Source organism: Iningainema tapete BLCC-T55 (assembly GCF_014698965.1).
Classification (GTDB): Bacteria; Cyanobacteriota; Cyanobacteriia; order Cyanobacteriales; family Nostocaceae; genus Iningainema; species Iningainema tapete.
Window position 1 is genome coordinate 1 of sequence record NZ_JACXAE010000001.1, and the last position, 43846, is coordinate 43846.

Genomic DNA, 43846 nt, shown 5'->3' on the forward strand with positions numbered 1-43846 from the left:
GCCAAGCTTACTTCTTTAGGACGTATTCATCCTGTTTCTACGGGCGTTGAACCCTCGTAAATTGGCAACGGTATTGAACAAGTAACCTTTATAGTCGGTTTGAACCGACTTGAGCTATTAGCCAAAAACTTTAGTTTTTGGCTTCCTCATGATCGTCAGAGCCTTTTATCCTGCTGCCTTTTAGCGACAATTTCTTTAAGTTCTTGCAAATGTTCTAAACTAATCAGCCATTCCTCTTCTGGAAGAGACTTATCTGAATTATTTTTATCTTGAAGAGCCGCCAAAGTTGCTACTTCACTCTCAATTATTGAGAACGCTTTACCTTGAGATACAGCCGTTTTCAACACCTCAAACCTTACTGGTTCTTCTAGCCGATGCAACAACTGTGAAACGATGCGACTGATTCGGATTTCATTCCCAAAATCAAACATTGTGGTAGGTTCATCTTCAGGACGTAACAGTTGTTCACCTACATCAAACAAAGCTGTAACAATGGACGGAATACTTTGAGGAGGAATTTCTTTTTCCGTGAAATTTTCCAGTCTTTCCAAAAATGCTCTTACTTGTGTTGTACCGTCAGGACGTATTTGATTAGCAAGTTCTATAAGTTTTTCACCAAATGCCTTAGCATCATTAGCTGAAGCCAGGATAGCTTGTATTTCATTATCTGATAATTTACTTTCTGATAAAGTTAAGCGGAAGTAAATAGGAAATATTTCATCACAGCATACACGCAGTTGCCTACACCATCTAGACTCTTGTGATTTTTTATATGAACTATTAGCCCAGACAAATTCTAATTTAGGGAAAAGGTTCATGAGCAGCTTTTTAACTGGCTCTTTATCTTGTTCTGGAAGTAAAGCAAGCCAAGAGTTATGCATATTTTGCAGTTCATCAAGTGAGGAATTTTCTTCTCCAACAAAAGCATTTTTGTTTTTGCGAATGATGTCATATACCATTGGGCAAAAGACTCGCAGTGATTCAATAGCAATAAAATCAACTGGGTTTACTTCCCCTTTTACGACTGGATATATAGCTGTTAAAGTGTTAGTCAAGCGAACCATGTCGCGGAGGTTAGTGATAAAGTGATCTATGCCTTGAAAGTAAACATTACCCCAGTAGGTTGGCTCAAATAACTCTTTGGGTGTGTCAGCAAGTACACTATTAAGCTTTTCAAAAAGTAGTCGGCGTATTGAGGTTTTATCTGGCTTAGGTAACTTAAAAGCAACTTGAACAATTTTGTCAAGGTAGGCTTCTGCTGATTCCCCCTGAACGTCTTTAAGTGCTTTGAAGACTGCTTGTTGATCAAAAACTAAGAGATAGACAACGTTAGTAAAATTCGGAATTGCTTTGAGGAGGCGAAATAGCTGCTTGATATCATCAGCATCAAGTCTATCAATGTCGTCAATTGCTACTAATATTCTCCTATCCTGCCGAGTTAATGTAACTTCGACTTCTTCTTTTAACTCAGAAGCTTCCTTTTGTTTATCATCAAATGCTGTTGCTACTGCCCTGCCAACTTGAGCGTAAGGCAGAGGAATTTCCGCAACAACTTTAGCAAAATCAGATATTCTCTCTCTAATGCCTTTCGACACATATGTTTCTTTGGTAAGAACATTTTGTAATTGGTCAAAAAAGCGCCGCGTGATATCTTGGTATCCAGAAAACAACCAGGGATTGAAGGGAACAACAATTGGTTGCTCTTCTTCTGGCTTTTGTTTTAGATAATGAACTATAAAGTTCATTAGTGTGGATTTGCCTGAACCCCAAGAACCGTACACTGCCATTACGAACCCTTCAGCAACGCTCATGTTGCAAATACTCTCCGCCAGATGCTGGGCAAAGGGTGCATATCCCAGTCGATCCTGTTGCGGCTCAACTAAGGGATTGTCTGGTGCTATTTGATTAATTTCTGTAGTTTCTTCTGTAGTTTCTGTAGTTTCTGTCTTTGCCATCGGGAATTTCCACACTCATACCGCAATCTTGGCACAGCTACTAGGTTAGACATTGCCTTCCTTACGATAGAATTCTGACATTTGAAAATTTCATCACTATGCAAATTGACTGGCAAACTGCGAAAACTTACGAAGATATTTTGTATCACAAAGCTGATGGTATTGCCAAAATCACTATCAACCGTCCCCACAAACGCAATGCTTTTCGTCCCAAAACTGTATTTGAACTGTATGATGCTTTCTGTGATGCTCGTGAAGATCCTACAATAGGTGTTGTATTATTTACTGGATCTGGACCACATACTGATGGGAAATATGCCTTCTGCTCCGGAGGCGATCAAAGTGTAAGGGGACACGCGGGTTATGTGGACGATGATGGTGTCCCTCGCTTGAATGTGCTGGATTTACAACGTCTAATTCGTTCTATTCCAAAAGTTGTAATTGCGCTTGTGGCTGGGTATGCGATCGGTGGTGGACACGTCTTACACTTAATTTGTGACCTTACAATTGCCGCCGATAATGCCATTTTCGGACAAACTGGTCCCAAAGTGGGTAGTTTCGATGGTGGATTTGGTGCTAGTTATCTTGCCCGCATTGTTGGACAGAAAAAGGCACGAGAAATTTGGTTTCTTTGTCGCCAGTATAATGCTCAACAAGCTTTAGAAATGGGCTTAGTTAATAGTGTTGTTCCAGTGGAACAACTAGAAGCAGAAGGTATCAGTTGGGCGCAAGAAATTTTAGAAAAAAGTCCCATTGCCATTCGCTGTTTAAAAGCTGCATTTAACGCTGACTGTGACGGACAAGTTGGTTTACAAGAACTTGCTGGAAATGCAACTTTACTTTATTACATGACACAAGAAGGAGCGGAAGGAAAACAGGCGTTTTTAGAAAAGCGTCCACCTAATTTTCGCTCTTTTCCTTGGCTGCCATAGAATCTTATTTGGTTTATAAAGCGCTCAGAAACCCGGTTTCTTGGAGAAACCGGGTTTCTCAATTGAGGATTGCTATATTTGGTATTGACATTGCTGAGAATCACACCAAAATAGTGTTTGGGCGATTTATATTTTTCTGTTTTTACATAGAACTATTTTGTTAAAACCTGAAGTTCCTGTTGTTGGGAAGAGCAAGCAGGTGTTTGCTCAAAAGTAGCTAGTGCGGGTTTATTTAAACCTGAAACTGCTAGCGGTGTTGCATCGGGCAAACTCCAAACATCTTCCAAACTTTCCCATGAGGGTGCAAATGGTGGAAGTGCCAATGAGCAAGCTTTCCAATTTGCTTGTACTGGCGCTCCCAGTTGTTGGCAAACCCCTCCACGACGTCCCTCTGGCTGGTAATAACGACAATATCTACAGGCAGAAGTTAACGATTTAATGTGTTTCATATTGATTGCCGTTTCAGGCTGGTTTTCATCTTTCATTGTGCTTCTACTTAGAAATACGGGATCAACGCAAAAACCTTGATTTTATATATGTTTTAGCGATCCCAAGGAAAAAGTTAACTTTATAATCTCTTTAGCTTTGTGTTATATTTGGCAATTGTTTTGTTAACAATGTGATACAAATGTAATTGAGGTTTAAGCATAATTACCTTTGATTAAAAAACATTGGGGATCAACGCTTATGCTCAATATATCGATTCAAATATCATCTCAACTTCAACCTTAAGAAACAGCTTTAAATGCTGACTCGGCTGTATCAGTGGGCTGAGTTAAGATCAAAAAGGTAATATGTAAAAATACCAAACACGTATAATACTTCTACCTACAGAGGGATGAAGTCATACAATAAGATCCCCGACTTCTTTAAGAATTCGGGGATCTGGTTAACTCTACTGTTTCAAAAAATGTTTGTTGGATACTGGTGGAGAGACGCCCCACCGGGGCGTCTCTACGATGATAATATAATTTATTCTTGATCTAAGCGGAGTACTGCCATAAATGCTTCTTGGGGAACATCTACTGTACCTACTGATTTCATCCGCTTTTTACCTTTTGCTTGTTTCTGCAACAGTTTCTTCTTACGGCTAATGTCACCGCCGTAGCACTTGGCAAGTACGTCTTTACGTAATGCGGGTATATGTTCGCTGGCGATGACTTTGCTACCAATGGAGGCTTGAATTGGTACTTTGAATTGATGACGGGGAATCAGTTCTTTGAGTTTTTCTGCCATCGATCGCCCAACGTTGTATGCTTTATCCCGGTGGACTATCATTGCCAAAGAATCGACTGGATCGCCATTGATCATGATATCTAGCTTAACTAGGGGATTTTCTCGGTAGCCAATTAGGTGATATTCCATACTGGCATAACCTCGCGATCGCGACTTCATCTGATCGAAAAAGTCGGTGACAACTTCTGCCAGTGGTAACTCATAAGTAAGTGTAGTGCGTCCTTGGGTGAGATATTTCATGTCCTTAAACACACCCCGCCGATTTTGCGCCAACTCCATTAAAGTGCCGACATAAGTTTCCGGCGTAATCATATCTACCTGAACATAGGGTTCTTCTATTTTTTCGCGATCATTAGGAGAAGGTAAGTGGCTGGGGTTGTCAATGTAGAGTACCTCACCTTTGTTGGTTGTTACCTGGTAAACTACTGATGGGGCTGTAATAATTAAATCTAAATTGTACTCACGTTCCAAACGTTCTTGGACAATTTCCATGTGTAGCAAACCTAAGAAGCCACAACGGAAGCCAAAGCCCATAGCGCTGGAAGTTTCGGGTTCATAATGTAGGGCTGCATCGTTGAGTCTAAGCTTTTCTAAGGCTTCCCGTAAGTCTTCAAATTGATCGGCATCAATGGGGAACATCCCGCAAAAAACCATCGGGTTTGCTTCGGTGTAACCAGGTAAAGGTTCTGCTGCTTTTTTGGCAGTTAGGGTAATTGTGTCTCCTACCCTAGCATCAGCTACAGCTCTAATTGCCGCTGATAAATAGCCTACTTCTCCGGCGTGCAGTTCGTCTACTTGCTTTTGGGTCGGTGAAAGTACGCCTAATTCGTCAATTTCGTATTCTTTACCAGACGCCATCAAGTAGACGCGATCGCCTTTTTTTACAGTCCCATCCATCACCCGGAAATACACAATCACTCCCCGGTAACTATCATAGTAACTGTCAAAAATTAACGCTCGTAATGGCTCACTTACCGTATTACGTGGCGGTGGTACACGCTCTACAATTGATTCTAAAATTTCGTCAATCCCAATCCCTTCTTTAGCCGAAGCCAAAATTGCGCCACTACAATCTAAACCAATAATTTCTTCGATTTCGCCAACCACTCTATCGGGCTCTGCCCCTGGCAAATCAATTTTATTCAGAACCGGGATAATTTCTAGATTATGCTCTAAAGCTAAATATACATTTGCCAAGGTTTGTGCTTCTACACCTTGAGAGGCGTCTACTACCAATAATGCGCCTTCACAAGCGGCAAGACTACGGGATACCTCATACGAAAAATCCACATGCCCTGGAGTATCTATTAAATTAAGTACATATTGTTGCCCATTTTTTGCCGTATAATTCATTCGGGCAGCTTGTAGCTTAATAGTAATACCTCGCTCCCGTTCCAGATCCATGTTGTCGAGAAACTGTTCCTTCATCTGCCGCTGCTCTACTGTACCAGTGACTTGCAGCAAGCGGTCAGCGAGAGTGGATTTCCCGTGGTCAATGTGAGCAATAATACAAAAATTGCGAATGCGAGCTGCGGGAACGTCAGTCATATACTTTTTTGCTGTATTCAGCCGTCAAGATGAAAAAAACAATATACTTAACGTATTTTAATGCTTTATTTGCCAGAGTAGGGAGTGGGAGAGTGAAGGAGTAAATGATATAAAACAATGGCTGCTGGTATTCGTGCAATAGAGGCGTACAATAACATCAAGAAGTGGTATTACAGACACCATATGTGGTTTGTCTATGGCAGCCCGGTTGTGTGAGTCAAGCCACTTAACAAAGCCTTTGTCCAAAACGTTTCTGAGTATATTACCATATGAATATGAAAGAGAAAGCTACCGAAGCGGAGCTAAGACAACCCGATAAGGTAGAAATTGCCGTTCGTTTGGATGCGGAATTGCTAGAACAAATTCAGCATTTAACTAATGACCCTAGTAAAGTGATCGAGGTAGCGATTCGTCAATGGTTGAGAGGTGACACCCCAAGAGATGACGAATTGACGCGCACACCTTATCGCAAACCTTTACCGCCTCGGGGTGAATGGAATGATTAAGAATTGTTAAATTTTTTCTCATTAACCTGAAAATAACCAAAAAATGCCAATAATTCCTGAATAAGATTGCTAAGGCTGTAAGAATTTATGCCAAACTTGATGCAGCTCAAGCAAAGATTTTTTAGTCGCTATTTATTTATCCAACTCGAGACATGAGTATTACTGCTAATTCCCAACTGCCAAATTTATCAAAGAATCAGGAAGCGATTACCAGTAACACTAATGGCTCCTTGGCAAAGATAGGAGCCGAGTTGGTGTACACACAAGATGCGACAGGGCGTTACCTAACGTTTTATTGGCAAAAATCTGAGGAAATAGTAATTGAAGCAAGCCAGGAAACCTTTGCTCCAGTAGACAAAATTGGATACTTGGAATTTTTGCAGCGAATTTTAAAAAATCTCACACCACAAAGGTATCAGTGCTGGTTTAGCTATCATCGCCATTTGTATGAATGGGATTTAACTATTACTCCAATTCTACCGAGATTGGGGAGTGCTGCAACAACAGTTTTGGTGATGGGAAGGCTGCTGCAAGTCGAAAGTGAATCGTCAAAAAAGGTAGCTGCTCCTCAACCGACACAACAGCAGCTAGCTTTGCGATCGCAGCAACACCAGAAACTAGTTAACCAAATTACCAGAAATATTAGACGTACACTAGACCTAGATATTATCTGGCAACAAACAGTAGATTCTTTGGGGCAAGCTTTAGAAATAGAGCGTTGTATTATCTGTCCTTATCAACCCGCTAGCACAAAAGTGCAGGTGATAGCAGAGTATCATCGTCCAACAGTAGTTGACTCAATGCTTGGCTTAGAAATCGATCTAGCTCAAGTGCCTGGTTTTAGCTGTGCATTGTCAACCTTAGAACCAATTGTAGTCGAAAACCCTCAACTGCCTCAATTTGAGCAGCAGAGAATGTTGTTGGTTGCTACTTGTTACCAAGATCAACCCAATGGATTGATCTGTGTTACTATCTCTAACCAATGTGCTGGAATTACAGCAGATGAACTAGAACTAGCAAAAGATGTAGCAGATCAGCTAGGAACAGCCATAGCTCATGCTACTCTCTATAGAGAACTAGAAGCAGCAAGTCAACAAGCTGAAGAAGCAACCCGTCGTATTCGTGAGTTTCTTGCCAACGTCACTCATGAACTCCGCACGCCACTTAACGGCATTATCGGCTTTTTAAAGCTGATTTTGGAGGGAATGGCAGACGATCCAGAAGAACAAACACAATTTCTTCAAGAAGCTCACAAATCTTCACTATATCTACTTGACATTATTAATGACATTTTAGATATCGCCAGAATTGAAGCTGACAAAATGGAGCTAGAGTTGCGCTCCATAAAACTGGATGAGCTATTTAGTGATGTGGAAAATTTCATGCGCATTCAGGCAGAACAAAGAAATCTCAGCTTTGGGATGCAAATGCCTGATACTTGTGATGAAATCATGATCTACGGTGACTACCAACGCCTAAAGCAAGTGATGCTGAATCTACTTGGTAATGCAATTAAATTTACTCACGAAGGCGGGGTAACCGTCACTGCTGATGTGGTACGCAAGAAAGTAATATTTCAAGACCAGCAATTTCCTGGTATGGTGAGAGTACGTGTTGCTGACACTGGCATTGGTGTTTCCCTAGACAAACAAGACAAATTGTTTCAATTGTTCTCTCAAGTCGATAGTTCTCGCACTCGCCAGTATGGCGGTACGGGCTTAGGATTGGCTATATCCCAAAAACTAGTAGAAGCAATGGGCGGAGAAGTTAATTTTTACAGTTTGGGTGAAGGACTCGGTTCAACAGTCACCTTCACCGTACCACTTTATCAACAACCAGTTATGGTTTCAACTTCAGAAACTAATTGCCCTGAGTAGGGGTATGGCAATGCCTTTGCCCCTACTGTGGACTAAACTAGGAAAAGTGAACTCAAAGTGATTGTATGACAGCACGCGAGTTATTCCAAACCGCTTACGAAAGTCGTTACACTTGGGATGAAAACTTTCCCGGTTATAGTGCAGATGTGCAACTGGTGCAAGGTACAGAAGTTTATAGAGGAAAAATTCGTATTAACCGTGATTTGAGTGTAGAGGTTTCCGGTGTTGGAGATGAACAAGTACATGAAGGTATTTATACTCAGTTACGAGATATCATAACCCATCGTCAACGCATTCCTTTTGAGCAGTCTCATGGCAACTTAGAGTTTACCGTATTAGCAACAGATGACACTGGAGCAGTAGAAATTCAAGTCAAGGGTGACTCAATGGGTTCTAATTATAAAATCCGAGACACGTTAATTTGTCAAGTACGTCGAGTAATGGGTCGTATGGCGTTTGTAATTGATACTCACGAAATCATGGATACTGGTTCTGGCTACGTTGCAACTCGCTACGATGCTGTCTTCCACAACGCAAAAACTAATGAGGTTACTAGTATCATTAAATTTGAAGATACTTATGAAAAAGTGGGTGACTATTACGTGGTGAGTAAGCAGGTTCTACGAGAGTATCAAAATGACACCCCTAACACAACTGAGTTTAGCTACTTTAATATTAGGTTACTAGAACCAGCCACTGTTTAACCATTTGTCAAAAGTCAGAATCAAGAACGGGGTAATTAGTCTAGGATCGAGTTAATAAAAGTTGAAAATAAAAGTTTTCTAGCCCAAAGAGGAACCTATGGAACTAACAGCGCAGAATGTCGAGACAGTTTTGGATGAAATGCGTCCTTACCTCATGTCTGATGGTGGTAATGTGGAACTGGTAGAACTAGATGGTCCTGTTGTCAAATTACGTTTGCAAGGTGCTTGTGGTTCTTGCCCTAGTTCCACAATGACTTTAAGAATGGGACTTGAGCGTCGCTTACGGGAAATGATTCCAGAAATTGCCGAAGTTGAACAAGTTATCTAAGAACTAGGGAATAGGGCATCGGGAAGGGATAATGGTTAATGGTTAATGGCTAATGGCTAATAACAATTAACCCTTCGGGTTCGCCAGTCGCCTACGGCGGGAAACCCGCCTGCAGCGCTGGCTCACAATCAGCAATCCCCCATTCCCCATTCCCCAATTACATCTATGCCTCATCCTTTATACGTCGCCTTCATATGGCATCAACATCAGCCACTCTACAAATCTCCTAGCCCCACTTCTGAATTAAAGTCTCAGCAGTACCGTTTACCTTGGGTAAGATTGCATGGTACCAAAGATTATCTGGATTTAATCCTGCTTTTAGAACGGTATCCGAAGTTACACCAAACGGTTAATTTGGTTCCATCGTTGATATTGCAGTTAGAAGATTACGTTGCTGGTACGGCTTTTGATCCTTACTTGGAAGTTACTTTAACACCAACAGAACAACTGACCAGAGCGCAGCGCGAATTCATCATACAACACTTTTTTGATGCCAATCACCACACTTTGATCGATCCCCACCCTCGTTATGCTCAGTTGTACCAACAGCGACAGGAGAAAGGACACGCTTGGTGTTTGGATTCTTGGCAATTGCAAGATTACAGCGATTTACTAGCTTGGCACAATTTGGCATGGATTGATCCCCTGTTTTGGGATGATCCGGAAATTGCTACATGGTTACAGCAGGGGAAAAATTTTACTTTGAGCGATCGCCAGCGCATTTACTCTAAACAAAGAGAAATCATCAGTAAAATCATCCCACAACACCGGAAAATGCAGCAAACAGGGCAACTTGAGGTGACAACCACGCCCTACACTCACCCAATTTTACCTTTACTTGCAGATACTAATTCCGGAAGAGTAGCTGTACCAAATATGACATTGCCTCAGCACAGATTTCAGTGGGCAGAAGATATTCCCCGGCATTTACAAAAAGCATGGGATTTATATATAGATAGATTTGGGCAAACACCACGAGGTTTATGGCCATCAGAACAGTCAGTTAGTCCAGAGATACTACCGTATATTATCAAACAAGGATTTAAGTGGATTTGCTCAGATGAAGCAGTGTTGGGATGGACGCTGAAACACTTTTTTCATCGCGATGGAGCAGGGAATGTCCAAGAACCAGAGGTACTGTACAAACCATATCGGTTGCAAACTGATTCAGGTGATTTGGCGATCGTATTTCGCGATCATAGATTATCAGACTTAATCGGTTTTACCTACAGTTCCATGCCTGCAAAAAAAGCAGCAGCAGATTTAGTCGGACACTTACAGGCGATTCAACGGATGCAGCGCAACCAAGATCCCGAACAACCTTGGTTAGTAACCATCGCTTTAGATGGAGAGAATTGCTGGGAATTTTATCCCCAAGATGGTAAACCCTTTTTAGAAGCTTTATATCAAACCCTAGAGTTAGAACCGCACCTAAAACTTGTCACAGTCTCAGAATTTCTCGAACAGTTTCCAGCTACAGCAACAATTCCCGGAGAACAACTCCACAGCGGTTCTTGGGTAGATGGAAGCTTCACCACCTGGATTGGCGATCCGGCAAAAAATCGTGCTTGGGACTACTTGACAAAAGCCAGGGAAGTATTAGCGTCTCATCCAGAAGCAACTGAAGAAAACAATCCGCAAGCTTGGGAAGCATTGTATGCAGCAGAAGGTTCGGACTGGTTTTGGTGGTTTGGTGAAGGACATTCTTCCAATCAAGATGCCATCTTCGACCAGTTGTTCCGCGAACATTTATATGGTATATATCGGGCATTGAATGAACCAGTTCCACCTTATATCCGACAACCCGTAGAAGCTCATGAAGTAAAAGCAGATTATCGACCACAAAGCTTTATTCATCCGGTAATTGATGGTAAAGGTGATGAACAAGATTGGGATAAAGCCGGACGCTTAGAAGTAGGTGGTGCTAGAGGAACAATGCATAGTAGTAGTGCCATCCAACGACTGTGGTACGGAGTGGATCACCTCAATTTTTATCTTCGGGTAGATTTGAAAACAGGAGTTCAACCAGGGCGGGATTTACCACCAGAACTAAATTTGCTGTGGTTTTACCCAGACAAGACAATGCACAACAGCCCTGTTCCTTTGGCAGAAGTGCCAGATACAGCACCAATGAATTATATGTTCCATCACCAGCTCGAGATTAATTTGCTCACACAATCGATTCAATTCCGCGAAGCTGGGGAACATTACCAATGGTTTCCCCGTGTTAGTCGTGCTCAAGTAGCTTTAGATAATTGTTTAGAGTTAGCTGTGCCTTGGGCAGATTTACAAGTTCCGCCAGATTATTCCCTCCGCTTGATTTTGGTACTTGCTGATGAAGGGCGTTTCTGTAATTACCTACCGGAAAATGCTTTGATTCCTATTGAGGTTCCTTAGGTACAGACGCCCCGGCGGGGCGTCTGTAGAGGATTTTGCAAATATTCCGTAACAGTACTAGCCTAAAAATCTGTTTGTAGTTAAATTGGAAACATAATATTACTAAGGTCTAAATGTGATCTGATGAACCTTTCCAACTCAACTCACCCAAAGATGCCAGGACAAACTAAGTTTGAGCAAATATCTTCTGGACAACTATTTCAGGGAAGATATAATGTACTGCAGATTTTGGGCAGAGGAGGTTTTGGAGTCACATTTTTAGCCAGAGATATGATACTGCCGGGAAATCCTTTATGTGTGATTAAACAGCTTTGCCCAAAGGCTACTAATCCCAAAAGCTGGGAACGCGCCTGCTCACGCTTTGAGAAAGAGGCAAAAACTTTAGCTCAATTGGGTAATCACTCTCAAATTCCTATGCTTTTGGACTACTTTGAAGTCAAGGGAGACTTTTATTTAGTCCAAGAATATGTCAAGGGTTTAACTTTAGCACAAGAAATCAGGCGAACCGGAACGAAAAGCGAAGGCGAGGTGAAACAGTTTTTACGAGAACTGCTGTCAGTATTGCAGTATGTTCATCAAAATCGTGTGATTCATCGCGACATTAAGCCCCAAAATTTGCTGCGCTGTCAAGATGATGGGCGGTTAGTGCTAATTGATTTTGGTGCAGTCAAAGACGAATTAGTTAAAGCTAGTCAAACTCCAACGGAAAAAACTGCTAGCACCAACTTTGTCGGTACAATGGGCTTTGCTCCCCCAGAACAGTTTTGTCTACGTCCCGTTTATGCTAGCGATATTTATGCGATCGCTGTAACATGTCTTTATCTGTTGACCAAAAAAGCTCCTCTAGAATTTGATAGCGATCCCAACACAGGCGAGATTTGTTGGCGAAAAGAAGTAGAGATAAGTGAAAATTTTGCCAGTATTCTCAGTAAAATGCTTCACATTTCTTTAGAAGAACGTTTTAAGTCTGTTGAAGATGTACTATGGGCTTTGAAAATGGAATCTTATTTACCTAGTTTGACTAATTGTCTTACCACTCAAAAGCTCAATAACAACTCTAAAAAAATAAGTGTTCAAGAATACGAATCACCTGTAGCTAGGAATGCAAATGCTATTAGAGAGTGGAGAAAAAAGTTAAATTCTCGCAAATAAAACATTTTTTTCCTTGAAATTTTATATAATGGGGAGCATAATTTCTTTGAAAAAAGAAATTATTATGTATGAGGATAATTTGTTACGCAACCGTGCTATAGAGTAAATGATCTAGATGATATGCTGTCTCAATCCTGATTGCCCCAGTCCCTTAAATTCTCATGGAAATAATTGTTCTACCTGTGGTAATCCACTTGTACCATTGCTGAGAAACCGCTTTCGTGTCATTGGAGTACTTTCTAGTGAAGGTGGATTTGGTAGAACTTATTTAGCATCCGATACAGATAAGCTAAATGAACGTTGTGTAATTAAACAGTTAGCACCAAAGTTTCAAGGAAATTGGGTGCTGAGTAAGGCAATAGAGTTGTTTAAAAAAGAGGCAACACAACTACAAAAACTTGGAGAACATCCCCAAATTCCTACTCTCCACGCTTTCTTTGAGCAAGACAATTATTTATATTTAGTACAGCAGTTTATTGATGGGCAAAACTTATTAAAAGAGTTGCAACAAAAAAAAGTTTACAGTAGTAAAGAAATTGTCGAACTTTTGCAGAGTTTATTACCCGTCCTTAAATTTATCCATGAGCGTGGAATTATACACAGGGATATTAAGCCGCAAAACATTATGCGCAGAACCCCCCAACCCCCCTTAAAAAAGGGGGCTAAATCTTCACGCTTTTCAAAAGAAGTAGACTCAGATTTAGTTTTGATTGATTTCGGCTCTGCAAAACAGTTAACAGCAAAAGTACAAATGAAAACAGGAACGACTATTGGTTCTCATGGTTATTCCCCCATTGAACAAATACGAGATGGTGCAGCTTACCCAGCCAGTGATTTGTTCAGTTTAGGTGCTACCTGCTTTCATTTGTTAAGTGGAGTTTCTCCTTATCATCTCTGGATGGAAAATGGCTATGGTTGGGTGGGAAGTTGGTGGCAATATTTGAGCAACCCAGTTGATAATGAACTGGCTCAGATACTTGACAAACTTCTGAAAAAAAGTATCCAGCATCGCTACCAATCTGCTGATGAGGTAATGAGAGATTTAACATCACTGCCACAACTGCCAATCTCAGTGGTAAGTACTATATCATCTACTGTGGTGCCATCAACTTTGCCACCCTCTTTATCAAGACGTGTCAATGTTAAAAATTTTATTTTATTAGGTAGTGCAATCGCGTTATTAGGTACAGGAGAATATTGGTATCAACAACGTCATTTAAAACAAGTTACTTCTCAAGCCACTCCGATAAAAAATAGCCCCATCAGTTTTTCTTCCAAGTTTCCCCTAGAAGAGTTCTCTTTAGCTAACACTATTAAGGGACGTAATTTACCTGTATCTATTGCCATCAGTCCAGATGCCAAGACTATTGTCAGCGGTAATGATAACACAATTAAATTGTGGAGCCTAGTCACAGGACAAGAAATATGTACATTCAACGGTCACGATAGCAGAATTAATGTCCTTGCTATTAGCTCAAATGGGCAAACTTTGGTGAGTGGTAGTGAAGATAAAACTATCAAACTGTGGAATCTGGGAACTGGACAAGAAATTCGTTCCCTGAGAGAAATTTCTCCAAGGTTTCATGCTTTTGCCTTGAGCAAGGATGGTAAAGTTCTGGCGACTGGTAATGATGATCACACTATTAAACTGTGGAATCTCACAACTGGTCAAGTTCGTACTCTTTTTGGACACTCATTTGCAGTTCACTCTGTTGCTATTACTCCTGATGGAAAAACTCTTGCCAGTGGTAGTTTTGACCAAACAATTAGACTATGGAATTTAACAACTGGACAACATATTCGTACATTAACAGGGCATTCGGATAAAGTAAGCTTTGTTACTGTTAGTTCTAATGGACAAATTCTTGCCAGTGCTAGTTTTGACAAAACAATTAAACTGTGGAATTTGGCAACTGGGGAACTCCTCAACACATTAATAGGACATTCTGACAAGGTAACATCTATTGCTATTAGCCCTGATGGAAAAACTCTTGCTAGTGGCAGTTCTGATCAAACAATTAAATTGTGGGATTTAGCAACAGGAAAACTCATTCGTACACTAACAGGTCATTCTTACCCAGTTCAATCTATCAGTTTTAGTCCTGATGGCTTTACTTTAATTAGTAGTAGCGAAGATCACACTGTTAAGATTTGGCACTTATCTCTTTAGAGTTATTTTTGGTGCATTACTGTTAACGCCTAATGCTACGTATCTGTAGGTGCGGCATCGCCCTGCCTACATGTATCTCAAAAATTAAATAATAGTTACATAATTTAATTAAAAAAAAATTTAATTAAATTGTAAAAAAAATACATTAAAAATTAGAGAAAACGTCCGGAATTGTTTTGCGTCTATTAGTAACTAACTTTATTCACACAAAAGTTAGATGTTCTATTTTTATCAATGTAACAAGATCGGAAAATAAAATTGTTTTTTCTATGCGGTCTACTTTGTCGAATACTAGAATAAGAACCGCTGTAACGGTTGCAGCACTTACTCTAATGGCGTTGGGAGGATGGTACTTGCAATCTTTGTCTACAAGCAGTGTATCTTCTTCTGCCACTCAGCCGTCAAAAACACCCAGGATAAATTTTGCTCCTGCCTTCACTCTTGTGGGACATTCTGATGCTGTGTTGGCGATCGCGATTAGCCCAGACGGAAATACTCTTGCTAGTGTTAGTAGTGACAAAACAATCAAATTGTGGAATCTTTCCACAGGACTGGAAATCCGCACTCTGACAGGTCATTCTGACTGGGTTAATTCAGTAGCTATTAGTCCAGATGGACAGACTCTTGCTAGTAGTAGTACTGATAAAACAATCAAATTATGGAATCTAGCAACGGGACAACCAATCCACACTTTGAAAGGACATTTAGCCTCAGTAGGAGCGATCGCATGGAGTCCAGATGGTAAAACTTTAGCGAGTGGTAGCTGGGATCAGACAGTTAAAATTTGGAATGTAGATATGGGAAAGGAGATTCGTACTCTGAAGGGAGAAGAGGACTTAGTAATCTCTATAGCTATCAGTCCTGATGGAAATACACTTGCTAGTAGTAATTATTTTGACCATTCCATCCAATTATGGAATTTAACCACAGGCAGAGAAATTGATACTCTCAGCGGACATTCTGATACTGTCAATTCCTTAGCTTTCAGTCCAGACGGGAAAACTTTAGCTAGTGGAAGTTGGGATCAAACGATTAAACTGTGGAAACTATCAACAAAAGTAGAAATTCTTACTCTCACAGGTCATACTAATCGAATTGGCTCGATTGCTTATAGCCCTAATGGCAACATCCTAGCTAGTACAAGTTGGGACAAAAGTGTAAAACTGTGGAATTTAAATACAGCTAGAGAAATCTCCACACTCAAAGGTCATGCTAGCCGAGTTTGGTCTGTCGCCTTCAGCCCCGATGGGAAAACTTTAGCGAGTAGTGGTTTTGACAAAACCATCAAGATTTGGCGAATGTCTGAATGATTTGTGTAAATCGCCCAGGAGGCTAAAAAATTTTGGTAAGATTAAAATCTTAGTAATTTCTTGAGCGATCGCCAAATATTTTTCCAGATTTTGCTGAGTAACCTGAAAAGTTTATTCAGATATTCAAAAGGACCTTGTTTTACAGGAACAAGTTCAATTTGAATTACTGTAGGTGGATGATTCAGTTGGGTATCGAATTCTGGAACTATAATTTCTTTACGTATAAATAAAAACGTTACCTTACTTCCATGACCCAAGTCTATTTTATCACCGAACTGCAGTGGGTAAGGTTTTCTTGGCTCTAACTTGATGTTATTCAGATACGTACCATTAGAACTACTTAAATCTACAATATAATAAGTATTTAATTTTACATAAATTTCTGCATGAAGGCGAGAGACAAAATCGGCATTTGGTAAATTTGCCACATTGATATCTGGTATAAATTGATCTTTTGGTTTACCCAAACGAATGATAGTAAAATTCGATTGTAGCTCAAAAGAAGTATTAGTTTGAACATGAAAAAGCTCTAAACTGGTCTGTGTATTCTGTAATTCGTGTGGATTGTGCATGGTTTGTGTTCGCAGAGCAATTTCTCAATTAATCCAGATTATTGTCTTAATTTTAATACTTAAATCATCTGTATAGTATTATCTGTATAATTAGCTTGGCACAAATAAATTTAACAATCACAATCCTATTTGATTTGCGAACATCGAAACCCTCAGAATCCCGCTTTCTTGGCGAAAGCGGGATTCTAGTTTGCTCACGAATGATTTAGGATTGCTATAGTAAGGATCGTCTTTTGTCCTTTGTCATTTTTTATAATTAGGGTTTTAAGGATATTTACGTTTTGTAACATCGTTCGGTTTATTATTACTGAAATATTTAAAGTAATATTTTATACTTAAAAAATAAAGCATAAAAAACAGATGAGCAGGAGAAATCATCAGTAGTTTTGACAAGACTATTAAAACTTGCCCAATGTCAGTGTAAAAAGGTAAAATGTGCAAGGGATAAAACGAACAATTTTCTACTCACTTATGGAGGAAAAATGAAAATTAAAGGAATAAAACGTGGCAAAACTATAGAATTATCAGAAGAGCTTAACATTCCTGATGCTCAAGAAGTATTAATTGAAATTCTAGATGCTCAACTAATTAATGAAGAAGAACGGCATCAAAAGCTGAAGGAGTTATTTGCAATTTCTTTGGAAGATAGACAAGAGTGGGTAAAAATTGGCGAAGAACTAGATAGAGAACGCAAGGCAGATATTGAAAAACAAAAACATGAAAGTACATTATAAACGCTTGTGTATCTACTAGATAGTAATATTTGTATTGCCACTAAAGATTTTATCAATATTCCTAATTTAGAATTAGAGAATTGGTTAGCCTGAGAAGATTAGTGAAGGTATCTTAGCTGCTCAGTAATGAGAAATTTAAAGAAATTACCAAGCAAAATTTTCTAGGCGATATGATATATATCAGCACAGTCATGCTTGCAAGACGATGATCTGCTGCCTCAACCCCGATTGCTCTCATCCCCTCAATCCTGATGGGAAACTTTATTGCCAGAAGTGTGGTAATCAACTAACCCCACTTTTACGAGGTCGCTATCATGTTACTAAGGTACTTTCAAATGAGGGTGGATTTAGCAGAACTTACCTAGCTCTAGACGTAGATAAGTTGAATGAACGTTGTGTTGTCAAGCAATTGGCACCAAAAGTTCAGGGAACATATGCTCTCAATAAAGCAATTGAGTCGTTCAAACGAGAGGCTGAGCGACTACAGGAGTTGGGCAAACACCCCCAAATTCCTACCTTATTGGCTTACTTTGAGCAAGATAACTATTTGTATCTAGTGCAAGAATTTATCGATGGGCAAAATTTGCGCAAGGAGTTGCAACAGCGTTTAAAGTATAGCGAAACAGAAATTCGGGAAGTTTTGCTCAAATTGCTATCTGTTCTGAAGTTTATCCATGATCGCGGGGTAATTCATCGGGACATCAAGCCACAAAATATCATGCGTAGAGCTCCACAACGAGGCGTAAAAAGAGCAACTGAAGGAGATCTAGTACTGATAGATTTTGGCGCATCGAAGCAATTAACTGCAACAGTAAGGGCGAAACCAGGAACAACAATTGGCACTCATGGATATAGCCCTCTAGAACAAATGCAAAATGGTGTAGCCTATGCAGCAAGTGATTTGTATGGTTTAGGTGCTACGTGTTTTCATTTATTAACAAATGTATCACCTAGTACATTATGGTCAGAAAATGGCTATAGCTGGGTTACTTATTGGCGGCAATATTTAAAAACTCCGATTAGTGATGAATTGGCTTCTGTAATTGATAAGTTACTTAGTAAACAGATTAAAGAACGTTATCAGTCAGCAGATGAAGTCATTAAAGATTTGACATATCTGCCACCGATTATACTTTCCCCAACGCCATCTATTCTCAGAAAAAGAATTTTGATGGGTGCTGCCATAATTTTAATCGGATTTGGGGGAGTCATTTACGTGAATCATCCTCAGCCCTTATACCCTTTACAAGAAAAAAATTCTTTCTTAGTTAAAACTCTGACTGGGCATTCTAACCTAGTAACATCCATTGCTATCAGTTCTAATGCCAATAGTATTACCTTAATTAGCGGCAGTTTTGACACAACCCTCAAACTGTGGAATTTGTCAACTGGAAAAGAAATTATCACATTAGAGGGGAATGCAGGTTCAATCCATTCGGTTGCCACTAGTACGGATGGTTTTACTCTAGCTAGTGGTAATGGTGACAACACAATCAAACTGTGGAATGTATTAACTAGAAATGTTATTCGTACCTTAACGGGGCATACCAGTTCAGTAGAATCCGTTGCCATCAGTCCTGATGGTAAAATGCTTGCCAGTGGTAGTTTTAACGGCATAATTAAATTGTGGGAATTACCATCTGGTAAAGAAATTGCTACCATAACCGGACATTCCGATGCAGTTAAATCTGTCGCTTTTAGTCCCGATGGACAAACTCTTGCTAGTGGTGGAGAAGACAACACAATTAAACTGTGGGATTTAAACTCCAAGCAAGTGAGTAGAATTTTCTTGGGACATTCTAAGCCAATTCGTTCTCTTGCTTTTAACCCAAATACTCAGCCCGAAGGCGGGATTCTTGTTAGTAGCAGTGCTGATGACACAATTAAATTGTGGAATGTGACAACTGGACAAGAAATTTACACATTTACAGGGCATTCTTATTCGGTTAATTCTGTAGCGATCGCCTCTGACGGTAAAACTCTTGCTAGTGGCAGTAGCGATCATACCATTAAACTGTGGGATTTAGAAAATAGACGCGAAATTCGCACCTTTAAGGGACATTCTCAAGAAGTCACATCCGTCGTCTTTAGCCCCAATGGCAAGACTTTAGCGAGTGGTAGTACTGACGGTAAGATTAAAATTTGGCGAGTATCCCTTTAATTAATTCAGTGTCACCCCCTTATTTTTCAGAGTTTCTGCTAACTCTGGCTGTAGACGAATCGCTATTTTAAAATCCTCCATTGCCCCTTTGTCATCTTTTTGTTGTAACCGCGTCCAACCACGGTTAAGGTAAAGTAAGGCATTGTTGGGATTCAAGCGAATTGCTTCATTATAATCAGCGATCGCACCTTGATGATCATTGCGGGCAGAACGTGCAAAACCCCGATTATTGTAAGCTAGAGTAAAATCTGGTTTGAGACGAATAGCTTCTGTAAAATCACTAATTGCCCCTCTGTAATCTTTTTGAGAGTCCTGTGTGTCTGGTTTAACATACAAAACTGTTATACTGTTATAGTTAAGGCGAATAGAGTGATCTTTTGGCGCAATTTCTCCTTTAAAACCTTCTTGAGCAATTCGTGCCAAACCACGATTGTTGTAAGCTATGTAAAAGTCTGGTTTAAGACGAATCGCTTCGTTGTAATCGGCGATTGCTCCTGCGTAGTCTTTCTGTTCAGCACGAGTATTACCTCGGAGAGTGTAGTATAAATATGCTAATTTAGGAAATAGACTAATAGCTTTGTTGTAATCTTGAATTCCTAATTGATGATCCTTCAGAATAAACTGACCATTACCTCGACTAGTATAAAACCAAGGATTATCGGGTTGGAGGCGCAAAGCAGTCTGAAAATCTTCAGTAAACCCTTGCTTATTATTGACAATCGCATGAACCATTCCTCTACCAACATAAGCAGGGGCATAATTTGGCTCTTTACTGATAGCAGCAGTATAATTTTCAATTGCGCCCTTGTAGTCTTTTTGGGCAGTGCGCACATCGCCAAGTTTTTTATAATAAAGATATGCTGATTCAGGAGTAAAGCGGATAGCAGCATTATAATCTTCAGCAGCGCCATTGTAATCTTGTCGATAATAACGAGCAAAACCGCGTTTATCGTAAATAGAGGCAGAGTCAGGCTCCAGAGTTAGTGCTTTGTCAAAATCTTGCATAAACGCTTGTTGTCCCATCTTAGCGCGGATAATTCCTCGGTCAACATAGGCATAAGCGTTGTCAGGTTGAAGACTAATAGCTTTGTTTAAATCTGCCAGTGCCAAGAGGTAATTTTCTTCATAAGCTCTTGCCAAACCCCGTTGCCGATAAGCAAAAGGATTATCAGGTTGGAGACGCAAAGCTGTGTTAAAATCTTGTATAGCTTCAGTGGTATCACCCATATTCATCAGCATCTCCCCTCTGAACATGTATTGTAAAGGTTGGGGATTAAGCTTAATTGCTTGATCGCAAGCTTTAATTGCTTTTGTGTAGTTACCTAATTCGCCTAATACATTACATAAACCTCGATAAGCAATAAACTCATCTGGCTTGAGTTCGATGACTTTTTCCAAAACCTGACGCGCTTCATCATATCGATTCAAAGCGAACAGTGTATCTCCTAACTCTCGCCAAGCAGGATCGTAGTTTGGATTATGTACCGTGGCTTTTTGAAACGAGACAAAAGCATCCTGATATTTTTGCTGTAGACGCTGTGCGCGTCCCTTTGCATACCAAGCTTGATACAAGTCTGACTTAATTGCAATTGCTCGCTCAAAGGCTTCTACAGCTTTTTCATACTTTTGCGATCGCAATAGTTTATTACCATAATTCAACCATTCAAATTCATCAGCATTAGGTTCTGGTGGTTCTGGTTTAAGTGCCGATGTAATAATTTGATCTTGCTGTGGCTCACTCAGCTTTGGTGGTATGGTAGTATGTTTTTTCAAATTGAGTGGAGTTTTTTCCTGCTCTACTAAAGCCAGAAAAGTACGAATTGGCACACCCAAACTGTAACCGAGTTGGATTTCTTTTGCCTCGCCAATCTTCTGCTTAATTAAAGTTGGTTCTCCTTCCGCCGCTGTGTGAATCCCAATTACTCTACCTAAGCTATCCAACACTGGACTACCACTCATGCCTTTGTCTGTAAAATTGGTATAAACCAATTCATAACCAAAAGAAAAAGAACGCGCATCCTTAGCACGATCAATTCCTCCTGCGTAAAGTAATCCAGCACTAAACAGACGATGAGATGGTAAATTGGCTTCTTTTGATGCGGGTGTTCCAGAAACAAAAACTACTCTATCTTCATTGCCCAAGTTATAATCTGCTAGGGTAGCTACTTGATAATTTTGACTGCTAGTAAACTGTAGCAGAGCTAAATCTGTACCTTCCCAGGTCTTAATCGTACTAATGTTTATTGAATACTGCTGATTATCTGGCGTGACGACATTCAGTTCCTTTTTCCCTCGCACCACATGACCAGCCGTGAGAACATAGTATTTATTACCTTCTTTAGCTACCAATACCCCCGTGCCATGACGGTTTTGCCAAGTAATTAAAACTGTAATTTGTTTAGCAATATTGTCTATTAACGATACCACAGGTGTGGAATTATTAGATCTTTTGAAATCTATATTCCTTGGTTGGGGATTCTCTGGGGGGAAAATTGGAGGATCTAAATACGCTAATGTTTCAATCGGAACTCCCCAAGAAGAACGTCGCATCCGTTCTCGTAAAGCATCATTAGGCTGAGAACCATCTTCATATACATAAGGATCGCCCCATAAAGGTTGAGCGTGGATTCCATTTATACCAATGACCTTACCTTCACGATTCAGTACAGGTCCACCACTCATGCCTTTTTCAACTTCAATAGTGTAGCCGATTTTGTAGCCACCCTTTAAAGAACGTTCTAATAATAGAGAAATGCGTCCAGCTTTGGTAACAAATTCTCTTGACACAGAAGAATTATCCTCAAACGGAAACCCAGAAGCAAATACTTCATCACCTTCTTTTAAAGTTGATGAATTGCCTAATGAAGCCACAGCATAGTTGGTGGTAGCACGAAACTGTAATAGCACTACATCTTTGTTGTCATATTTGACTTCCTTCACCAATTCTGCTGGATAATTTTTCCCGTCCGGTGTCTCAATTACGTTGGGTTTTCCAGATTCTATAACATGATGACTAGTTAAAACTGTATATATTTGACCTTCTTTTTGAATTAATATTCCCGAACCGCCCTTGTTGCCAGAAATAATTTTGACTGTGATCGACTGAGCTAGTTTTTGTAAACGTTGAGACAATACAGATACTTGCTGCCGTGCAAAAATGGGAGCAGAAATACTGAGATTAAGACCTTGTATTGGCAGCATTAACACTGTGCCTATACTAGCGATTAATGCCAGCGATTGAGAATTTATTCGCCCTCCCATGTTGCCCCCCAATAATTACGTCTCGCTTTGTATCAAAAAATCTTATTGGGAATTATGCAAATTTAAATTTACCAGAATATTTACTCAGATTCAACGGGTTTTTCTCGTAGTAACTGATTGATATCAACGTAAACTAAAGAAGCCCCATCTTCTGATTGAATGATTGGACCACTTGCGGTGTAACCCATTTGTCGGAGATTTTCAATAACCTGGCTGGCATTGTCTTCTGGTCGAAGTGTAAGTAGTAGATGGCTACAAGTATCACCATATCGACTAGCTGCACACAAAACCTTTTGACCATTCATAATTCCAGTCGTAAGGTAGTTTAGCACACGGTCAACAGAGGCAGTTTGAAATCTTGATGAAACTGCTTCACAACGAACTCTCGGAGAATATTTACTGCTCCAATTTCTTTCCCAGCTAATTACTGGTATTCTTTTTCCATTTGCAGTTCTAGCATAAGTGGTTGGTACGCCGTCTTTGTTTAAACCACAGAAGTACGTGGTTGTTTGTGCATAGCTAGAATGACTGATAAAAGCGATGCTAGTTAAGGCGATCGCTCCCGCTGCTAATACACTGGTAAATAATTTTGCTTTCATTTTGATGCTACCCTTCCTGATATTTAAGAAGTGATATTATATACATCATTTGAATTATAAATTCCGAAAGTTTAACAGAGGTCAAAAAATATTGCTAGTTCTTATTAATTATTACATTTTTATTTTATTTTTATGCAGACTGAGCATTTTGTTATGAGTAGCGATAAATCATAAATATAACTTTAAGAAGATATAGCTTTATAGCTTCAGATTGAGTTGTTTCGTATTAAAACTTTATAATCTGTAACTATTACTGACAGCAATGAACTGAGGATTTGAACGTGAAAAGCTCCAAAATAACTAAAATTTTCAGTGCTGGTGCTTTAGCCTTAAGCTTGGCTTCTTTACCTGCTATTATGCCTGCCTCTGCGCAAACTAACGCTCCTGTTGATGGTTACGCAGTAGATAGTACAGCAAATAACCCGGCGACTGATGGAAATTATTTAGATAGCGATTGGGGTTTGTTAGGCTTGCTCGGTTTGTTTGGTTTACTTGGACGTAAAAATCGCAAAACCAACGAATATGTTGCGGAACGTCGTGATGTGGTTACCACGTCTAATCGTTCTAACCCATAATTGTAGAGACGTTCCGCCGGAACTTCTCTACGCGGGAACGTCTGTATCGGTTCAATTGGTGATCGCACCCCGGACTAAAATTACTGTACTTTCTACACCAGAGGCGATCGCTTCAGGTATATTTCCTTGAATTGCTTGTTGCAGCATTCCTTCACGGGAAGCGCCTAAAATTACGACATCATAATGTTCCGTTTTTACTAATTTAATCACACCATCAGAAACCGAATCGGCTTTAAGTGGGGTAGCAATAACAGTACTAGACAACTGACGATGACGGATAAGGAGTTTGGTAGCTTGTTCTAAAACTGTCAAATCTGGTTCAGATTCTGATGGTTTAAAAATTCGAGTGATGCGAATTTGTGGATTACTTCCTAAAGTCACCAAAGCAGGGAGTAATTTAATTGCCAGCCATGCATTAGGTCCCCCAGCCATCGGAACTAGCCAACGGTTGAATTGGGGATTCGGGGAGAGGGGAGATGAGGGATTTGCAAACAAAGGTTTGATGTGGAGGTGGTTTGTACCAGGAAAACGTAAGTGTGTAGGGTGGATACGTGGAGAATGTATGGGTGATTGAGACTTGCCTAATTTAACCAGTACAACTTCGCAGGTAGCTTGGCGAATTATCGTATCCACAACATCACCAAAAATACGACCTGGGGTAGATGTGCTACCCTTCCAACCCATCACCATGATGTCTATATGTCGTTCCTTAATTGTTTCTAGTATTGCTTGTGCTACATCATGAGCAACTCTAATTTGGGTGTGTACAGGAATTTTCCACTTTTTTCCTAAAACTTCTGCTTGTCGTAGTAAGCGACGACTTTTTGTTGTGCGTACTGGTGTTTCTGCAGGAGAATTGTTGTGAGAGACAGACATGATTTGTACACACTCAATTTCATAGTGGCGATCGCGAGCAATAGCAGCTGCCATATCTAATAATGTTGCGGCTGTTTCTGGATTTGCCACTGGTACTAACAATCTGCCTCTACCAGTACTAGGGGCTTGTGTTTGATATACTACATAAGATGGTGCTGGTAGCGGTCCTGTTTGTCGATCTTGACAATTGAGGTGGTTTGCTTCTGCTCTAATAATGTCAGCACGGGTAATGATGCCAATTAATCTTCGTCCCTCAACCACTGGCAAGCGACTGATTTGATAGCGATCTAGTAAATAAAGTACATTACTGAGGGAATGGATCGGTGTTACGGTCAGGGGACTATGAGTCATAATCTCCCTTAAAGGAGCATATGACGGTAAATCGCGCTCTTGTATTTTCCGCAAATCGCTTTGAGTAACAATGCCTACCAACTTGTTATCTTCTACTACGGGAAATCCCCGATGATGAGAACGAGAGAACGCTTGCATTGCTTCATCCAAACTCATTTCCACTTCTAGAGTTTCCACTCGGCGTTGCATTACTTCTTTTGCCGTTAACTTCGTTAATATTCCTTCAACCGGAACTGGTTGTTTAATGTTAATGCCATTTAATTGTAAAAGCCTGTCATACAGCGATCCCGGCATGATCTTGTCAGCAATGAGATATGATGTCACAGAGCCAATCATTAAAGGTAGTACCAAATTGAAATCTGTAGTCATCTCAAACACAATCACAATTGCCGTAATTGGCACTTTAGAAACAGCGCTAAAAAATGCTCCCATTCCCGCTAAAGCATAAGTAGTGGGGAAACTTACACCTAAAATGTGATATTGGCAAACACCGATGAGATAGCCCAAGGTAGAACCTAAGATCAAACTGGGAGCAAACAACCCCCCAGGTGCGCCTGAACCAAAAGCAATCAAAGTAAGAATAAACTGAGCGACAAAGGCGATCGCTGCCAAGGAAGCATTAGCCTCACCTGTAATCACAAACTCTCGCAAACCAGTGTTATTATGGAAGGACACAGGTAGAATAGCAACTATAATGCCTGATACAAGCCCAGCTAACGCCACACGCCACTTATAGCTAATATGAAACTTTTTGTAAACTTCTATACTGGCAAGCAGACCACGATGAAACAATGCCGCTAGTAAACCTGCGAGAATACCCAAAAGTAGGTAGAAGGGGATTTCGTGAATGGAAAAACTGCTAGAAGACTCTACTAGTTCCAAGTTAAGCAGCAAACTGCGCCCACCTAACAACCGAGAGACGACTCCCCCAATGAAGGAGGCAATAATGGCAGTACCAAGAGTTAATCCTGATAAATCATGAAGTAACTCCTCTACCACAAATAATACACCGGCAATTGGGGCATTGAAAGCGGCTGCTAACCCAGCACCAGCACCAGCAGCAATCATTTGTCGCCGATGATCTGGGGAAGTTGGCACCAAACGACTCATGCCGCCTGCTAAAGCAGCTCCGATATGAACTGTGGGACCTTGCCTTCCTAAAGTTATACCTGAGCCTAAGGCAAGCATAGCACTAAGTAACTTAACGAGCGCCACCCGCCAAGATAATCCAATTGGCACATTGGCAAGAGAGGCTTTTACTTGGGGAATACCACCACCTGATGCTTCCGGAGCAAACTTTTCCACAAGAAAGCCAGCTAGAAACCCAAAGCAAAGCCCAACTGCAGGTAAGACAAACCATACCGGTAAAAGGAGGGAGGTATGAACTCGCCATGTTCCTAACCATCCCGTTCCAATTTTGAGAAACACAGCTGATAAAGCAGCGACTACCCCGATGACAGAAGCTTCTGCGATCGCTAAACCTCTTCTCGGTTGCCAAAATGCACGAATACCCTGAGACAGAAAAGGAGGCGACATAGGAAGTTAAAAGTTAAAAGTTAAGGGTTAAAAGAATGAATGATCATCATTCTTTTTTTTAATGGTTTCTGCCGGTGATAGATAATCCATCTACAATTAGAGATGGAGTGTAGCAAGAACCATTCCAATCAGCATCGCCACCCAGTTTAACTAATTGTTTTAAAGCTGTGTAGACATTTCCGGCAACCATCGTATCTTTAACGCGCCCAATCACCTCACCATTTTGGACGTGGTAGCCCAAATCAATATTGATGGAAAAGTCGCCAGAAATACCATCGCCACCACCGAGCATTTGATCGACAACCAAGCCATGATCTATTTGTTGAATCAAGTCTAATAAAGATTCAGAACCAGGCTCGATGAGGAAATTAAATAAACCAGGGGTAGGATAACTACTTAACCCAGGACGAAAACCATTACCAGTAGATTTCATACCTAACTGGCGTCCCGTGGTGCGATCGCAATAAAAATTTTGTAAAATGCCATTTTGGATGAAGACAATATGCTGAGTTGGAGTACCTTCATCATCAAAGGGACAACTAAAAGGTCCCGCAAGTGGATCTTGGTAGAGAGTAAGAGTGGGAGCAATTACTGGGTGATTGAGGCGTTCTGCCCAGGGAGAAGCTCCTTCCTGAATACGCTTACCGTTTAAAGCAGCGTGAACAGTTCCCCAAAGCATATCAGCAGCTTTGGAAGTAAAGAGAACGGGAATGCGTCCGTTGGGAGAGGGAACGTTTTCTTTTGCCCAAGTTAAGCGCTGTAAGATTTGTTGAGTAACTTTTTCTGGCTGAAGGTTTCCCCGTTCAGTTTGACCATCGGAGACACTTAAAAAATCCTCTCCTCGTACCCATTCGGCGGAAATGTAGCAGCTGAGGGTAGTATCGGTGTAATGGCAATCTAACCCAAGGGTGTTGACAAGTCTAGTAGTTTCTGCATCACATTCCCAGTCGGCTGTGATCACAACATCCGGGTAAACGTCGCGGATCAGTGCGATCGCTTCTTTGCCCCAGTCTACTAACTTGGATAATGGAACATCTTGTCCCAAATCTGGGTAGTTAGGCTCAGAGTTACTGTTGAGTTCAATTGTTTCGGGTTGATTGAGTTGACTCAGAGCTAGCGCACGTTCCACCATTGCTTGCGGTTCAAAAGCACCATGAGCAACCATTAGTCCAGGACGCCCAGATTGCCATAAACGCAGTACTGTGGCTTCAGATTGACTAGTTTCGATTTGTTTGAGTCGGTTGGCTTCAAAAAACACAGGTTGAGACAGCGATCGCGACTGATACACTTCTGCTGCTTCTGCCCCGGATTTCATAGCTAGTTCTAGCAGTTGCTCTGCCAGTGTGTCTTGTGGTAAACTTGCAAACACCATGATTTTTTACTAGCTCTGGAATGGAAAATTGTGACACTGCTAATAGTTAATTGCTAACTGTTGATTGCCATTAGCAATTAACTACTAACAATTAACTACCCCCAAATAAATTTACGCCCTAATTGATCTCTTGCAACAGCCAAAAACCAGCAAAAGATTCTGCTTGCGGATCGGACTGTATTCCGATAAAATGCACTCCATTGGCTTTTTGCTTTGCCTCTTCAAAGCTATTTGCTTCCGCAACTTGGGATTTGCGGATATTTGCTAAAATCCAACTTTCAATCGCACCAGTTTCTAAAACTAATTTTGCCTCTTTTTGGTCAAACTTTACCCAAGCCAATTCTAAACCAGATATCCAACCAGCCAAGGGCAAGGCTCTGGGTGAGAAAATTAAAATACCAGGAATACTGGTTTGGGGTGAAACTTGAGCGATTTCTAAAGGAAAAGCTTCACCAAAGCCAATTTCCCATTCGGGCATAGAAGCAAATTCTGCTGCTGGCAAGGTGACAAATCCCCACTGTTGTCCTTCCAATGCATCTGGTAAACGTTGCGGTAAAGGGTTTTCCAAACGTACATTTGGGTTGCTTCCCGGTTGATACCCTGGTTGTTGCGGGTAAACCGACTCCATCCGTTGTTGTATCCATTGATGAAGTACCAAAGTGCGGCGGCTCGGTAGAGCGGGAATACCCACATCAAGACAAGCTTTAGTAATCATGTTGTTCATTTGACGGCGAAAAAAGCGGATTCTTTTCGGTGCTACTCCCGCTTTGTTGATTGCTTCTGCCAACGCCTTGCGCAACCACACCGAATTTACCTCGGTACTTGGGCAATATTGAGCGTAACGAAACAAAGAATCAATGTTGGTGCGCGTATCTAACGGAGTCTCGCACACCAAGAGTTCCCACACTTTTTTTTGATTTTCGTCCAAGATTGGACGCGAGTAAAAATCTAGTTCCCAAATACTGCCCATGTCTTGCCGTTATAATTTGGCGACTTCATTGTTATATTTCCATGATACGAGGCTATGGGCTGATGAGAAATAGGGAATTTTGTAGAGACGTTCCGCCGGAACGTCTCTACACAATCCTGATTTTCGCGTATTCAGATCTTAATTCAGCAACGCCGGGAATTTATCAGGCGATCGCCAGAATGGAAATTCTGTGTTTCCATTCTATAAGCAGATATTATGAAATGTTCGAGATAAACTTAGATTTAGGAAACAGCCTAAACAATTGTGGAGGTTTTATGTCCTTGACGATTCAAGACTTGGAAAAAATGCAGATGCAGTTTCCTGACTACCGCATGGAACTGGTTAAGGGAGATGTCATTGTTATGAGTCCATCAGGATACGAGTCAGATGAGGTTGCAGCAGCAATGATCTACCAATTATATAACTGGGTTCGACCTCGCAAACTAGGACGAGTGGGAGCTTCTAGTGCTGGATTTAGGTTGCCAAATTCCGATTTACGTGCACCTGATGCGTCATTTGTCTTAGCTGAACGTTTGCGTCGTAGTCCAAAGTCGTTTGCTCAGTTAGCTCCTGATTTGACGGTTGAGGTGAAATCACCGAGTGATGATTTGGCACAACTAAGGGCAAAAATTCAGGAATTTCTGGCTGTGGGAACTAGAGTAGGAATTTTAATTAACCCAGATAATAGGAGCGTTGAAGTTTACTACCCTGGAAAAGAAGCGCTGATTCTTCGGGATGGAGATGTTATGACAGTTCCCGATTTGCTTCCTGGATGGGAGGTGCAAATTTCCGATTTGTGGTCCCCTGAGTTTGAATAAATTTAATATTTTTTTTTTAAAATAAGTAGCAAGGCACAAATAAACCCAACTGTGTAAATAAAAGTAAAGTTTGTAAATTAGCTCGTAGTAAGCGCTAAGCGCGAAGACAGCGCTTACTACAAACTTAACAAATTGACATCGGAAATTAGAAGGGATTGACAAGTGTCATATATTATAGATGACAACGGCACAAGAGATGCCTAATTATGATCTACTGCCTCAATCCTAGTTGCGAAAAACCCCTCAATAGTGATGGGGGCAATTTCTGTCAAAGTTGCGGAATACAACTGATCCCGTTGCTCCGCAACCGCTATCGCATTACTAAACCATTAGGAAGCGGGGGATTTGGCAGAACTTTTTTGGCAGAGGATGAAGATAAGCTCAAAGAAGATTGTGTCGTCAAACAGCTAGCACCGCAAGTCCAAGGAACTAGCGCCCTGCAAAAAGCTACCCAACTCTTTCAAGAAGAAGCGCGGCGTCTGCAACAGTTGGGAGAACATCCGCAGATTCCACATTTGTATGCTTACTTCAGCCACGATAACTATCTTTATCTCGTACAGCAGTTTATCCAAGGGCAAACTTTACGACAAGAGTTGAAACAGCAGGGAAATTTCAGCGAAGAAAAGATTTGGGAATTGTTAAATCAATTGTTACCCGTTCTCAAATTTATCCACTCACATCAGGTAATTCACCGCGACATTAAGCCAGAAAACATTATCCGTCGCTCTCCTCAATCCTCAACTCAGGGTACTGGAACTAATTTAGTACTGATTGATTTTGGCGTTGCTAAGCATCTCACAGTTACTTCTGCTGAGCATACAGGTACAGTTATTGGTTCCTACGGCTATGCACCAGTAGAACAAATGAAATCTGGTTGTGCATATCCAGCTAGCGATTTATTTAGTTTAGGTGTGACTTGCTTTTATCTGTTGACGGGAATCAACCCCTTTCATTTGTATGTAGATCAAGGTTATAACTGGGTAACGCATTGGCGACAATACGTGAATTCAATCTCTGCACAGTTAGAGCAGGTGCTAGACAAGTTGTTGCAAAAAGATATTGAGCATCGCTACCAGTCAGCGGATGAAGTATTGCGCGACTTGCATGAACTGCCACAACTAGTGCAGAATTTACAAGATACTCCTATAATACAGTCACCACCAGCACAAAATCTACAAGATACTCACGTAATCAAGCCGCCACCAGCACAAAATCTACAAGATACTTCCATAACTCAGCCACCGTTGTCAAGGATTAACCTTCAATCATCAGTAGTTTCCCCTAGTACTTTTCTGCAACAAACAATTCGGTGGAAAAAGCAACTGCTAGTAGGGAGCGTTATCCTGCTGGTGGGGTTGAGCGGATATATTTATTGGCGCATGGGGCGTAATACCTTAATAGGCCATGGTGGCGAAGTTAATTCCCTTGCTTTCCACTCCCCTTTGCCCCCCGATCCTCGGGGGGTTGGGGGGTTCCGATATTCTGAAGGCAAAGAGCAGTTCTTAGCCAGTGGTAGTGATGACAAGACTGTGAAAATTTGGAATCTGAATCATAGACAAGAAATTCGCACCCTCAAGGGGCATTTAGATAAGGTTTATACTGTTGCTATTGGCCAAGATGGTCAAACTCTTGTTAGTGGTAGCTCGGATCACACAATTAAAGTTTGGAATTTGAACACTGGCAAGGAAATTTTGACTTTAAAAGGTCATAATGGCTTGGTGAATTCTGTTGCTATTAGTCCGGATGGTAACACTCTTGTTAGTGGTAGTTATGACAAAACTGTGAGGGTGTGGAATCTGAAGACTGGAGAGGAACTACGCATCCTGCATGGGCATCAAGGAGCAGTTTTGTCTGTAGCTATTAGTCCAGATGGCGAAAAAATTGTCAGTGCAAGTACTGATAGAACTATCAAAGTGTGGAATTTGAAGACAGGTAAGGAAATACGTACACAACCAGGGCATTTAGGAGATGTCAATGCGATCGCCATCAGTCCGAATGGGCAGTTTCTAGCTAGTGCTAGCGATGACAAACACCTGAAAGTATGGAATTTGAACACGGGAAAGGAAATACGCACGCTGTCAGGGCATTTAGCGGATGTGAATGCGATCGCATGGAGTCCCGATGGTGAAAAGATTGCTACTGGCAGTGATGATAAAACTGTGAGAATTTGGAATTTGGCTACTGGAGAAGAATTATACAACTTCAAAGAGCATTTGGGCAAAGTTTTTGCCGTAACTTTCAGTCCCGATGGTAAAACACTCCTGAGTGCCAGTGAGGATAAAACTATCAAGATTTGGCAACTGCAGTAACGATGACTGGGTATCGTCAACCAAGAAACCCGGTTTCTTGAAGAAACCGGGTTTCTCCTTGCTTAAAAAGTGCATAAGTTGATTTCAATTACATCTATTAAGAATGTAGAAGGAGGGCATTAAACTTTCTTCTACCAGTTATTTTTTGGATGCTAATCGCACTCTTACAAAGCACCATTATCGGTGCAATCTAAGTCTACAAATCTATCAATTCACAAGGAGAAAAAAGTCATGAATTCTGAAACAATCCAGCAGTTACAAGACGAGATTTACCAGGAAATGAGTGAGAGATTGAAGAACGCTAACTTCGACAAAGTGCTTGAAAAATACGGAATATCAGGAGATAATATCCTTAAATTTCAGGCTACGCTTGACCTAACTAAAATTCAATTTAGTGATGCTGTTGGGAACCAGCAAGTTAAGGATTTGACACGAGCAATTCCAGGTCAGAAGCTTGTGATAAAGAATTGTGATTGGTGTGCTTGCTGGGGTTGTTGTAGTTGATAATTCATAACGCTATTGTCAACTTAATGGCGATTATCTCGACTGATTGATACCATTTACCTAAATTTTGCACTTTATGATTCCCCCACCTCTGATTAAGGAAGATTTGGGGGAATTTGATTTGTGGCAGCAATACAGAGAATTGGGCTACTTCTAATCAAGCTTTGGTAAAGAACGAAACGCAAATTAACGACATCAATGTAATCTACTTAATGTAGGCGCAGTGTTACTGTTGTTAGCAACTGCTACTTCTTGGGAGAGGTATCCAGTATGAGTACTTTTTGGGGCAACGATCAAGGGCTAGGACTTGCAATAGGAGGTGTAATAGCTTTGTGGGCAAACTGTGCTATTGCCCAAATCACCCCAGATGCTACTCTACCTAATAATTCTCGCGTTACAACACAGGACAACATCAAAATTATTGAAGGTGGAACCCGAGCAGGAAGCAATTTGTTCCACAGTTTTGAGCAGTTTTCCTTACCTACTGGGAGTACGGCTTACTTTCAAAATGCTGCGGATGTTCATAACATTATTAGTCGCGTAACGGGTTCGTCTATCTCTAATATTGATGGCATCATTCAAGCTAACTCCACAGCTAACCTGTTTCTAATTAATCCCAACGGGATTATTTTTGGTCCCAATGCTTCTTTAAACATCGGCGGTTCATTTATAGCAAGTACGGCAAGTAGTCTTAACTTTGCAGATGATATCAAGTTTAGTGCCATAAATCCCCAAACTACACCCATACTCACAGTAAATGTTCCCATTGGCTTACAATTCGGGGCAACTGCTGCACCCATCCACAATCAATCCCAAGCAAGTCCAGATGGCGCAATTAATATCTTCGAGCGCCCCGTTGGTTTACAAGTACAACCAGGCAAAACCTTGGCACTTGTAGGCGGTGATGTGACGCTCGAAGGTGGAAATTTAACAGCAGCGTCGGGACGAATTGAGCTAGGAAGTGTCGCTGGCAATAGTCTGGTAAGTTTAAACCCAACGAACAAAGGATGGATGTTGGGGTATGAAGGTGTCCAGAATTTCCAGAACATTCAACTAATCCAGCGAACTATTAACGGTTCTAAGATTTCATCTATTGTTGATGGTAGTGGCAAAGATGGCGGCAGCAATATCCAGGTGCAGGGCAGAACCGTAGAACTAATAGGTAATCTTGTGCGCTTGATATCTCAGACTACCGATGTCGGAAATGGCGGAGACTTAACAATTACCACTAGGAAATTAATTGTTCGGGATGGCGCACAAGCGATCACTTCTACTATAGGCGAGGGTGCGGGGGGAAATTTGACTGTGAATGCAGAGGAATCGGTGGACTTGATTGGTGGCTTTCCGGTGCCAAATACTAATCGTTTTATCTCTAGCGCATTGGCTAGTACAACTTTTGCTGCTGGAAAGGCAGGTGACATGACAATCAACACTGTTGAGTTGCGCATCCAAGATGGGGCATTAATATCAGTAGAGTCTAGTGGAGTGCGTCCGCCATCATTAATTTCTCAGCAATTTATACCAGCTACAGGACAAGGAGGGAATTTGACTGTGAACGCACAGCAGTCCATAGAACTAATTGGAACTTCAGCAAATGGTTCTCCCAGTGGGTTGTTTGCTTCAACTGCTGGTTCGGGATCGGCTGGAAATTTAAATCTGATCACAGGGCAATTGATTATTCATAACAAGGCGGCAGTAACTGTAAGCAGTCAAGCGCGAAAGGATGTAACATACCTAACAGATGCAGGCAATTTAGGAAAAGCTGGCGAACTTAATGTAACGGCTCGCTCAATTCAACTGGACAATCAAGGAAAACTCACAGCAGAAACTGACTTAGGGCAGGGCGGGAATATTACGCTACAGGTACAGGACTTATTACTGATGCGCCGCAACAGTCAAATATCTACCAATGCAGGCAAGGCACTTGCAGGTGGTGATGGCGGTAATATTACCATCAATGCTCGGTCGGGGTTCATCGTCGCCGTGCCTGGGGAAAACAATGATATCACTGCCAATGCATTTAAAGGTTCTGGTGGCAGAGTCCAAATCAACGCTAATGGTGTTTTTGGCATAGTGCCACGTAGTCGAGAAGACTTGGCAAGACTATTGAGAATTGACGACTCAACCACACTAGATCCTCAACGTTTATCAACTAGCGATATCACTGCAATTTCCCAGACAAATCCTACTTTAAACGGTGTGGTAAATATCAATACACCTGATGTTGATCCCAGTCAAGGATTAATCAACTTGCCTGTGGAACCAAGTGAACCAAAATTAGCTTCTGGCTGTAAAGCAGGTGTAGCTCAAAATCAAAACTCCTTCATTATCACCGGACGTGGCGGCTTGCCACCTAATCCCAGGGAAGCACTCAGGAGTAACTCTGTGCAGGTAGATTGGGTAACACTTCCTGAGGATATGGGAGTAGGGGAGCCTGTGAGTAGGGGAGCAGGGGAGCCTGTGAGAAAAGTACATCGTTCTTCTCAGATTCCTAAGTCTGCTTCTCCAGCAATTGTGGAAGCTCAGGGATGGATTGTGGATGCGAATAACGATATTATCTTGGTTGCTAATGTACCCAATGCAACACCCGATAGTCCTTTGTTTAACTCTGAGAGATTGCCTTGTGTGCCAGAAAATTAGTATCGCCACATGTTTTTCCCAGCCTTTCACCTCTGCTCACTGGGAAAGGGTAAAATATTTGTATTTTGAAAGCTTCAATCATCAGAAACTATGACGATGCATCTTTCCCTCCAACGTGCATTTACTAACCGCTCTGTCCTCAAAGTGATCAGCGGTTTGAATAACTTTGATCGCGACAAGGTAGCCGCTACCGTCAAAGCTGCTGCCATCGGTGGTGCAACATTAGTTGATATCGCTGCCGATCCTGCTTTAATTCTCTTAGCAAAGCGCTTGACAAATTTGCCAATTTGTGGATCAGCAGTAGAACCAGAAAAATTTCTCCAAGCTGTGGCAGCAGGGGCAGATTTAATTGAAATCGGTAATTTCGATTCTTTCTACGCGCAAGGACGTAGATTTGAAGCAGAGGAAGTTTTAGCGCTCACTCATCAAACCCGCGCTCTTCTTCCCAACATCACACTTTCTGTCACTGTTCCCCATATTCTCCAACTTGACAAACAAGTACAACTGGCAGAGGAACTAGTCAAAGCTGGCGCGGATATTATCCAAACAGAAGGCGGTACTAGCAGCAACCCAACTCACCCTGGAACCTTGGGATTAATTGAAAAAGCTGCTCCTACCCTAGCAGCAGCTTACGAAATTTCCCGTGCAGTTTCCGTACCAGTGCTGTGTGCTTCCGGTATTTCCAATGTTACAGCACCTCTGGCGATCGCCGCTGGCGCTGCTGGTGTTGGTGTCGGCTCTGCCATCAACCAACTCAATAGCGAAGTAGCGATGATTGCTGCTGTACGTGGTTTGGTGGAAGCGTTAGAAACGGCTCAAGCCAAACAATCCTTCAAACTATAAATCACTTGCGCTTGCTGTTCTTCTGACAATTCTGGGTACATAGGCAAAGATAAAACCTGGCGAGAGACTTGCTCTGCAACAGGCAACTGCCCTACTTTGTACCCCAGGTTTTGATAAACTGGCTGTAAATGTAAAGGGTGGGGATAGTAAATCATTGTATTTACACCCCGCGCTTGCAATTGAGCGCGAACCCAGTCTCTTTTTTCATCTAACACGCGAATAGTGTATTGATTCCATACCCCCATGCCAGATGCCAATTCTTGGGGTACAACGATACCGGGAACTTGACTAAGAGATTGGTGGTAACGAGCAGCAACTTCTCGTCGTGCGTTATTCCAAATATCCAAATAACGCAATTTAATTTGGAGGATAGCAGCTTGAATTGCATCTAAACGGCTGTTGACACCGATTTCTTCGTAGATGTAGCGAGTTTTTTGACCATGATCCCGTAGCATTCTTAGTGAAGATGCGATCGCTGCATCACTAGTTGTAATCGCTCCACCATCACCACAGCCACCAAGATTTTTAGTTGGGTAAAAGCTAAAGCAACCGATATGCCCAATGCTTCCTACCTTTTGCCCAAACGAACTTGCCCCTGTAGACTGGGCGCAATCTTCAATAACTACTAAGTTGTGTTTTTGGGCTATTTTCATCACTGCGGTCATATCCACAGGTTGCCCAAACAAGTGAACTGGTATAATTGCCTTTGTTCTGGGTGTAATTGCTGCTGCTACTTGCTCTACATCTAAATTAAATGTGGTAGCATCAATATCAACAAACACTGGTTGAGCATTTATAGTACTGATCACCTCAGCAGTGGCGATAAAAGTGAAGGGAGTAGTAATTACTTCATCACCTGCACCGATTCCACAAGCTCTCAATGCTAAGTAGAGTGCATCAGTACCTGAATTACAGCTGATACATTCTGTTACACCAGTATAAGCTGCTAGCTGTTGCTCAAAACCTTCAACTACAGGACCACCAATATAACGACCAGAACCGAGAACCTCTAAGACTGCTGAACATACTTCTGCTTCAATTGTAGTATATTGTTGCTTGATATCAAAAGCAGGGATAGAACTTAGACTTTGAACCATGAGTTTTTATTTTACTTAGAAATAAATGGTGACAAAGAATTTGAGTTGATGTTTGGTAGGAGCTACTGAAAGACTGTCACTTTATCAACATGGCAAGAGATTTTACTTATGCTCTTTATCAAAAAAGCTACCATGTTTTTCACGAAGAAGTGATGTATAACAACCAAGAACCATTACCTATAATGAAAGTTCCCTTCGGTGTTGGGCACTCTTGCAATGGAAAATAGGGAATTCCATACTTCTGTAAGTTATAACCTGTTAGCTGTAAACGTTGGAGGTAGATAACTGGTGGAGGATATCATTAAACTAGATTTTATTGATTTGGCTAGTGCAGTGGGATTGATGGGCATAGCGATCGGTTTATCAGCTTGGGAAAAAATAGGAATAGAGCTAAAATTAGCATTAGCTACCTTGAGAACTATCCTACAATTAGGAGTATTAGGATACGTTTTAGATTTCATCTTTGCTGTTAACAATCCTTGGGCAGTTTTGGCGATTTTGGCAGTAGTTTTGACAATTTCCGCAATTGTCGCACGAAATCGTATCACTCAAAAAATACCCCAAATGTTGCCTCTAGTGTGGGGGTCGATTTTTATTAGCACACTTTTAGTAGTTTTTTATACTAGTAACTTGCTCATTCAACCGAATAAGTGGTATGAACCACGATACGTAATTCCCCTAGTAGGGATAGTATTAGGTAACGCTATGAATGCAGCGGCGATCGCCGGAGAACGTCTTGTCAGCTCCATTAACAACAGTCAATGGGAAATAGAAACCCACTTAAGCTTAGGCGCAACGCCAAAACAAGCAGTTTCTCAATACCGTAAAGAGGCAATTCGCGCTGGATTAATGCCCACAATTAATCAAATGATGCTGATCGGTATGGTAGCACTACCAGGAATTATCGCCGGACAGCTACTAGGTGGTGTTACTGCACTTGAAGCAGCATCTTACCAAATTGTAATTATGTTTATGATCATGAGTGCCAATTTGCTCACAACAGTTTTACTGACAACAGGAGTATGTCGTCTATTTTTTAACTCTGCCGCCCAATTAATCAAAATGTAGAGACTTTCCACCGGAACGTCTCTACAATATTCATCCTCTAGGTAGATGAACATAAACCTGCTGTCCTTGACTATTAAAAACCATCACTGCTAAGTTAGCGTTTTCACTAATAGCTTCAAGAGCTTGTCGTAAAGTTTGCAAGTGATTTTGAACACTGGCTAAAGTATTAAAGTCGCTCTCTACAACAGTATTTTCATAAGCAGGAGTAATCACAACAGTAATTACTTGGTTATCCATAGTAAAATTACATACTCGAATTTCACCAGAACAAGTTTTTTCTAAGTCGGTGCGAGTTTGCTGAGCAATTTTGGCGAATTGTAGTTTCGCTTCTGCTTGTTTAAGGGCAGAGGAGTAAGGTTCAACTAAGGGTTGAGCCATACTATAGTAAAAACTGTCTTGGGGAATTTGCTTGACATTGTTCAAAGCCTGATGCCAATGTCCTACAGTAGCCTCCCATTGGTTTTGATGCTCATAATTTTTGGCAACATTGGCTGCATTAATGGCTTGATCGTAGGTTTTAGCTGCTAATAGTTCTTTAGTGGCGCGATCGCGTGCTATAGAAAGCGATAATTTATACTCTAATAACAAAGTTTGTGCCTCTGAATATCCTGGGCTAGTCTGAGGAATTACAGTTAGGGCATTAACTACTACCTGCCAAGTGAACTGAACTTTTTGCCAGTCTGGCAAAGATTTTGCACTTGCTTGACGCTTTGCCGCCACTTTTGCCACAGCTTTTGCGGCTTCTAGTTTTTTTAGCCATTTCTGTTCTTTGCGTAACTGAGTGAGGGAAAGTTGCAATTTTACACGATAAAGTGATAACTTTGGCTGCACCAATTTATAAAGTGGACTATTGGATCTGATAACTTCTAAATATGTAATTGCTCTTCTCCATTTTTGTTGCTTCTGTTGTAATTCTTCTAAACTATTTACACCATTTTTATTCTTTTGCTGTGCTAAAGATTCTAGCTCAAAAGCCTTGAGTACATGCTTAATTGTTTCTGAATCACTCTTTAAACTAGTTGATAATTGCTGAGCTTTTTGATAACTATTAGACCAAGACGGTATTGTGTTTAAAGATGTGCTTGTAGTTTCAAATTGCTGTTGCACTTTTACCAGTTCAGATTTAGACGAGTCAGCTTGGATCATTTGTCTCAATGATCTTTGTAGCTGCGTAGCCATTTGTAATTCTCTACACTCAAATATTACACAAGGGCGAGTGAGAAAATACCCTCCGCCACTCAACAACGTAATTATCACTAAAGCTGCTCTCAGTAATGAGGCAGAGGGAGCAGGGGGAGCAGGGGCGGCAGGGGAAGCAGGGGAAGCAGGGGAAGCAGGAGAGGTAGAAGAGGAATTTACAACTATGTAGTCTCGTTCAACTACTTTTTCTCCCCCCATTCCCTTTCTCCCCCACTCACAAACTCCCCCACTCACAAACTCCTCCACTCCCCTCTTACTCAAAGTTAGGGAACGATGTGCATAGGGATACTTCACTCCAATGACTCTCAGAAACATTTTCACTTTTTGTTCTGGGTGCTCTGTCATGGATTGAAGTGTTTCTGCAAGTACCGCAAAAGTTGTTTCCGGATCATGACAGATATTTTCTGGGTGTTGAGTTAAGATCATCAATTGGTCATTTTGGATAGCACACTTAATTTGAAAAAATTGACCTGATGGAATTTCGGCACGTAAGTTTTCTAACAAAATTTGTGCTAAAAACTGTAAATCTTCTTGTTGGACTACTATTTGTCTATAGTAATCGCTATATTCTTGATTATTTTGATGATCTGGTTGTTTGTCAATCGAGCGAGTTTGATGAACAGAATGTAAATACACAATTTACCGAGCCACAATCTTAACATTTTATCGATAAACTTTTTAACATAGCTTAAGAGTTTTCACCACTAGTGAAAATACTATAAAATTACTATTTGATCTTTGAAATATACGTATGGTGGGTATTGCTCATCAACGCCCAGAGATGGTGGGCAGTACTCACCTAGCTCGATCTACTAGTTACATGGCGTCAGACCTCCCTTTGTTCGTTTAGTAAAATATCCAAAGTATTTTGGTCTTTTACGTTACTAAAATTATTAGTAACAGTAGTAGACATGGCAAAATAATCTTTTCATTTCTGTAGAGTATTTTTTTTGCGGCTACTGATTATATGTATATTTATGAAATAAAAGCGAAGCGCGATACTTGCAACTCTATGCTTACATAACTATATCTACTGATGTGTAATTGTTTGGGGACAACTATACTGGGTAGGTAAAAAGCTAATAAAATTACTGAGGAGATTAGTTAAGGCTTGTTAAGATGGCTAAATTGCGTTAGTTTAGGGGTAATTTACCGACTTTACTTAATTAGATAAAATCACATAAAAATCAATTTTTAGGCAAAACTTAGTTTGATTCTGCAACCAGGGTGCAGCGTTTATGTTTTAGACAGCACTGCAGCAACCCTATAGATGTGGCAAAAAGGTGTGTGTCAATGGATTTGTTTGAATACCAAGTGAAAGAATGGTTTGGGAAGATCGGTATTCCTGTACTGCCATCTCAGATCATAGACCATCCCACAGAGCTAAAACGATTAAAAATCAGCTACCCGATTGTACTGAAATCACAAGTGCATAGTGAAGGAAGAGCAAGAGCAGGTGGTGTAAGGTTTGTAGAAACGACTATTGATGCGATCGCTGCTGCGCAAAATATCTTTAATTTGCCGATTCAGGGCGAATTACCAGAGGTGTTACTAGCGGAAGCGAAATATGAAGCTGAGCAGGAATTTTATCTAGCGGTAGTTTTAGATACCGCTGTTTGTCGCCCAGTGCTTTTGGGTTGCCAGGAAGCAGATATTGACTGGGAATCAGCAGGAGAAAAAATGCAACACGTGGTTGTTGAACAAGAGTTTTCCCCATATTACGCACGAAGATTGGCATTGAAGATGGGTTTGCAGGGTGCTTTGATGCAATCGCTCAGCTCTGTTGTGGAAAAAATGTATGAGTTATTCGTGGAAAAAGACCTAGACTTAGTAGAAATTAATCCCCTAGCTGTCAGTGCTTCTGGTCAAGTTATGGCACTTAATGGTAACGTCAGTGTGAACGAACGGGCGATCGGACGTCACCCTGATGTTACGCAAATGGCACAAAAAATTGTCAACCGTCATCTCTACAGTGAAACAAGCGGAATTTTAGGTGACTGGGATGGAATAGAGTTACAAGGTAGAATTGGAATTCTCGGTAATGGTGCTGGATCGGTAATGGCAACTTTAGATTTGGTAGCTAATGCTGGTGGTAAGCCTGGTGTTTGTTTGAATCTCCGTCATGCTTCTCCCATTGATGTCTCACCAACTACCTTAGGAGTTCGCTTAGAAAAAGCTTTGAACAATCTCTCTACTGATAAAAGTATTCCAGTCATACTGATTAACTTTTTAGGTAGTATTCCTCAAAGTGAGGAAGTAGTGGAAGTTATTAAAAATTTTGTCCAAACTCACAACAACGAAAATAAACAACAGTCTTTACGCTCTAATGGCAATAAACGTCGAGATGGTAATTTCCCTCGCTTAGTTGTTCGTCTTGCTGGTTCTGAGTTTGATCCACTTAGAGCAGATTTAGCAATGCTGAAAACTCAAAATGACACATCCATAATAGTAATGGAAAATTTAGATGAAGCAGTAGCAGAAGCAGTTCGTCTCGCTAAGTTATCTACTCATAAAAGGTTGTAACGGCTGGAGAAATTTCATTATAAGTCTCGCGGAAAGTTCCCTGATTAGTTAAAAACGTACCTTTTTGATTCCATCGGTATTTAAAGTGTCAGGAAATGTCCTAAATATAGTATAAATTGGATCAATCGACACCGTGCCGCAGTGTCTTTCTTTCCCAATGGTTTTTTACTGCTGGGTTCCTAAATTACGGTGCTTCATATGAACTTAATGCCAGACAGCAAAGTAATTATCCAAGGCTTCTGTGAGTTTATAACAGCAACTCATGTTGCGCAAATGAAAGAATATGGTACAAATTTAGTTGCAGGAGTTGATCCTGGTTGGGGAGGACAAGAATTACATGATATCCCTGTATTTGACTTGGTAGAGGAAGTTGTCGGGAAATTTGGCGCAATTGATACCACAATTATTAACGTACATCCATATCATGTGTTAGACGCAGCACTGGAGGCGATCGCTTGTGGTATCCGCCAAATTATGATTATCTCTCCTGGTGTACCACCGTTAGATATGGTGCAGTTACTACGTAAAGCTGAGATGACAGAAACTTTGGTCGTGGGACCAAATAGTCCTGGGATCATCGTACCCGGAAGAATTCTCTTAGGTACTCAACCTAGTGAGTTTTATACTCCTGGTTCAGTAGGAATTCTGAGTCGTAGTACTACTCTCACCTACGAAATTGCCCGAGAACTAACCAAAGATGGTTTAGGGCAATCAATTAGTGTTAGTATCGGTAGCGATGCGGTAGTTGGTTCATCTTTTATACAATGGCTGCAAATTCTTGATGAAGATGAAAACACACAGGTAATTGTTTTAGTTGGTCAACCAGGTGGTGGGCGTGAAGAAGCAGCGGCGCGTTATATTGCTGAAGCCATTGACAAGCCAGTAGTTGCTTATATTGCAGGTACACAAGCACCTCCAGTTAAACATTGGCGTCAAACTGGAACCTTAGCTGCAGTTGTAGGACGCGATGCCGATTTTGGGACGGCAAAAAGTAAACTTACAGCTTTGTATGAAGCAAGAGTTCCAGTCGCTGAACGTCCTTCGCAAATTCCTGAATTGGTGAGAAAAGCACTAAGGTAGGAATTTTGGATTGGAATTACGCCTTGACTTATGTAAGGGCTAATAGCTTAAGTCAGAAGACAGCTGACTGGAAAAGTTACTGAGTCAGCTAATTGCATATAGTAGCTAATATCAATTCCAAAAATGTTTGCGACAGATACCCCACCCGCGCTACCGCGCACCCTCCCCTTAACAAGGGGAGGGTTAGGGAGGGGTTTTTTCCATATGACGCATTCTTTTTGGCAATTAGTATAAAAACTAACTTCTCACAATTATAGGGAAATCGACTATTTCCACAGTTTGCAAATCAAGTTTTTTTGAGGCAAAGTCAATATCTATAGTGATGACATGGCCATCAGTATCAAAGTCTACTAGTACATCATTAGCAATTTCCTCTGTGTTAACGCTAAAACCATCTTTTAATCTAATAGAGCAGGTCCAAGGTCTAAGGCAAGAGCATTTATTCCTAGTCGCGTAATTTCATCCTGAGTCAGCTTAGTCACGTCTATCATTTGTCACCTCTGTTAGCCATTGCAGTGGGTTTTCTACTTTCACTTGTAGCAAGTCGTCGAAAGGGCGATTTAGGCAGCCCTTTCAATGCGAACAAATGAACTATTCATTTAATGTCTGAAAGCCGCTTCTAGTATAGGTTATTAGCAATGA

The 43846-nt window shown here is 41.0% G+C and carries 32 protein-coding genes; 20 read left to right on the forward strand and 12 right to left on the reverse strand.

What is annotated here, in order from left to right; genetic code table 11:
* Positions 1 to 155: 155 nt before the first annotated feature.
* Positions 156 to 1955, reverse strand: coding sequence for a KAP family NTPase (locus tag ICL16_RS00005; protein ID WP_190824850.1), 1800 nt, complete (start codon positions 1953 to 1955; stop codon positions 156 to 158).
* 98 nt (positions 1956 to 2053) lie between these two features.
* Between ICL16_RS00005 and menB the strand changes: the two genes are divergently transcribed.
* Positions 2054 to 2887, forward strand: coding sequence for a 1,4-dihydroxy-2-naphthoyl-CoA synthase (gene menB / locus ICL16_RS00010; RefSeq protein ID WP_190824851.1), 834 nt, complete (start codon positions 2054 to 2056; stop codon positions 2885 to 2887).
* A gap of 152 nt (positions 2888 to 3039) precedes the next feature.
* Here the strand turns inward: menB and ICL16_RS00015 are convergent, their stop codons facing one another.
* Positions 3040 to 3336: a hypothetical protein gene (locus tag ICL16_RS00015; RefSeq protein WP_190824879.1), complete on the reverse strand. Its 297-nt coding sequence runs from the start codon at positions 3334 to 3336 to the stop codon at positions 3040 to 3042.
* A gap of 523 nt (positions 3337 to 3859) precedes the next feature.
* Positions 3860 to 5671, reverse strand: a complete 1812-nt coding sequence (gene lepA, locus ICL16_RS00020) for a translation elongation factor 4 (RefSeq protein WP_190824852.1) — start codon at positions 5669 to 5671, stop codon at positions 3860 to 3862.
* 269 nt (positions 5672 to 5940) lie between these two features.
* Here lepA and ICL16_RS00025 point away from each other — a divergent pair, with 269 nt between their 5' ends.
* The 8 genes from ICL16_RS00025 (at position 5941) to ICL16_RS00060 (ending at position 16115) form a co-directional block, all read left to right on the forward strand.
* Positions 5941 to 6177, forward strand: coding sequence for a hypothetical protein (locus ICL16_RS00025; RefSeq protein ID WP_190824853.1), 237 nt, complete (start codon positions 5941 to 5943; stop codon positions 6175 to 6177).
* Positions 6178 to 6329: 152 nt separating this feature from the next.
* Positions 6330 to 8054, forward strand: a complete 1725-nt coding sequence (locus ICL16_RS00030; RefSeq protein WP_190824854.1) for an ATP-binding protein — start codon at positions 6330 to 6332, stop codon at positions 8052 to 8054.
* A gap of 65 nt (positions 8055 to 8119) precedes the next feature.
* Positions 8120 to 8758: a DUF3386 domain-containing protein gene (locus ICL16_RS00035; protein WP_190824855.1), complete on the forward strand. Its 639-nt coding sequence runs from the start codon at positions 8120 to 8122 to the stop codon at positions 8756 to 8758.
* Between the two features lie 97 nt (positions 8759 to 8855).
* On the forward strand, positions 8856 to 9086 hold the full coding sequence (locus ICL16_RS00040) for a NifU family protein (protein ID WP_190824856.1): 231 nt from the start codon (positions 8856 to 8858) through the stop codon (positions 9084 to 9086).
* A gap of 165 nt (positions 9087 to 9251) precedes the next feature.
* Positions 9252 to 11483, forward strand: coding sequence for a glycoside hydrolase family 57 protein (locus ICL16_RS00045; RefSeq protein WP_190824857.1), 2232 nt, complete (start codon positions 9252 to 9254; stop codon positions 11481 to 11483).
* A 123-nt stretch (positions 11484 to 11606) separates the two neighbouring features.
* On the forward strand, positions 11607 to 12635 hold the full coding sequence (locus tag ICL16_RS00050) for a protein kinase domain-containing protein (RefSeq protein WP_190824858.1): 1029 nt from the start codon (positions 11607 to 11609) through the stop codon (positions 12633 to 12635).
* A gap of 115 nt (positions 12636 to 12750) precedes the next feature.
* A complete protein-coding gene (locus tag ICL16_RS00055) occupies positions 12751 to 14805 on the forward strand; it encodes a serine/threonine-protein kinase (protein ID WP_190824859.1) in 2055 nt (684 codons plus the stop codon).
* A 281-nt stretch (positions 14806 to 15086) separates the two neighbouring features.
* Positions 15087 to 16115, forward strand: a complete 1029-nt coding sequence (locus ICL16_RS00060; RefSeq protein WP_238360512.1) for a WD40 repeat domain-containing protein — start codon at positions 15087 to 15089, stop codon at positions 16113 to 16115.
* Positions 16116 to 16156: 41 nt separating this feature from the next.
* Here the strand turns inward: ICL16_RS00060 and ICL16_RS00065 are convergent, their stop codons facing one another.
* Positions 16157 to 16687, reverse strand: a complete 531-nt coding sequence (locus tag ICL16_RS00065) for an FHA domain-containing protein (protein WP_190824861.1) — start codon at positions 16685 to 16687, stop codon at positions 16157 to 16159.
* 482 nt (positions 16688 to 17169) lie between these two features.
* Here ICL16_RS00065 and ICL16_RS00070 point away from each other — a divergent pair, with 482 nt between their 5' ends.
* Both ICL16_RS00070 and ICL16_RS00075 read left to right on the forward strand, forming a co-directional pair.
* The gene (locus ICL16_RS00070) at positions 17170 to 17421 is read left to right on the forward strand and encodes a hypothetical protein (protein WP_190824862.1); all 252 of its coding nucleotides are present in this window, start codon (positions 17170 to 17172) and stop codon (positions 17419 to 17421) included.
* A gap of 205 nt (positions 17422 to 17626) precedes the next feature.
* Positions 17627 to 19582, forward strand: coding sequence for a serine/threonine-protein kinase (locus ICL16_RS00075; RefSeq protein WP_190824863.1), 1956 nt, complete (start codon positions 17627 to 17629; stop codon positions 19580 to 19582).
* Here ICL16_RS00075 and ICL16_RS00080 read toward each other — a convergent pair whose 3' ends face one another.
* Positions 19583 to 22843, reverse strand: coding sequence for a serine protease (locus ICL16_RS00080; RefSeq protein WP_190824864.1), 3261 nt, complete (start codon positions 22841 to 22843; stop codon positions 19583 to 19585).
* A gap of 80 nt (positions 22844 to 22923) precedes the next feature.
* Positions 22924 to 23442: a COP23 domain-containing protein gene (locus tag ICL16_RS00085; protein ID WP_190824865.1), complete on the reverse strand. Its 519-nt coding sequence runs from the start codon at positions 23440 to 23442 to the stop codon at positions 22924 to 22926.
* A 281-nt stretch (positions 23443 to 23723) separates the two neighbouring features.
* Between ICL16_RS00085 and ICL16_RS00090 the strand changes: the two genes are divergently transcribed.
* Positions 23724 to 24017 (forward strand): WGxxGxxG family protein, encoded by a 294-nt coding sequence (locus ICL16_RS00090; RefSeq protein ID WP_190824866.1) that lies wholly within the window; start codon positions 23724 to 23726, stop codon positions 24015 to 24017.
* 51 nt (positions 24018 to 24068) lie between these two features.
* Here ICL16_RS00090 and ICL16_RS00095 read toward each other — a convergent pair whose 3' ends face one another.
* The 3 genes from ICL16_RS00095 to ICL16_RS00105 all read right to left on the reverse strand — a co-directional run bounded on the left by ICL16_RS00095 (position 24069) and on the right by ICL16_RS00105 (position 29122).
* Positions 24069 to 26780: a chloride channel protein gene (locus ICL16_RS00095; protein WP_190824867.1), complete on the reverse strand. Its 2712-nt coding sequence runs from the start codon at positions 26778 to 26780 to the stop codon at positions 24069 to 24071.
* A gap of 58 nt (positions 26781 to 26838) precedes the next feature.
* On the reverse strand, positions 26839 to 28152 hold the full coding sequence (locus tag ICL16_RS00100) for a TldD/PmbA family protein (protein ID WP_190824868.1): 1314 nt from the start codon (positions 28150 to 28152) through the stop codon (positions 26839 to 26841).
* Between the two features lie 118 nt (positions 28153 to 28270).
* Positions 28271 to 29122 carry a Tab2/Atab2 family RNA-binding protein gene (locus ICL16_RS00105; protein ID WP_190824869.1) on the reverse strand — a complete coding sequence of 284 codons (852 nt, stop codon included), beginning with the start codon at positions 29120 to 29122 and terminating at the stop codon, positions 28271 to 28273.
* Between the two features lie 275 nt (positions 29123 to 29397).
* On the opposite strand from ICL16_RS00105, the gene ICL16_RS00110 reads away from it, so the two are divergent.
* From ICL16_RS00110 to ICL16_RS00130, 5 genes are all read left to right on the forward strand, one after another.
* On the forward strand, positions 29398 to 29940 hold the full coding sequence (locus tag ICL16_RS00110; RefSeq protein ID WP_190824870.1) for a Uma2 family endonuclease: 543 nt from the start codon (positions 29398 to 29400) through the stop codon (positions 29938 to 29940).
* A 206-nt stretch (positions 29941 to 30146) separates the two neighbouring features.
* Complete coding sequence (locus tag ICL16_RS00115) at positions 30147 to 32249, forward strand: serine/threonine-protein kinase (protein WP_190824871.1); 2103 nt, start codon at positions 30147 to 30149, stop codon at positions 32247 to 32249.
* A 231-nt stretch (positions 32250 to 32480) separates the two neighbouring features.
* Positions 32481 to 32753 carry a hypothetical protein gene (locus ICL16_RS00120; protein WP_190824872.1) on the forward strand — a complete coding sequence of 91 codons (273 nt, stop codon included), beginning with the start codon at positions 32481 to 32483 and terminating at the stop codon, positions 32751 to 32753.
* 270 nt (positions 32754 to 33023) lie between these two features.
* A complete protein-coding gene (locus ICL16_RS00125; RefSeq protein ID WP_190824873.1) occupies positions 33024 to 35393 on the forward strand; it encodes a two-partner secretion domain-containing protein in 2370 nt (789 codons plus the stop codon).
* 90 nt (positions 35394 to 35483) lie between these two features.
* Positions 35484 to 36236 carry a DUF561 domain-containing protein gene (locus tag ICL16_RS00130; RefSeq protein WP_190824874.1) on the forward strand — a complete coding sequence of 251 codons (753 nt, stop codon included), beginning with the start codon at positions 35484 to 35486 and terminating at the stop codon, positions 36234 to 36236.
* On the opposite strand, the gene ICL16_RS00135 is transcribed toward ICL16_RS00130, so the two are convergent.
* On the reverse strand, positions 36209 to 37333 hold the full coding sequence (locus ICL16_RS00135; RefSeq protein ID WP_190824875.1) for a DegT/DnrJ/EryC1/StrS family aminotransferase: 1125 nt from the start codon (positions 37331 to 37333) through the stop codon (positions 36209 to 36211). The two genes, ICL16_RS00130 and ICL16_RS00135, sit on opposite strands and share 28 nt — an antisense overlap.
* Positions 37334 to 37621: 288 nt before the next feature.
* Between ICL16_RS00135 and ICL16_RS00140 the strand changes: the two genes are divergently transcribed.
* The gene (locus tag ICL16_RS00140) at positions 37622 to 38401 is read left to right on the forward strand and encodes an ABC transporter permease (RefSeq protein ID WP_190824876.1); all 780 of its coding nucleotides are present in this window, start codon (positions 37622 to 37624) and stop codon (positions 38399 to 38401) included.
* Positions 38402 to 38431: 30 nt separating this feature from the next.
* Here the strand turns inward: ICL16_RS00140 and ICL16_RS00145 are convergent, their stop codons facing one another.
* Positions 38432 to 40237 (reverse strand): hypothetical protein, encoded by a 1806-nt coding sequence (locus ICL16_RS00145; RefSeq protein WP_337906871.1) that lies wholly within the window; start codon positions 40235 to 40237, stop codon positions 38432 to 38434.
* Between the two features lie 657 nt (positions 40238 to 40894).
* Between ICL16_RS00145 and ICL16_RS00150 the strand changes: the two genes are divergently transcribed.
* Positions 40895 to 42124 (forward strand): succinate--CoA ligase subunit beta, encoded by a 1230-nt coding sequence (locus ICL16_RS00150; RefSeq protein WP_190824877.1) that lies wholly within the window; start codon positions 40895 to 40897, stop codon positions 42122 to 42124.
* Positions 42125 to 42322: 198 nt separating this feature from the next.
* On the forward strand, positions 42323 to 43204 hold the full coding sequence (locus ICL16_RS00155) for a succinate--CoA ligase subunit alpha (protein ID WP_190824878.1): 882 nt from the start codon (positions 42323 to 42325) through the stop codon (positions 43202 to 43204).
* 237 nt (positions 43205 to 43441) lie between these two features.
* Here the strand turns inward: ICL16_RS00155 and ICL16_RS47575 are convergent, their stop codons facing one another.
* Positions 43442 to 43612 carry a DUF2283 domain-containing protein gene (locus ICL16_RS47575; RefSeq protein ID WP_190824881.1) on the reverse strand — a complete coding sequence of 57 codons (171 nt, stop codon included), beginning with the start codon at positions 43610 to 43612 and terminating at the stop codon, positions 43442 to 43444.
* Positions 43613 to 43846 lie beyond the last annotated feature (234 nt).

Coding starts and splice junctions, on each gene's coding strand:
- ICL16_RS00005 (WP_190824850.1), bottom strand. CDS start 1,955: ATGGCAAAGACAGAAACTACAGAAACTACAGAAGAAACTACAGAAATT.
- menB (WP_190824851.1), top strand. CDS start 2,054: ATGCAAATTGACTGGCAAACTGCGAAAACTTACGAAGATATTTTGTAT.
- ICL16_RS00015 (WP_190824879.1), bottom strand. CDS start 3,336: ATGAAACACATTAAATCGTTAACTTCTGCCTGTAGATATTGTCGTTAT.
- lepA (WP_190824852.1), bottom strand. CDS start 5,671: ATGACTGACGTTCCCGCAGCTCGCATTCGCAATTTTTGTATTATTGCT.
- ICL16_RS00025 (WP_190824853.1), top strand. CDS start 5,941: ATGAATATGAAAGAGAAAGCTACCGAAGCGGAGCTAAGACAACCCGAT.
- ICL16_RS00030 (WP_190824854.1), top strand. CDS start 6,330: ATGAGTATTACTGCTAATTCCCAACTGCCAAATTTATCAAAGAATCAG.
- ICL16_RS00035 (WP_190824855.1), top strand. CDS start 8,120: ATGACAGCACGCGAGTTATTCCAAACCGCTTACGAAAGTCGTTACACT.
- ICL16_RS00040 (WP_190824856.1), top strand. CDS start 8,856: ATGGAACTAACAGCGCAGAATGTCGAGACAGTTTTGGATGAAATGCGT.
- ICL16_RS00045 (WP_190824857.1), top strand. CDS start 9,252: ATGCCTCATCCTTTATACGTCGCCTTCATATGGCATCAACATCAGCCA.
- ICL16_RS00050 (WP_190824858.1), top strand. CDS start 11,607: ATGAACCTTTCCAACTCAACTCACCCAAAGATGCCAGGACAAACTAAG.
- ICL16_RS00055 (WP_190824859.1), top strand. CDS start 12,751: ATGATATGCTGTCTCAATCCTGATTGCCCCAGTCCCTTAAATTCTCAT.
- ICL16_RS00065 (WP_190824861.1), bottom strand. CDS start 16,687: ATGCACAATCCACACGAATTACAGAATACACAGACCAGTTTAGAGCTT.
- ICL16_RS00070 (WP_190824862.1), top strand. CDS start 17,170: ATGAAAATTAAAGGAATAAAACGTGGCAAAACTATAGAATTATCAGAA.
- ICL16_RS00075 (WP_190824863.1), top strand. CDS start 17,627: ATGATCTGCTGCCTCAACCCCGATTGCTCTCATCCCCTCAATCCTGAT.
- ICL16_RS00080 (WP_190824864.1), bottom strand. CDS start 22,843: ATGGGAGGGCGAATAAATTCTCAATCGCTGGCATTAATCGCTAGTATA.
- ICL16_RS00085 (WP_190824865.1), bottom strand. CDS start 23,442: ATGAAAGCAAAATTATTTACCAGTGTATTAGCAGCGGGAGCGATCGCC.
- ICL16_RS00095 (WP_190824867.1), bottom strand. CDS start 26,780: ATGTCGCCTCCTTTTCTGTCTCAGGGTATTCGTGCATTTTGGCAACCG.
- ICL16_RS00100 (WP_190824868.1), bottom strand. CDS start 28,152: ATGGTGTTTGCAAGTTTACCACAAGACACACTGGCAGAGCAACTGCTA.
- ICL16_RS00105 (WP_190824869.1), bottom strand. CDS start 29,122: ATGGGCAGTATTTGGGAACTAGATTTTTACTCGCGTCCAATCTTGGAC.
- ICL16_RS00110 (WP_190824870.1), top strand. CDS start 29,398: ATGTCCTTGACGATTCAAGACTTGGAAAAAATGCAGATGCAGTTTCCT.
- ICL16_RS00115 (WP_190824871.1), top strand. CDS start 30,147: ATGATCTACTGCCTCAATCCTAGTTGCGAAAAACCCCTCAATAGTGAT.
- ICL16_RS00120 (WP_190824872.1), top strand. CDS start 32,481: ATGAATTCTGAAACAATCCAGCAGTTACAAGACGAGATTTACCAGGAA.
- ICL16_RS00125 (WP_190824873.1), top strand. CDS start 33,024: ATGAGTACTTTTTGGGGCAACGATCAAGGGCTAGGACTTGCAATAGGA.
- ICL16_RS00130 (WP_190824874.1), top strand. CDS start 35,484: ATGACGATGCATCTTTCCCTCCAACGTGCATTTACTAACCGCTCTGTC.
- ICL16_RS00135 (WP_190824875.1), bottom strand. CDS start 37,333: ATGGTTCAAAGTCTAAGTTCTATCCCTGCTTTTGATATCAAGCAACAA.
- ICL16_RS00150 (WP_190824877.1), top strand. CDS start 40,895: ATGGATTTGTTTGAATACCAAGTGAAAGAATGGTTTGGGAAGATCGGT.
- ICL16_RS00155 (WP_190824878.1), top strand. CDS start 42,323: ATGAACTTAATGCCAGACAGCAAAGTAATTATCCAAGGCTTCTGTGAG.